48 protein-coding genes, 2 tRNA genes and 1 pseudogene are annotated in these 52,458 nt (G+C 71.2%); 35 read left to right on the top strand and 16 right to left on the bottom strand.

Going from position 1 to position 52,458, the window contains the following annotated elements; genetic code table 11:
- On the bottom strand, positions 1-1,957 hold a 1,957-nt coding region (gene pepN / locus BI06_RS19480; protein ID WP_043470075.1), incomplete at its 3' end, for an aminopeptidase N.
- A 362-nt stretch (positions 1,958-2,319) separates the two neighbouring features.
- Here pepN and BI06_RS19485 point away from each other — a divergent pair.
- Complete coding sequence (locus tag BI06_RS19485; RefSeq protein ID WP_233290242.1) at positions 2,320-2,886, top strand: disulfide bond formation protein DsbA; 567 nt, start codon at positions 2,320-2,322, stop codon at positions 2,884-2,886.
- Positions 2,887-2,968: 82 nt separating this feature from the next.
- On the opposite strand, the gene BI06_RS19490 is transcribed toward BI06_RS19485, so the two are convergent.
- Positions 2,969-4,390, bottom strand: coding sequence for an amino acid permease (locus tag BI06_RS19490; RefSeq protein ID WP_043470078.1), 1,422 nt, complete (start codon positions 4,388-4,390; stop codon positions 2,969-2,971).
- A gap of 334 nt (positions 4,391-4,724) precedes the next feature.
- On the opposite strand from BI06_RS19490, the gene BI06_RS19495 reads away from it, so the two are divergent.
- From BI06_RS19495 to BI06_RS19510, 4 genes are all read left to right on the top strand, one after another.
- Entirely contained in the window at positions 4,725-5,333 is a 609-nt protein-coding gene (locus BI06_RS19495; protein ID WP_030397383.1) for a biotin transporter BioY, read from the top strand.
- A 58-nt stretch (positions 5,334-5,391) separates the two neighbouring features.
- Positions 5,392-5,883, top strand: coding sequence for a ribose-5-phosphate isomerase (locus tag BI06_RS19500; protein ID WP_030397384.1), 492 nt, complete (start codon positions 5,392-5,394; stop codon positions 5,881-5,883).
- 533 nt (positions 5,884-6,416) lie between these two features.
- Positions 6,417-7,559: a PP2C family protein-serine/threonine phosphatase gene (locus tag BI06_RS19505; protein ID WP_030397385.1), complete on the top strand. Its 1,143-nt coding sequence runs from the start codon at positions 6,417-6,419 to the stop codon at positions 7,557-7,559.
- Between the two features lie 506 nt (positions 7,560-8,065).
- The gene (locus BI06_RS19510) at positions 8,066-8,260 is read left to right on the top strand and encodes a hypothetical protein (RefSeq protein ID WP_030397386.1); all 195 of its coding nucleotides are present in this window, start codon (positions 8,066-8,068) and stop codon (positions 8,258-8,260) included.
- A gap of 37 nt (positions 8,261-8,297) precedes the next feature.
- Here the strand turns inward: BI06_RS19510 and BI06_RS19515 are convergent, their stop codons facing one another.
- Positions 8,298-9,092, bottom strand: a complete 795-nt coding sequence (locus BI06_RS19515; RefSeq protein ID WP_030397387.1) for a DUF6348 family protein — start codon at positions 9,090-9,092, stop codon at positions 8,298-8,300.
- A 268-nt stretch (positions 9,093-9,360) separates the two neighbouring features.
- Here BI06_RS19515 and BI06_RS19520 point away from each other — a divergent pair, with 268 nt between their 5' ends.
- Positions 9,361-9,924 (top strand): hypothetical protein, encoded by a 564-nt coding sequence (locus BI06_RS19520; RefSeq protein ID WP_030397388.1) that lies wholly within the window; start codon positions 9,361-9,363, stop codon positions 9,922-9,924.
- Between the two features lie 77 nt (positions 9,925-10,001).
- Here the strand turns inward: BI06_RS19520 and BI06_RS19525 are convergent.
- Positions 10,002-10,075, bottom strand: a tRNA-Gly gene (locus tag BI06_RS19525).
- A gap of 144 nt (positions 10,076-10,219) precedes the next feature.
- On the opposite strand from BI06_RS19525, the gene BI06_RS19530 reads away from it, so the two are divergent.
- The 7 genes from BI06_RS19530 (at position 10,220) to BI06_RS50935 (ending at position 19,059) form a co-directional block, all read left to right on the top strand.
- Positions 10,220-10,293 (top strand) — tRNA-Pro (locus BI06_RS19530).
- 541 nt (positions 10,294-10,834) lie between these two features.
- On the top strand, positions 10,835-12,259 hold the full coding sequence (gene tig, locus BI06_RS19535) for a trigger factor (protein ID WP_043470080.1): 1,425 nt from the start codon (positions 10,835-10,837) through the stop codon (positions 12,257-12,259).
- A 268-nt stretch (positions 12,260-12,527) separates the two neighbouring features.
- Positions 12,528-13,145: an ATP-dependent Clp protease proteolytic subunit gene (locus tag BI06_RS19540; protein ID WP_051741530.1), complete on the top strand. Its 618-nt coding sequence runs from the start codon at positions 12,528-12,530 to the stop codon at positions 13,143-13,145.
- 57 nt (positions 13,146-13,202) lie between these two features.
- The gene (locus tag BI06_RS19545) at positions 13,203-13,865 is read left to right on the top strand and encodes an ATP-dependent Clp protease proteolytic subunit (RefSeq protein WP_030397391.1); all 663 of its coding nucleotides are present in this window, start codon (positions 13,203-13,205) and stop codon (positions 13,863-13,865) included.
- Positions 13,866-14,143: 278 nt separating this feature from the next.
- Complete coding sequence (gene clpX, locus BI06_RS19550; RefSeq protein ID WP_030397392.1) at positions 14,144-15,433, top strand: ATP-dependent Clp protease ATP-binding subunit ClpX; 1,290 nt, start codon at positions 14,144-14,146, stop codon at positions 15,431-15,433.
- Positions 15,434-15,606: 173 nt separating this feature from the next.
- Positions 15,607-18,246: a valine--tRNA ligase gene (locus tag BI06_RS19555; protein WP_030397393.1), complete on the top strand. Its 2,640-nt coding sequence runs from the start codon at positions 15,607-15,609 to the stop codon at positions 18,244-18,246.
- 276 nt (positions 18,247-18,522) lie between these two features.
- A complete protein-coding gene (locus BI06_RS50935) occupies positions 18,523-19,059 on the top strand; it encodes a hypothetical protein (protein WP_030397394.1) in 537 nt (178 codons plus the stop codon).
- Positions 19,060-19,164: 105 nt separating this feature from the next.
- Here BI06_RS50935 and BI06_RS19565 read toward each other — a convergent pair whose 3' ends face one another.
- The 3 genes from BI06_RS19565 to BI06_RS19575 all read right to left on the bottom strand — a co-directional run bounded on the left by BI06_RS19565 (position 19,165) and on the right by BI06_RS19575 (position 23,581).
- A complete protein-coding gene (locus BI06_RS19565) occupies positions 19,165-20,697 on the bottom strand; it encodes a chitinase (RefSeq protein WP_030397395.1) in 1,533 nt (510 codons plus the stop codon).
- Between the two features lie 185 nt (positions 20,698-20,882).
- Entirely contained in the window at positions 20,883-22,049 is a 1,167-nt protein-coding gene (wecB, locus tag BI06_RS19570; RefSeq protein ID WP_051741427.1) for a non-hydrolyzing UDP-N-acetylglucosamine 2-epimerase, read from the bottom strand.
- A gap of 98 nt (positions 22,050-22,147) precedes the next feature.
- On the bottom strand, positions 22,148-23,581 hold the full coding sequence (locus BI06_RS19575) for a glycosyltransferase (RefSeq protein ID WP_233290226.1): 1,434 nt from the start codon (positions 23,579-23,581) through the stop codon (positions 22,148-22,150).
- 173 nt (positions 23,582-23,754) lie between these two features.
- Here BI06_RS19575 and BI06_RS19580 point away from each other — a divergent pair, with 173 nt between their 5' ends.
- From BI06_RS19580 to rodA, 8 genes are all read left to right on the top strand, one after another.
- Positions 23,755-25,146 carry a folylpolyglutamate synthase/dihydrofolate synthase family protein gene (locus BI06_RS19580; protein ID WP_030397398.1) on the top strand — a complete coding sequence of 464 codons (1,392 nt, stop codon included), beginning with the start codon at positions 23,755-23,757 and terminating at the stop codon, positions 25,144-25,146.
- A 2-nt stretch (positions 25,147-25,148) separates the two neighbouring features.
- Entirely contained in the window at positions 25,149-25,487 is a 339-nt protein-coding gene (locus tag BI06_RS19585) for a DUF4233 domain-containing protein (protein WP_030397399.1), read from the top strand.
- A 184-nt stretch (positions 25,488-25,671) separates the two neighbouring features.
- A complete protein-coding gene (gene ndk, locus BI06_RS19590; protein ID WP_030397400.1) occupies positions 25,672-26,085 on the top strand; it encodes a nucleoside-diphosphate kinase in 414 nt (137 codons plus the stop codon).
- 307 nt (positions 26,086-26,392) lie between these two features.
- Positions 26,393-27,418 carry a rod shape-determining protein gene (locus BI06_RS19595; protein WP_030309693.1) on the top strand — a complete coding sequence of 342 codons (1,026 nt, stop codon included), beginning with the start codon at positions 26,393-26,395 and terminating at the stop codon, positions 27,416-27,418.
- Between the two features lie 93 nt (positions 27,419-27,511).
- A complete protein-coding gene (mreC, locus tag BI06_RS19600; RefSeq protein ID WP_043470083.1) occupies positions 27,512-28,429 on the top strand; it encodes a rod shape-determining protein MreC in 918 nt (305 codons plus the stop codon).
- Positions 28,430-28,432: 3 nt separating this feature from the next.
- A complete protein-coding gene (gene mreD / locus BI06_RS19605) occupies positions 28,433-29,071 on the top strand; it encodes a rod shape-determining protein MreD (protein ID WP_037782164.1) in 639 nt (212 codons plus the stop codon).
- Positions 29,072-29,123: 52 nt separating this feature from the next.
- The gene (gene mrdA, locus BI06_RS19610; RefSeq protein WP_233290227.1) at positions 29,124-31,523 is read left to right on the top strand and encodes a penicillin-binding protein 2; all 2,400 of its coding nucleotides are present in this window, start codon (positions 29,124-29,126) and stop codon (positions 31,521-31,523) included.
- A complete protein-coding gene (rodA, locus tag BI06_RS19615) occupies positions 31,520-32,719 on the top strand; it encodes a rod shape-determining protein RodA (protein WP_030397404.1) in 1,200 nt (399 codons plus the stop codon). Before mrdA ends, rodA begins: the two co-directional genes overlap by 4 nt.
- Positions 32,720-32,789: 70 nt before the next feature.
- On the opposite strand, the gene BI06_RS19620 is transcribed toward rodA, so the two are convergent.
- Positions 32,790-34,076, bottom strand: coding sequence for a M14 family zinc carboxypeptidase (locus BI06_RS19620; protein WP_051741430.1), 1,287 nt, complete (start codon positions 34,074-34,076; stop codon positions 32,790-32,792).
- Between the two features lie 402 nt (positions 34,077-34,478).
- On the opposite strand from BI06_RS19620, the gene BI06_RS19625 reads away from it, so the two are divergent.
- Entirely contained in the window at positions 34,479-36,422 is a 1,944-nt protein-coding gene (locus BI06_RS19625; RefSeq protein ID WP_043470086.1) for a TIGR03960 family B12-binding radical SAM protein, read from the top strand.
- Positions 36,423-36,430: 8 nt separating this feature from the next.
- The gene (locus BI06_RS19630) at positions 36,431-36,637 is read left to right on the top strand and encodes a hypothetical protein (protein WP_043470089.1); all 207 of its coding nucleotides are present in this window, start codon (positions 36,431-36,433) and stop codon (positions 36,635-36,637) included.
- A gap of 131 nt (positions 36,638-36,768) precedes the next feature.
- Here BI06_RS19630 and BI06_RS19635 read toward each other — a convergent pair whose 3' ends face one another.
- The 3 genes from BI06_RS19635 to BI06_RS19645 form a co-directional block, all read right to left on the bottom strand.
- Positions 36,769-37,215: a phage tail protein gene (locus BI06_RS19635; RefSeq protein ID WP_043470092.1), complete on the bottom strand. Its 447-nt coding sequence runs from the start codon at positions 37,213-37,215 to the stop codon at positions 36,769-36,771.
- 245 nt (positions 37,216-37,460) lie between these two features.
- On the bottom strand, positions 37,461-38,174 hold the full coding sequence (locus BI06_RS19640; RefSeq protein ID WP_043470095.1) for a creatininase family protein: 714 nt from the start codon (positions 38,172-38,174) through the stop codon (positions 37,461-37,463).
- A 25-nt stretch (positions 38,175-38,199) separates the two neighbouring features.
- Positions 38,200-39,471, bottom strand: coding sequence for a hypothetical protein (locus BI06_RS19645; protein ID WP_158516442.1), 1,272 nt, complete (start codon positions 39,469-39,471; stop codon positions 38,200-38,202).
- A 174-nt stretch (positions 39,472-39,645) separates the two neighbouring features.
- Between BI06_RS19645 and BI06_RS19650 the strand changes: the two genes are divergently transcribed.
- The 4 genes from BI06_RS19650 to BI06_RS19665 all read left to right on the top strand — a co-directional run bounded on the left by BI06_RS19650 (position 39,646) and on the right by BI06_RS19665 (position 41,319).
- Positions 39,646-40,110: an ATP-binding protein gene (locus BI06_RS19650; RefSeq protein ID WP_233290228.1), complete on the top strand. Its 465-nt coding sequence runs from the start codon at positions 39,646-39,648 to the stop codon at positions 40,108-40,110.
- Positions 40,111-40,252: 142 nt separating this feature from the next.
- On the top strand, positions 40,253-40,579 hold the full coding sequence (locus BI06_RS19655; RefSeq protein ID WP_149030415.1) for a hypothetical protein: 327 nt from the start codon (positions 40,253-40,255) through the stop codon (positions 40,577-40,579).
- A 116-nt stretch (positions 40,580-40,695) separates the two neighbouring features.
- Positions 40,696-40,863, top strand: a complete 168-nt coding sequence (locus BI06_RS50940) for a hypothetical protein (RefSeq protein ID WP_158516443.1) — start codon at positions 40,696-40,698, stop codon at positions 40,861-40,863.
- Positions 40,864-41,025: 162 nt separating this feature from the next.
- Positions 41,026-41,319 carry a hypothetical protein gene (locus tag BI06_RS19665; protein ID WP_063795008.1) on the top strand — a complete coding sequence of 98 codons (294 nt, stop codon included), beginning with the start codon at positions 41,026-41,028 and terminating at the stop codon, positions 41,317-41,319.
- Between the two features lie 202 nt (positions 41,320-41,521).
- On the opposite strand, the gene BI06_RS19670 is transcribed toward BI06_RS19665, so the two are convergent.
- From BI06_RS19670 to BI06_RS19680, 4 genes are all read right to left on the bottom strand, one after another.
- The gene (locus tag BI06_RS19670; RefSeq protein ID WP_043470107.1) at positions 41,522-41,878 is read right to left on the bottom strand and encodes a hypothetical protein; all 357 of its coding nucleotides are present in this window, start codon (positions 41,876-41,878) and stop codon (positions 41,522-41,524) included.
- 458 nt (positions 41,879-42,336) lie between these two features.
- On the bottom strand, positions 42,337-43,122 hold the full coding sequence (locus BI06_RS49545) for a hypothetical protein (protein ID WP_149030416.1): 786 nt from the start codon (positions 43,120-43,122) through the stop codon (positions 42,337-42,339).
- 2 nt (positions 43,123-43,124) lie between these two features.
- On the bottom strand, positions 43,125-43,382 hold the full coding sequence (locus BI06_RS49550) for a hypothetical protein (RefSeq protein ID WP_149030417.1): 258 nt from the start codon (positions 43,380-43,382) through the stop codon (positions 43,125-43,127).
- Between the two features lie 384 nt (positions 43,383-43,766).
- Positions 43,767-44,534, bottom strand: a complete 768-nt coding sequence (locus BI06_RS19680) for a GntR family transcriptional regulator (protein WP_043470110.1) — start codon at positions 44,532-44,534, stop codon at positions 43,767-43,769.
- Positions 44,535-44,784: 250 nt separating this feature from the next.
- Here BI06_RS19680 and BI06_RS19685 point away from each other — a divergent pair, with 250 nt between their 5' ends.
- The 6 genes from BI06_RS19685 (at position 44,785) to BI06_RS50945 (ending at position 48,573) form a co-directional block, all read left to right on the top strand.
- The gene (locus BI06_RS19685) at positions 44,785-45,138 is read left to right on the top strand and encodes a hypothetical protein (RefSeq protein WP_030397416.1); all 354 of its coding nucleotides are present in this window, start codon (positions 44,785-44,787) and stop codon (positions 45,136-45,138) included.
- The gene (locus BI06_RS19690; RefSeq protein WP_043470113.1) at positions 45,138-45,344 is read left to right on the top strand and encodes a hypothetical protein; all 207 of its coding nucleotides are present in this window, start codon (positions 45,138-45,140) and stop codon (positions 45,342-45,344) included. The genes BI06_RS19685 and BI06_RS19690 overlap by 1 nt, the downstream gene beginning before the upstream one ends.
- On the top strand, positions 45,341-46,648 hold the full coding sequence (locus tag BI06_RS19695; protein ID WP_043470116.1) for an FtsK/SpoIIIE domain-containing protein: 1,308 nt from the start codon (positions 45,341-45,343) through the stop codon (positions 46,646-46,648). Before BI06_RS19690 ends, BI06_RS19695 begins: the two co-directional genes overlap by 4 nt.
- A complete protein-coding gene (locus tag BI06_RS19700) occupies positions 46,648-46,839 on the top strand; it encodes a hypothetical protein (protein ID WP_043470119.1) in 192 nt (63 codons plus the stop codon). Before BI06_RS19695 ends, BI06_RS19700 begins: the two co-directional genes overlap by 1 nt.
- Positions 46,840-46,996: 157 nt before the next feature.
- Positions 46,997-48,433: an FAM166 family protein gene (locus tag BI06_RS19705; protein ID WP_233290229.1), complete on the top strand. Its 1,437-nt coding sequence runs from the start codon at positions 46,997-46,999 to the stop codon at positions 48,431-48,433.
- Complete coding sequence (locus BI06_RS50945; RefSeq protein WP_158516444.1) at positions 48,427-48,573, top strand: hypothetical protein; 147 nt, start codon at positions 48,427-48,429, stop codon at positions 48,571-48,573. Before BI06_RS19705 ends, BI06_RS50945 begins: the two co-directional genes overlap by 7 nt.
- A 56-nt stretch (positions 48,574-48,629) precedes the next feature.
- On the opposite strand, the gene BI06_RS19710 is transcribed toward BI06_RS50945, so the two are convergent.
- A complete protein-coding gene (locus BI06_RS19710; RefSeq protein ID WP_051741434.1) occupies positions 48,630-50,243 on the bottom strand; it encodes a recombinase family protein in 1,614 nt (537 codons plus the stop codon).
- Positions 50,244-50,584: 341 nt separating this feature from the next.
- On the opposite strand from BI06_RS19710, the gene BI06_RS19715 reads away from it, so the two are divergent.
- The gene (locus tag BI06_RS19715) at positions 50,585-51,385 is read left to right on the top strand and encodes a TIGR03936 family radical SAM-associated protein (RefSeq protein WP_030397422.1); all 801 of its coding nucleotides are present in this window, start codon (positions 50,585-50,587) and stop codon (positions 51,383-51,385) included.
- Between the two features lie 396 nt (positions 51,386-51,781).
- A pseudogene (locus tag BI06_RS50950) lies at positions 51,782-52,458 on the top strand (ribonuclease E/G); the annotation flags it as partial.

A 52,458-nucleotide genomic window follows, 5' to 3' on the forward strand; every position in this document is an offset into this window, starting at 1 on the left:
GCTGGTGGTCGCTGCCGGGTGCGGCGGCGCGCAGTTCGCGCAGCGCGCTGTCGGCGAGCAGCCGGCCGCCCTCGCCGCGCCAGGCGGGGTCGGCGTAGAGGTCGACGGCGGTCCTGGCCTGGGCGTGCAGCGACTGCAGGACGCCGATGTTGCCCTCCTGGCCGCCGAACCGCAGGACCAGCGCGACGTAGTCGCGGGCCGGCATCAGGGCGTCCCGGGTGAGGTTCCAGACGGCGGACCAGGCGAGCGCGCGGGCCAGGTCGTCCTTGATGTCGCCGAGCCCGGCGCGCAGGGTCTCCAGCGACTCCTCGTCGAAGCGGATCTTGCAGTACGTCAGGTCGTCGTCGTTGAGCAGGACGAGCGCGGGCCGGGCGAGGCCGGCGGCGCCGTCAACGACGGTGCGGGCGCCGGTGACGTCCAGCTCGAAGCGCTCGGTGCGCACCAGCGCGCCGTCGGCGTCGCGGTCGTAGAGGCCGACGGCGATCCGGTGCGGGCGCTGGACGTCGCCGTCCTGGAGCACGGCGAGTTCGGTGATCCGGCCCTCGGCGTCGACGGTGAGCTGCGGGGCGAGGGTGTTGACGCCGGCGGTCTGCAGCCAGGCGGCGGCCCAGGACTTGAGGTCGCGGCCGCTGGTCTCCTCCAGGATGTCCAGCAGGTCGGCGAGTTCGGTGTTGCCGAAGGCGTGCCGGTGGAAGTAGCGGCGGGCGCCCTCGAAGAAGGCGTCGGCGCCGGCGTACGCCACGAGCTGCTTGAGCACCGAGGCACCCTTGGCGTAGGTGATGCCGTCGAAGTTGAGCTTGGCGTCCTCGAGGTCCCGGATGTCCGCCGTGATCGGGTGGGTGGTGGGGAACTGGTCCTGCCGGTAGGCCCAGGCCTTGCGCTGGTTGGCGAAGGTGACCCAGGCGGCCCGGTAGCGGGTGCCGGCGCCGACCAGCCCGTAGGAGCCCATGAAGTCGGCGAAGGACTCCTTCAGCCACAGGTCGTCCCACCAGCGCATGGTGACCAGGTCGCCGAACCACATGTGCGCCATCTCGTGCAGGACGACGTTGGCGCGGGCCTCGTAGGCGGCGTCGGTGACCTTCGAGCGGAAGACGAACTCCTCGCGGAAGGTGACGCAGCCGGGGTTCTCCATCGCGCCGATGTTGTACTCGGGGACAAAGGCCTGGTCGTACTTGCCGAAGGGGTACGGGTAGTCGAACTTCTCGTGGAAGAAGTCGAGTCCGAGCTTGGTGACGCCGAGGATCTCGTCGGCGTCGAAGTACGGGGCGAGCGAGCGGCGGCAGAGCGCGGCGAGCGGGATGTCGAGCACGGTGCCGTCGGCGAGGGTGCGGCTGTAGTGGTCGCGCACGACGTGGTACGGGCCGGCGACGACGGCGGTGAGGTAGGTGGAGATCGGCTTCGTCGGCGCGAACTCCCAGGTGCGGGCGGAGCCGTCCTCGGTGACGCTCTCGTGCGCGGCGTTGGAGCGGACGTCCCAGGCGGCCGGCGCGGTGACGGTGAAGGTGAACGGCGCCTTCAGGTCGGGCTGTTCGAAGGTGGCGAAGACCCGGCGGGCGTCGGCCGGCTCGTAGTGGGTGTAGAGGTAGGTCTCGCCGTCGACCGGGTCGGTGAAGCGGTGCAGGCCCTCGCCGGTGCGGCTGTAGGCGCAGTCGGCCTCGACGGTGAGCACGTTCTCGCCGGCCAGGCCGTCGACGTGCACCCGGGCGCCGTCGTAGGCGGTGGCCGGGTCGAGGGCGCGGCCGTTGAGGGTGACGGCGCGGACCGCGGGGGCGAGCAGGTCGACGAAGGTCGAGGCGCCCGGTTCGGCGCAGCGGAAGGCGACGGTGGTGGTGGACCGGAAGGTCGCGGCCGCCGGATCGGGGGCCGAGGTCAGGTCAAGCCGGACCCGGTAGCTGTCCACGGTGAGGATGCTGGCCCGCTGCTGGGCTTCGTCGCGGCTCAGGTTCTTGCCCGGCACGGCGGTACTCCTTTGTCCGGCTCGCACGGTGGTGCGGTCTTCGCTGGTGCACTGGTGCGGCGCTCTGTGACGCTGCGGGGGCATCCTTTCACGCCCCCCGCGCCGGTACCATTGCACAACTCGTCGGGGCGGGCCGGAATCAGCGGCCGGGTCCGGGTGTTGGGGGGTGACGGGGCGGTCGCGCGGGTCCGCGCGGCCCCTGCCCCCCGACCGCTTTCCTGCCGCGTCTCCCCGGACGACGCCCGGACGACCCTCGAAGGACGACAGCCGTGACGACTGCCGCTGATTCCGCCGCCGCTTCCACCGCCACCGAGCGCAGGACCGCCGACTTCTGGTTCGACCCGGCCTGTCCGTGGGCGTGGATGAGCTCCCGCTGGCTGATCGAGGTCCAGCAGCTCCGTCCGGTGGACGTGAAGTGGCACGTCATGAGCCTGTCGGTGCTGAACGAGCACCGCGACCTGCCGGCGAACTACCGCGAGCTGCTGGACAACGCCTGGGGCGCGGTGCGGGTGTGCATCGCCGCGGCGGAGAAGCACGGCGAGGAGGTGCTGGGCCGGCTGTACACCGAGCTGGGCACCCGCTTCCACAACCAGGGCCTGCCGCAGAACCGGGAGACGATCGAGGCGGCGCTGGCCGCGGCCGGTCTGCCGGTGGAGCTGGCGGACGCGGCCGGTACCGATGCCTTCGACGAGGCCCTGCGGTTCTCGCACAAGGAGGGCATCACCCTGGTCGGCGAGGACGTCGGCACCCCGGTGATCGCGGTCGAGGGCGCGGACGGCGGCCGGGTCGCGTTCTTCGGCCCGGTGGTGACCCCGACCCCGCGCGGCGAGGACGCGGCCCGGCTGTGGGACGGCACGCTGCTGGTGGCCTCCACTCCGGGCTTCTACGAGCTCAAGCGGACCCGCACGGCGAGCCCGTCCTTCGAGTAGCCGCCCGCCGCGGGCAGCGGCACATGCGGGAGGGTCCGGTACCAGCTGGTACCGGGCCCTCCCGCATGTCGTGTCCGGCCCGTCAGCCGCTGGTGGTCGCGGCGGCGGCGTCGCGGCGCTGCTTCACCAGACCGGCGGTGATCAGCAGTGCGACCAGCACGCCGGCGGCGTACAACTGCTCGCGGTTGCCCTCGGTGGTGGTCATCAGCGCCAGGATGCCGACGACGGCGGCCATCGCGATCCAGGTCAGGTACGGGTAGCCCCACATCCGGACGGTCAGCAGCTCGGGCGTCTCGCGCTCCAGCCGGCGGCGCATCCTCAGCTGGACGACGCAGATGAACAGCCAGACCACCAGGATGGCGACGCCGGTGGTGTTCATCAGCCAGGTGAAGACGGTGTCGGGCCAGAACTTGGCGGCCAGGACGGCGCCGAAGCCGAACAGGCAGGAGGCCAGCACGGCCCGCCGGGGGACCCCGCCGCTCACCTTGGCGAGCGCGCGCGGGCCCTGGCCGCGGCCGACCAGCGAGTACGCCATCCGGGAGGCGCCGTAGATGTTGGCGTTCATCGCGGACAGCAGCGCGATCAGCACCACCACCTGCATGATCGTCCCGGAGCCGGGCACCCCGAGGTGGCTCAGCACGGTGACGTAGGGGCCGTCGGAGACGACCGCCGGGTCCTTCCAGGAGACCAGGGTGACGACCAGGGCCATCGAGCCGATGTAGAAGATCGCGATCCGCCAGACCGCGGTGCGCACGGCGTTGGCGACGTTGCGCTTGGGGTCGTCGGACTCGGCGGCGGCGATGGTCACGGTCTCCAGGCCGCCGTAGGCGAACACGGAGGCGAGCAGGCCGACGATCAGTCCGCTGGTGCCGTTGGGCAGGAAGCCGCCCTGGCCGGTGAGGTTGGTCGTGCCGGGGGCGCCGGGGCCGATCACCCCGGCCAGGCCGAGCCCGCCGAGCACCAGGAAGGCGACGATCGCGGCGACCTTGACGGTGGCGAACCAGAACTCGAACTCGCCGAAGTTCTTCACCGCGGTGAGGTTGCTGGCGCAGAAGAACACCATGAACAGGGCGACCCAGACCCAGGCGGAGACGCCGGGGACCCAGCCGTTGACGATCTTCCCGGCGGCGGTGGCCTCGGCGGCGACGCCGCAGCAGAGCATCACCCAGTACATCCAGCCGGCGGTGATCCCGGCCCACGGGCCGATCTCCTTCTCCGCGTGCACGGAGAAGGAGCCGGAGGCGGGGCGGGCCGCCGACATCTCGCCGAGCATCCGCATGATCAGCATGACCAGCAGGCCGGAGAGCACGAAGGCCAGGATGATGGCGGGCCCGGCCGCCGCGATGCCCGCGCCGGAGCCGACGAAGAGGCCGGCGCCGATGACGCCGCCGAGCGCGATCATCGAGAGGTGGCGCTGCTTGAGCCCGTGGGAGAGCTGTTGGCCGCCGCCCGGGGGAGCGGGCGTGGTGGTCCCGGGCGCCGTGGGCGCGGAGGTGGGGGCCATGGGGGTGGGATCCAGACTGTTCGACATGCGGTGCGAGTTGCCCAATATCCGGGGACGAGGCCTTCGGTGCCAAGAATGTCCGGTTCGGGCCCAGAATGCGGACCCTGCAATGACTCTACTCGCCTGCCCGGTTGCACTCGGTAGCGAGAAGTGGGCAGGGGTGGGTCCGGGGCGGTCGGCGGGCGGGGGTGGGACCCGACAAGGACGGGGCCCGGGGGTTTGTCCGGATCCATGGCGGTCGCCCGGGTGATCGACGCGTAGGTTCGGAGTGATCACTCACTCCGTCCGTCGGCCCCCGGCCGTCCGGATCCGCACCGTGCCGAGGAGAAGCCCGATGGCCACCGCCAGCACCCCAGTCCCCAGCCGCGCCGTCCTGGCCGACCTGCTGCCCGCCGTCGGCACCCGCCTCGGCACCCAGGCCCGGGACCTCGCCCTGGTCGCCGGGGGCGCCGCCCTCACCGGCCTGGCCGCCCAGCTGTCGGTGAACGTCCCCGGCTCCCCGGTGCCGGTCACCGGCCAGACCTTCGCCGCCCTGCTGGTCGGTACCGCGCTCGGCGCCCGCCGCGGCGTCGCCTCGCTCGCCCTCTACCTGCTGGCCGGCGCGGCCGGCCTGCCGTGGTTCGCCGAGGCCACCTCGGGCTGGGCGACGGCCTCGTTCGGCTACGTGATCGGCTTCGTGCTGGCGGCCGGCCTGGTCGGCGCCCTGGCCCGGCGCGGCGCCGACCGCTCGCCGGTGCGCACCGCCGCCGCGATGGTGCTCGGCAGCCTCGCCATCTACGCCGTCGGGGTGCCCTACCTGGCGTTCGCGCTCGACGTGCCGATGGCCCGCGCCGCCGAGCTCGGCCTCTACCCGTACCTGGTCGGCGACGCCCTGAAGGCCGCCCTCGCGGCCGGCGCCCTCCCGCTCGCCTGGAAGCTGCTCGGCCGCCGCCGGGACTCGTGACCGGGGCTCACCGGCCCCCTGCGGAGCCCGGGTACGGGCGCATGCCACACTCATGGGCATGCGCGTGTACCTGGGCTCCGACCATGCCGGATACGAACTGAAGAACCACCTCGTGGAGTGGCTGAAGGAGGCCGGCCACGAGCCGGTCGACTGCGGGCCGCACATCTACGACGCCCTCGACGACTATCCGCCGTTCTGCCTGCGGGCCGCCGAGCGCACCGCCTCGGACCCGCAGTCGCTGGGCATCGTGATCGGCGGCTCGGGCAACGGCGAGGCGATCGCCGCCAACAAGGTCAGGGGCGTCCGCGCCGCGCTGGCCTGGAGCGAGCAGACCGCCGCGCTCGGCCGCGAGCACAACAACGCCAACGTGATCTCCATCGGCGGCCGGATGCACACCGAGGAGGAGGCGACCAAGTTCGTCGAGATCTTCCTCAACACCCCGTACAGCGGCGACGAGCGGCACACCCGCCGGATCGACATGCTGAGCGTGTACGAGACCACCGGCGAGCTCCCGCCGGTCCCGGCCCACCACCCGCAGCAGGAGGGCTGACCCTCCCGCCCGCGGCGGCCCCCCACGATCGGCCTCCCACGACCGGCTTCCCACGACCGGCTTCCCACGACCGGCCGCGCCCCGACGGCGCGGCCGGTCGTCGCGTTCCCGGCCCCGTCCCGGCGGGCCCGGCGGGGCCCGCGGAGCGGCCGGAACCGGCCGTACGGCAGCTGAACGGCAGCTGGACGGCAGCTGTGTGATCGTCGTGCGACCGCTGTGTGATCGGCCACAGCGCGCACCCCGGCGCGCGCCCCGACCGACCGCCCGCGCGCGGGCCGCGTGCGCCGCCCGGGCGGTTCGTACGCCCCGTGCCCGTACGCCTGCTGACGCTCCGGACGGCGCCCGTCGCAATCGGCCGAAACCCGCTGACACGCCCGCGCCGACGGGACACCGCCACCGCCCCGGCCGTCGACGCCGACGGGGAGCGCTGGATATGGTCGGTCCCCATGGCTGGCAGACCGCCGGGCACACCGCCCCAGACGACTGCGACGAGGCCCGGCGCCGCTCCGGCGTCCGACCCCGTGACGGCCCGGTTGCGCAAGAGGCTCCGCCGGGTCCGCCGAAGGCTGCGCACTGCCGCCGTCGACTGGTTCCGCGGCGGCGCCGCCGACTGGCCGGTGCTCTGCGCCCTGGCCCTGCTGGTGCCGCTGCTGATCGTGCTCAACGTCCGCTGGCCCGCCTGGGCCCCGCCCACCGCGCTGGTCCTGCCGATCCTGGCGGCCGCCCTGCTGCTGCGCCCCGGCTCGCTGGTGGTGCTGTACGCGCTGGCCGCGCTCGGGCTGTCCGCCGAGTCGGTCATCCACACCGGCCAGCGCGTCGCCAGCGACCATCCCGAGGCCTACACCTACGGGGTCACCCCCGGCGCCGCCCTGGTGGTCGGCGCGGCCGGGGTCGGCGGCCTGCTGCTGGCCCAGTTCCGCAGCCGGGTCGGCGTGCCCTGGTGGGGCGGCTCGACGATGCTCTTCGACCTGCGCGAGCGGCTGCGGGTGCAGAGCCGGGTGCCCCGGCTGCCGGAGGGCTGGCACGCCGACATGGCGCTGCGCCCGGCCGGCGGGCAGTCCTTCTCCGGCGACTTCGTGGTCGCCGACCGCACCGGCCCGGGCCGGCGGGTGCTGGAGGTGGTCCTCGCGGACGTCTCCGGCAAGGGCATGGACGCGGGCTCGCGGGCGCTGCTGCTCTCCGGCGCGTTCGGCGGACTGCTCGGCTCGCTGCCCGCCCACGACTTCCTCCCGGCCGCCAACGGCTATCTGCTGCGGCAGTCCTGGGAGGAGGGCTTCGCGACGGCCGTGCACCTGGTGCTCGACCTGGACACCGGCGAGTACGAGCTGCTCTCGGCCGGCCACCTGCCGGGGATGCAGCGGCTGGCGGGCGCCGGCCGCTGGGAGACCAAGGAGGCCCTGGAGGGCCCGGCGCTGGGCATCTACGACGGCGCCAAGTTCGAGGGCGTGCGGGGTCGGCTGAACCGCGGCGACGTCCTGATGCTGTGCACCGACGGCATGGTCGAGGCGCCCGGCCGGGACCTCTCCGAGGGCATGGACCGGCTGATGGGCGAGGCGGACCGGCTGGTGCCGGGCGGCGGCCCGGGCGCCGGCGGCGGCTCGGCGTCCCGGCTGATCGAGACGGTCGCCCGGGACATCAACGACGACCGCGCGGTGCTGCTGCTCTGGCGCGACTGAGCGCCCGGCCGGCCCCGGCCGGGGCCGGTGGACGGTGGCATGTGCCAAGGGCAGCTGCTGTCAACCCCCGGAGCTGATCTTCGGCCAATTCCGGTGCTCCGGAGGCGGAGCGGACCTGCCGGTTCCGGTCCGGCCCGCCGAACGTTTCCCGGCCGCTCAGCGGCACCCCGCCGACGAATCGTCAGGATGTCTCGACTATCGTCCCGGTCGGCGGAAACTCGTCTCGCATCGCAGGATGTCGGCGTTCGACAGACAGTCAGACCTTTACGCAATCGGCATGGTCGACCACACTGAGTCCGGGCGGGACTGTTCAGGATTCGGGGGATGGGGGGCGTCACATGCGGCACGAAGGACACCGTGCGGCCGTGCCGGGCGGCCCTCCCTCCGGCCTCGACGTGCCGGACGAACTGCTGTTCCGCCTCGGGACCGTCGGACAGGCCGGGGTCCGGCTTCACAGGGGTCGTCAGCCGGTGGCGCCCCGCTATGAAACGAGGAAGTGAGTCCGGGTGGCACTCTCCGTCTCCGCGCTGGTCCTGTTCGGCATCGTCTGCTTCATCTTCATCCGCCAGAAGCAGCTCAAGACCGGGCACTTCATCCTGGCCGCCCTGTTCGGCTTCATGCTCAACCAGAGCACGGCCGCCAAGCCGATCCAGGACTTCCTGAGCCAGGTGGCCAAGTCCATCTCCGGCATCGCCAGCTGACCTGCGGCCCGCCGGCCCTCCGCGGCCGGCGAACCGTTCACCGGTCCGCGCGTCTCGCCTGCCGCCACCGTGCGAACAGGCCCTGCGGGCGTGCCGCCGCCACGGCCGCCGGCCGGGCCGGACCGGCCCCGTCGGCGCCCGTCGCCGGTGCCGCAGGCTCCCCGTGGGCCGTCAGCAGGACGAACAGCCGCGCCCAGCACAGCCTTTCGCCGCGCGGCCAGTCCAGCGCGCGCAGCGCCGCCGAGGCTGCCTCGCTGACCTCGCCGTCGACCCGGACCTCGGCCACGTCGTCCCCCGCGCGGCCGCCGAGGAACAGCTTCACCCCGTGCGGCCGCCGCCCGCCCGGCCCGGCCAGCTCCGCCAGCAGCGCGGGCGCCAGCGCCGGCACCACCCGGTTCCCGGCCAGCCAGGCGGCCAGCCGCTCGTTGCCGAACCCGAACACCGCCGCCGGCCCCTGGACGGCGTGCCAGCCCGGCAGTTCGGGGTGGTCCGCGTGGTCGCCGTGCGCTCCGCGCCCCTCCGCCAGCTCTACCAGCGCGCTCGCCGTGGTGGTCGCCCACATCCGCACCGCGTTGTCGAGCTTCTCCTCCTCGGTCTTGCCGAGGCCCGCCGTGCAGTCCCACACCACCGGCGCGTCCGCCCGGCCCAGCTCCAGCACCCAGCCGAGGTCGACGTGACCGGGGCCCTCGCCGTCCTGGTGCTCGCGCACGGCCACCGCCGTGGTGCCGGGACCGCGCACCACCTCGCCGTCGGCGGTGAACACCTGCCCGAGCCGTGCCATCTCCCGGACCACGCAGCGCTGTATGACGGCCAGTCGGTCCTGCGGGCGCACGGGGACTCCTAGGCTCGGGGCTTCGAATCGTCTCGAACTGTCGTCTGCCCGTCGAACTGCTCTCGAACGCCGCCGAGGCTATCGGCCCGGAGGCCACCCGGGAAACCGCAGGGGAAACCGCACGGGAAGCGGCCCGGGCACGGCGGCGCCGGGTCCGGACCGGCCCGGGCGCCTACCCGGCCGCGGACCCCGCGCTCCGGTCGCGGGAATGTCACTGATGCCCCACTTTGGGTAGCGGACACCACTGGCACCGCCTGGAGAACGCCGCATGCCCCGCACCGCCCCGAAACCCCCGCCGGTACCGCTGCTCACCCCGGACGCCTCCGGCCTGGTCGCCGAGATCGAGGCGTACCTGGCCTCGCTGCCCGCCCCGGCGCGCACCCCGGCGCCCTACCTCCCGCCGCACGGCGGGCCGTACGTCTGCCCGTTCGGCTCGGTGCTCCGGCCCTGGTACGCCGACCACGCCCCGCCCCGCGCCACCCTGCTCGACCGCGCGCTGCGCCGCCCGCCCCGGCCGGTCCCGGTGACCGCCGCCGAGCACCTCGGCCTCGCCTCCCGCTACATCACGGCGCACGGATGGCTGCAGGGCGCGATGTGGGACGGCGCCGGCCGGGTCTGCCTGCTCGGCGCCCAGGCCGCGGTGCTCGCCCACGGCTACGGCACCCCGGCCACCGTCCGCACCGCCCGGGGCCAGCTGATGGAGGTGCTGCACACCACCGGCCGCCGGGTCCACTCGCCGGACGAGTTCAACGACCGGCCCTCCACCCGCCAGTCCGACGTGCACCGGCTGCTGGAGCGGGCCGCCGCCCGCGCCGCCCGGCTCGGCCTCTGAACCGCCCGCGCCGGCGGCACGGTCCCGGACATGCGAACGGCCCCGACGGATGCTCAGCATCCCTCGGGGCCGTTCTGTGGAGCGGGCGACGAGAATCGAACTCGCGTGACTAGTTTGGAAGACTAGGGCTCTACCATTGAGCTACGCCCGCGCGATCCCCCGGCCGTCACCGGACGGAAGGTCGGGAACAGCGTACCTGGTCCGGTCGGCTGCGCGCACACCCCATTCCCGTGAGGGCCTCGGAATATCTCGCCGATCCGGCAGGGCCCGGCGTGTACGCTTCCTCTCGGCACCACGGGGTGTGGCGCAGTTTGGTAGCGCGTCCGCTTTGGGAGCGGAAGGCCGTCGGTTCGAATCCGGCCACCCCGACAGAGTGCGCAGGGTCTCGCCCACGGCGGGGCCCTGTTGTCGTTGGCGGCGTCCCCGACGCCCGGCCCGACCCCTTTTCGACCTCCCGTTCCTCCCCGCGGCGCGGCGTCCCTCGGCGCTTCCCGGAAAGCTGTCCCGGAGAGCTCGCCGGAGAGTTCGCCGGAGAGTTCGCCGGAGTGCTCGCCGGAAAGAGTGCCGCACACCACACTCCGGGCGCGCGCTCCCGGGCGCGGACGCCTCCCCGATCGCCCGCGAACAGGGCGGAAACACCCCGGAACGGCCCCGAAGGGCCGTCTGCGGCGGCGGCCTGGCGTCCGCCTTTCGTGGTACCGGTAGGATGGGGCGCTGGCGGTAGTCCCTGTGGCGTCAACCCAGGCCGACCGCACGAGGGCGAGGAGTCACGCTCACCGTCCACCCCCCACGGGAGATGCAGCTCCAACCGCCCATCGCCCGTCTCGCCCGACTCGACCGAACCGGCTCCGGCCGGCCGTCCGGGGAGGGTGCAGGCAACCCGACCGCAAGCCCCATAGGAGACCCAACCGTGAAGAGCGCCGTCGAGACTCTGAACCCGACCCGGGTTCGACTCACCGTCGAGGTGCCCTTCGAGGAGCTCAAGCCCAGCCTCGACGCGGCGTACAAGAAGATCAACCAGCAGGTCTCGGTCCCGGGCTTCCGCAAGGGCAAGATCCCGAACCGGGTCATCGACCAGCGCTTCGGCCGTGGCGCTGTGCTGGAGGAGGCCGTCAACGACGCCCTCCCGCGCTTCTACACGCAGGCCGTCGACGAGGGCAAGATCGAGGTTCTCGGACAGCCCGACATCACCAACATCGAGGGTGTCGAGAAGATCGCCGATGGCGGCGACCTGAAGTTCACCGCCGAGGTGGACATCCGTCCGGAGATCACTCTCCCGGACTTCTCGGCCATCGAGGTCACCGTCGACCCGATCGTGGTCTCGGACGAGGACATCGACAAGTCCCTGGAGCAGCTGCGCGAGCGCTTCTCCTCGGTCAAGGACGTCGAGCGCGCCGCGGCCGCCGGTGACACCGTGGTCCTCGACCTCGAGGCCAAGGTCGACGGCGAGGTGCCGGAGGACGGCACCGCGTCCGGCGTCAGCTACGAGATCGGCTCGGGCCGTCTGATCGACGGCATCGACGAGGCCGTCGTCGGCCTGGAGGCCGGTGGCACCGCGACCTTCACCACCGAGCTCAAGGGCGGCACCCAGGCCGGCCAGACCTCCGAGGTCACCGTCACGGTCACCGCGGTCCAGGAGAAGGAGCTGCCGGAGCTGGACGACGAGTTCGCCCAGCTGGCGAGCGAGTTCGACACCCTGGAGGACCTGAAGGCCGACTCCCGCAAGCGCCTCGAGCGCATGAAGGAGTACGACCAGGCCACCCAGGCCCAGGAGAAGGTGCTGGACGCGCTGCTCGGCCTGGTCGAGATCGAGTTCCCGGAGAAGCTCCTCAAGGACGAGATCGAGACCCGCAAGCACAACCTGGAGCACCACCAGCTGGAGCCGATGGGCCTCACGCTGGCGGCTTACCTGGAGACCCAGGGCAAGTCGGAGGAGGAGTTCCTGGCGGAGACCGAGGAGCAGGCGAAGAAGGGCATCAAGACCCAGTTCGTCCTGGACCAGATCGTCGCCGACGAGGAGCTCAACGTCTCCCAGGAGGAGCTGACCGAGCACCTCATCCGTCGCGCCGCCGGCTCGGGCCTCACCCCGGACCAGTTCGCCCAGCAGGTCGTCCAGGGCGGCCAGGTTCCGCTCCTGGTCGGCGAGGTCGCCCGCGGCAAGGCGCTGGCCACCGTGGTCGAGGCCGCCAAGGTCGTCGACACCGAGGGCAACGAGGTCAACTTCGACGACGACGAGGCCGACGAGTCGGCCGAGACCGTCGAGGCCCCGGCCGCCGAGGCCGAGGCCCCGGCCGCCGAGGCCGAGGCCGAGGCCGAGGAGAAGACCGAGGCCTGATCGCCCCGGTAGCCTCGCTCGACCCGAGGTCCCTCAGCGGGCCCGGACGCCTTACGGTGTCCGGGCCCGCTGCCGTTGCCGCCGCGAACCCTGCGCTCACAGCGAACAGTTCTGCGTGAGGGATTCTGCGGCCCGGCCTGCGCGTTAGGGTCCATGGACAGCAACAATCACGACGTGATACCCGGAAGCTGTGCGACACCGTGACGGCCGTGGAGCGACCGTCCAAATCGACTGAGCAGGTGGCTAAGTGACGTACCCGCAGATGCAGATGCCCGGCCCGATGGCGCCGCACGCCGCCGCTGGTGACGTGCTCGGCGGCCTCGGCGACCAGGTCTACAACCGGCTGCTCAACGAGCGGATCATCTTCCTCGGTCAGCAGGTCGACGACGACATCGCCAACAAGATCACCGCTCAGCTGCTGCTGCTGGCCGCGGACCCGGACAAGGACATCTTCCTCTACATCAACTCCCCGGGCGGCTCGATCTCGGCCGGCATGGCGATCTACGACACCATGCAGTACATCAAGAACGACGTCGTGACGATCGCGATGGGCATGGCGGCCTCGATGGGTCAGTTCCTGCTGACCGCGGGCGCCAAGGGCAAGCGCTTCTCGCTGCCGAACGCCAACATCCTGATGCACCAGCCGTCCGCCGGTCTCGGCGGTTCGGCCACCGACATCCGGATCCAGGCCGAGCAGCTGCTGCGCACCAAGAAGCGGATGTCGGAGCTGATCGCCTTCCACAGCGGCCAGTCCTTCGAGCAGATCACCCGGGACTCCGACCGTGACCGCTGGTTCACCCCGGAGGAGGCCCTGGACTACGGCCTGATCGACGCGATCATGCACAGTGCCGCGGACGTCCCCGGCGGCGGCGGCACCGGCGCCTGAGCCCCGCCCCGGGCCCACGAGACCACAGCCACAACGCTCCGGAGGACCAGAACACCCATGAACATCCCCAGCCTGTCGGCCGCCAAGGCCCGCGTCGAGGACATGCGAGCGGAGGGCCGCTACATCGTCCCGCGCTTCGTCGAGCGCACCTCCCAGGGCATCCGCGAGTACGACCCGTACGCCAAGCTGTTCGAGGAGCGCATCATCTTCCTCGGCTCCCAGGTGGACGACGTCTCGGCCAACGACATCATGGCGCAGCTGCTGTGCCTGGAGTCGATGGACCCGGACCGCGAGATCCAGATGTACATCAACTCGCCCGGCGGCTCGTTCACGGCCCTGACGGCCATCTACGACACCATGCAGTACGTCAAGCCCGACATCACCACCGTCTGCATGGGCCAGGCGGCCTCGGCGGCGGCCGTGCTGCTGGCGGCGGGCACCCCCGGCAAGCGGATGGCGCTGCCGAACGCCCGCATCCTGATCCACCAGCCGTACACCGAGACCGGCCGCGGCCAGGTCTCCGACCTGGAGATCCAGGCCCGGGAGATCTTCCGGATGCGCGAGCAGCTCGAGGAGATGCTGTCGAAGCACTCCAACAAGTCGGTCGAGGAGGTCCGCGAGGACATCGAGCGCGACAAGATCCTCACCGCCGAGGAGGCCGTCGAGTACGGTCTGGTGGACCTGGTCATCTCGACCCGCAAGGCCTCGCTGACCTCCTGAGGCCAGCACCCCCCGCGGCGCCCTCCTCGGGACGCGGGGGCCGGGGCGGGGCGCGCGATCGGTTCGCGCGCCCCGCCTCCGGCACACCAGCGGCTCCTCCGACGGCATCTGTTCGGTATCAATTCGCCCAGGGCGTAGGGCAGACCCGGCGAAGAGGGCGGAATCGACGGCTCGGCAGAGTACCGTCGGACAGCGAGACCGATCGCCGTCGGCGTCTTCGGTCCACAGCACCAGGCCCCGGATCCCCCGCGGGGCCCCTGGCGAAGGGGAAGCACCTCGTGGCACGCATCGGAGACGGTGGCGACCTGCTCAAGTGCTCGTTCTGCGGCAAGTCGCAGAAGCAGGTGAAGAAGCTGATCGCCGGCCCAGGCGTGTACATCTGCGACGAGTGCATCGACCTGTGCAACGAGATCATCGAGGAGGAGCTCGCCGAGACCTCCGAGGTGCGCTTCGAGGAGCTGCCGAAGCCCCGCGAGATCTACGAGTTCCTCGACCAGTACGTGGTCGGCCAGGACCTCGCCAAGAAGGCGCTGTCGGTCGCGGTCTACAACCACTACAAGCGGGTGCAGGCCGGTGAGGCCGGGCGCAGCGGCGGGAACGGCCGCGAGGACGCCATCGAGCTGGCGAAGTCCAACATCCTGCTGCTCGGTCCGACCGGCTCCGGCAAGACGCTGCTGGCGCAGACCCTGGCCCGGATGCTGAACGTGCCGTTCGCGATCGCGGACGCCACGGCGCTGACCGAGGCCGGCTACGTCGGCGAGGACGTCGAGAACATCCTGCTGAAGCTGATCCAGGCGGCGGACTACGACGTCAAGAAGGCCGAGACCGGGATCATCTACATCGACGAGATCGACAAGGTCGCCCGTAAGAGCGAGAACCCGTCGATCACCCGGGACGTCTCCGGCGAGGGTGTGCAGCAGGCGCTGCTGAAGATCCTGGAGGGCACCACCGCCTCGGTGCCGCCGCAGGGCGGGCGCAAGCACCCGCACCAGGAGTTCATCCAGATCGACACCACCAATGTGCTGTTCATCGTGGGCGGCGCGTTCGCGGGCCTGGAGCGGATCATCGAGGGCCGGGCGGGTGCCAAGGGCATCGGCTTCGGGGCGAACATCCGCTCGAAGCGGGAGCAGGACGCCAGCGACCACTTCCGTCAGGTGATGCCGGAGGACCTGGTCAAGTTCGGCATGATCCCCGAGTTCATCGGCCGTCTCCCGGTGATCACCAGCGTGCACAACCTCGACCGCGAGGCGCTGCTGCAGATCCTCACCGAGCCGAAGAACGCGCTGGTCAAGCAGTACCGCAAGCTCTTCGAACTCGACGGCGTGGAGCTGGAGTTCTCCCGGGACGCGCTGGAGGCCATCGCGGACCAGGCGATCCTGCGGGGCACCGGCGCGCGCGGTCTGCGGGCCATCATGGAGGAGGTGCTGATGTCCGTGATGTACGAGGTCCCCTCGCGTCAGGACGTCGCCCGGGTGGTGGTGACCGGGGACGTCGTCTCCAAGCACGCCATCCCGACCCTGGTGCCGCGCGACATGATCAAGCGGGAGCGGCGCGACAAGAGCGCCTGAGACCCCTCCGGCCCGCCGGTCCGTCCGTCGGACCCGGGCCGGGACGAGGGCCCCGGTACCGCCTCCGCGGCGGCGCCGGGGCCCTCGCGCGTGCGCCCGTCCGGGCCGGTCCGGGAGTCCGGGGGGTGAAAGGCGTTCGTAACCGGGTTCCCGGGTTACGTAAACTGTGCGTCGTGACCGACACCACGAACCAGCGCCCCGCCAGTACGCCCGCAGGGGACGACGCAGCCACCCTCCCGACGACCTACGCTCCGGCGGACGTAGAGGGCGAGCTGTACGAGCGCTGGGTAGAGCGCGGTTACTTCACCGCCGACGCCACGAGCGACAAGCCCCCGTTCACCATCGTCATCCCGCCGCCGAACGTCACCGGCTCGCTGCACCTGGGCCACGCCTTCGAGCACACGCTGATCGACGCCCTGGTCCGCCGCAAGCGGATGCAGGGGTTCGAGGCGCTGTGGCAGCCCGGTATGGACCACGCCGGCATCGCCACCCAGAACGTGGTCGAGCGCGAGCTGGCCAAGGAGGGCAAGTCCCGCCACGACCTGGGCCGCGAGGAGTTCGTCGAGCGGGTCTGGAAGTGGAAGGCGGAGTCCGGCGGCCAGATCTCCGGCCAGATGCGCCGGCTCGGCGACGGCGTCGACTGGTCGCGCGAGCGATTCACCATGGACGAGGGCCTGTCGCAGGCCGTCCAGACCATCTTCAAGAAGCTCTTCGACGACGAGCTGATCTACCGGGCCGAGCGCATCATCAACTGGTGTCCGCGCTGCCTGACCGCCATCTCGGACATCGAGGTGGAGTACCAGGACGACGACGGCGAGCTGGTCTCGATCCGCTACGGCGAGGGCGAGGACTCCATCGTCGTCGCCACCACCCGGGCCGAGACGATGCTCGGTGACACCGCGGTCGCCGTCCACCCGGACGACGAGCGCTACCGGCACCTGGTCGGCACCGAGATCGAGCTGCCGCTTACCGGCCGCCGGATCCCGATCGTCGCCGACGAGCACGTCGACCCGGAGTTCGGCACCGGCGCCGTCAAGGTGACCCCGGCCCACGACCCGAACGACTTCGAGATCGGCCAGCGCCACGGCCTGCCGAACATCGCGGTGATGGACGAGCACGCGGTGATCACCGTGCACGGCCCGTTCCTGGGCCTGGACCGGCTGGAGGCCCGCTCGGCGATCGTCGCCGCGCTGCGCGCCGAGGGCCGGATCGTCGCCGAGAAGCGCCCGTACGTCCACTCGGTGGGCCACTGCTCGCGCTGCAAGACCACCATCGAGCCGCGGCTGTCGATGCAGTGGTGGGTCAAGGTCGGCCCGCTGGCCCAGGCGGCCGGCGACGCCGTCCGGGACGGCCGGGTCAAGATCCACCCGCAGGAGATGGAGAAGCGCTACTTCGACTGGGTGGACAACCTGCACGACTGGTGCATCTCGCGCCAGCTGTGGTGGGGCCACCGGATCCCGGTCTGGTACGGCCCGAACGGCGAGATCGTCTGCGTCGGCCCGGACGAGCAGCCGCCGGCCGGCGAGGGCTGGCACCAGGACACCGACGTCCTGGACACCTGGTTCTCCTCGGGCCTGTGGCCGTTCTCCACGCTCGGCTGGCCGGAGCAGACCGAGAGCCTGGCGAAGTTCTACCCGAACTCCGTCCTGGTCACCGGCTACGACATCCTGTTCTTCTGGGTCGCCCGGATGATGATGTTCGGGCTCTACGCGATGGACGGCACCCCGCCGTTCCACACCATCGCGCTGCACGGCATGGTCCGTGACCAGAACGGCAAGAAGATGTCGAAGTCCTTCGGCAACGTGGTCAACCCGCTGGACTGGATGGACAAGTACGGCTCGGACGCGCTGCGGTTCACGCTGGCCCGCGGCGCCAACCCGGGTGTCGACGTCCCGATCGGCGAGGACTGGGTCCAGGCGGCCCGCAACTTCGCCAACAAGATCTGGAACGCGACCCGCTTCGCGCTGATGAACGGCGCCACCGTCGAGGGCCCGCTGCCCGCGCCGGAGGAGCTGACGGCCGCGGACCGCTGGATCCTGTCGCGGCTGAACAGCACGGTCGCCGAGGTGGACGCGCTGTACGACGACTACCAGTTCTCGAAGCTCTCCGAGGCGCTGTACCACTTCGCCTGGGACGAGGTCTTCGACTGGTACGTGGAGCTCTCCAAGACCACCCTGGCCAAGGGCGGCCCGCAGGCCGACGCCGCGCGCCGGGTCCTCGGCGAGGTCCTCGACATCACGCTGCGGCTGCTCCACCCGATCGTGCCCTTCGTCACCGAGACGCTGTGGACCACGCTCACCGGGGCCGAGTCGCTCGTCATCGCCGACTGGCCGCAGGACAGCGGGTTCCGCGACGCCGGCGCCGAGGCGGAGATCGCCACCCTGCAGCGGGTGGTCACCGAGGTGCGCCGGTTCCGCACCGACCAGGGCCTGAAGCCGGGCCAGCGGGTCCCGGCCCGGCTGGACCTGGACGGCACCGTGCTGGCCGTCCACGAGGACGCGATCCGCTCGCTGCTGCGTCTGACCGTGCCGGAGGAGGGCTTCGCGGCCACCGCCTCGCTGCCGGTCGCCGGTGCCACCGTGGCGCTGGACCTGTCCGGCACGATCGATGTCGCGGCGGAGCGCAAGCGCCTCGCCAAGGACCTCGCGGCGGCCGAGAAGGAGAAGGCCCAGACCGCCGGCAAGCTCGGCAACGAGGCGTTCCTCGCCAAGGCGCCGGACGACGTGGTCGCCAAGATCCGGACCCGCCAGGAGGCCGCCGAGGCCGACATCGCCCGGATCACCGCCCAGCTCGCGGCGCTGCCGCAGGGCTGACGCGCCGACGGCTCTCCGGAGCCGTCGCCCGGTCCACCAGGAGCCGCACCCCGCCGACGCGGGGTGCGGCTCCTCCGCTTTTCCGGATGTCGGCTGATCGGGAGTCCCAATAGCCCAATTCGTTGCTCCCTTCCGGCGAATATTCATCCTGGATCGGGTGAGGTCCTATTCCTTCCGAATTGATCCCGGTCTTGCCCGCGCGGTTTCGCGGAATTTCGCAGGTCGGATGTGTACGGTGTGCTTCGAGTTCCGGACAGTGAGGGACGACGGGAGGGCATGGGCGTGGTGGTGGTGACCGAGGTGTTGGCCGACGAGCTGCCTGCCGAGGCGGTCGAGGAGGCCAAGGCGCGCGCGGCGACCCTGCTGCTCGCCTTCCGGCACGGCAACCAGCTCGCGTTCGACCACGCGCTGGACCGGCTGCTGGACGAGCACGTCGAGCGCGAGGTGACCACGCTGCTCACCTGGATCGCCGCCGAGGCGGTCCGCAAGGCCTACGCGCCCGAGGTGGGCGACCGGGTGCTGCGCTCGATGGCCCGGCGGGCCCCGCGCGACACCGGCGCGGTGCACGTCGAGGAGGACGGTGTCGACGCGGCCCGGCTGATCGAGGCGGTCGCGGCCGGCGAGGTGACGGAGGTCAGGGACCTGGTCGCCGCCACCCCCGACACCACCTTCCTGCTCGGCGGGCTGCTCCAGGGCGTGGCGATGATGCTGCCGCTGCTGCCGGAGGGGGAGCTGGCCGAGATCACCGCCGAGCTGCGCCGCCGGCACGGAGGGGTGCCCGCAGGCGTGCCGGAGGCCCGGGCCGGCGTTTAGGGCTTGTCTCTCGGATCCTTGCCGGGGGCCGACAAAATCCAAGAGACAAGCCCTGACCGGCTCCGGGCCTCCGGCCCCACCTCGTCGGCGGGGTCCGCGTGCCGGTTACGGCATCGCGTGCAGGTGCGAGCCGACGGTGGAGGCGATGCCGCCGCCGGCCTTGGCGTCCCAGTTGGTCGACCAGGTCATGGCCCCGCCGATCCCGGGCCACTTGGTGTCGGGCTTGAAGCTGCCGCAGTTGGTGCCGGCGGCCAGGCAGTCCAGCGCGTTGTTGACCACGCTCGGGCTGACGTAGCCGCCGCCGGCCGCGCTGGTGGAGGCCGGCACGCCGAGGCCGACCTGGTCGGGCCGCAGCCCGCCCTTGAGCTGGATGCAGGCCAGGCCGGTCAGGAAGTTGACGGTGCCCTGGGAGTACACCTGCCCGTCGCAGCCCAGCATCGCGCCGGAGTTGTAGTACTGCATATTGACGATGGTGAGGATGTCCTTCACGTTCAGCGCCAGCTTGAAGTACTCCGCGCCGGTCGACTGCATGTCGATGGTCTGCGGCGCCATGGTGAGCGTGAAGCCGGAGCCGGCCTTCGCCGCCAGGGTGTGCAGCGCCTGGCCCATCCAGGTGGAGCTGACGCCGTTCTCCAGGTCGATGTCGACGCCGTCGAAGCCGTAGGTCTGCATCAGCGACCAGGCGCTGTTGGCGAAGTTGGTGGCGGAGGCGGAGCTGTTGACGGACACCGTGCCCTTCTCGCCGCCGACCGAGAGGATCACCTTCTTGCCGGCCGCCTTCTTGGCCGCGATGTCGGCCTTGAACTGCGCCTCGGTGTAGCCGCCGAGCCGGGAGGAGAGCGTCGGGTCCAAGGCGAAGCCCAGGCCGCCGGGCGTGCCGGTGGCCTCGGCGAAGGAGACCGCGATGATGTCGTACGCGGCCGGGACGTCGCTGATCCGCTGCACGGTGGCGCCGTTGTCGAAGTTCTGCCAGTAGCCGGTGAGCAGGTGCCTGGCCGGCGGCCGGGGCGTGGTGGCGGTGGGGGAGGGCGTGGTGGTGTCCGTGGGCGACGGGCCGACGGTGCCGGTCGGGGTGGGGCTGGTCGCGGTGGGGGAGGGCTTGGGGTCGCCCGGGCCGAGCAGGGAGACATCGTCGGCCAGGAAGGCCGGCTGCCCGTACCAGCCGTGCAGGTAGACGGTGACGCTGGTGGTGGCGGCCCCGGTGGTGAAGGTGGTGCTGAGCTTGGACCAGCCGGTGCCGCCGGGGGTCCAGGTGCTCGGATCGGTGCCGCCGGTGCCGCGGGCGCCGAGGTAGACGTACGAGCCCTGGACCCAGCTGCTCAGCGTGTACGTCGAGGAGGGCTTGACCGTGACGGTCTGGGTGCACTCGCCGGTGGCGCTGCCGCTCGGGGTGGAGCGCAGCGCGCCGGTGCCGGCGTGGACGGTGGCGGTCTCCGGCGCGCCGGCCGCGCAGGTCCAGCCGTTGAGGCGGTTGGCGTCCTCGAAGCCGCCGTTGGTGACGAGTTCGACGTCGCTGGGGGCGGCCTGGGCGCCGGCGCCGCCGGCGAGGACCAGGCCGCCGAGGCCGAGGGCGACGGCGGTGGCGCCGGCGAGCAGTGAGTGGACGGCGCGCGGGCGCCGGTGGGTGGCAGGTGGCATGGCTCCATCTCCGGTGGGGGAGGCCGGCGGTCCTCGTGGGGGAGGGCCGTCCGGGTGTCGACGGATCTGTGTGCGGGAGCTACCGACAACACAAGTCCCTGTCGGGGGAGGAGACTTGCCTTCACAAGGTGGAGTAGACCAATTCCGCTGTCAAGAGGGCCCCCGGCCGGGCGGCCCCCGGCGGGTCAGGCGGCCTGCGGTACCGCGGAGGGCCCGTGGGCGAGCCGGGCGGTCAGGTCGGCGATCCGGGCGGAGGCCAGGCCGTCCCCGTACGGGCTGGGGGTGCCGGCGAGCCGGGCGAGCCGCTCCGGGGTGTCGGCGAGCCAGGCGCGGGCGAGCACGCCGAGTTCGGCACCGGGCGCCACCAGGGCGGCGAAGCCGGTCTCGACCGCCTCGGGCCGTTCGGTGGAGCGGCGCACGACCAGCAGCGGGCGGCCGAGCACGGTGCACTCCTCCTGCACCCCGCCGGAGTCGGAGACCAGCAGCGCGGCGTGCCGGGCGAGGCCCAGGAAGTCGGCGTAGCCGACCGGTCCGGTCACCGTGAGCCGGGCCAGCAGGCCGTCCAGGGCGAAGCGCTCGACGGCGGCCCGGGTGCGCGGGTGCATCGGGAACAGCACCGGTGTGCCGGCCCGGGCGATCCGGTCGAGTTCGGCGAGGACGGCGCCGAGCGCCTCGGCGGTGTCGGTGTTCTCCGGCCGGTGCACGGTGGCGAGGACGTAGCCGTCCGCGGCGAGGCCGTGCCCGGCGAGCAGGGCGGCCCGTTCCCCGGTGCCGGGCAGCGAGCGGCGGACCACCTCGACGACGGTGTTGCCGGTGAGCGCGATCCGCTCCTCGTCCAGGGACTCGGCGCGCAGGTTGGCGGCGTTGTCGGGGGTGGCGGCGCACAGCAGGTCGGAGACGTGGTCCACCATCACCCGGTTGTGCTCCTCGGGCATCGCCCGGTCGAAGCTGCGCAGTCCGGCCTCGACGTGGACCAGCGGGATCTCCCGGGCGTTGGCGGCGAGCGCGCCGGCCAGGGTGGCGTTGGTGTCGCCCTGGACGACGACGGCGGCCGGGCGGTCCTCGGCGAACGCGGCGTCGAGCTGGCCGAGCGACTGGGCGATCTGGCCGGCCCGGGGGCGGCCGCCGACGCCGGTGAGCAGCTCGGGGCGGGGCAGGCCGAGGTCGCGCAGGAAGCGGCCGGACATCGCCTCGTCCCAGTGCTGGCCGGTGTGGACCAGCCGGGTGGCGGGGCCGAGTTCGTGGATCAGCGGGGCGAGCTTGACCAGCTCCGGGCGGGTGCCGAGGACGACGGCGACGCTGCCGGGGGCGAGCGGGCGGGCGGCGGACCGGGGGGCGGGGCACAGGCTCATGGCGGGACGGCTCCGGGGTCTGGGGGCGGGGCGGCGGGCTGCCGGACGGCGGGGCGGCGGCGGACGAGGGGGGAGGGAGGGCGGCGGCGCGGCCGGGGTCAGGACTCCAGGGCGGTCGGGGCGCCGACGGCGACCTTCTCGGCGTTGCGCCGGGTCTTGGCCCAGCCGTTGCGGCCGAGCAGGATCCGGACGGCGGCCCGGGTGGCGACCACGAACAGGTGGTAGGCGTAGAGCCAGACCAGGACGCCCCAGAACAGGCCGGTGAGCCTGCTCCGGTCGGGGCGGACGAGCCGGCGGTAGGTGGGGCCCCAGAAGACCATCGGCAGGGTGGCGAGCACGAAGGCGGCCACCATCCAGGGGCCGTAGGTCAGCTGGAAGTCGGCGGTCTCCTCGGGGAAGAGCACCAGTCCGGCGCCGGTGATGGCGAGCGACAGCGGGGTGAGGACGACCAGCAGGACGCAGACCACCGGCTGGAGGAAGGTGTACAGCACCTCGGCCTTGCCGGCGGGCCGGTAGTGCGGCGAGCGCAGCACCCGGCCGGTGTAGCGCAGGCACTGCATGTTGCCCTGGGCCCAGCGGGTGCGCTGGGTGAGGAAGCGGCGCCAGGAGACCAGGGCCTCCTGGGAGACGTTGGTCTCGGTGACGTGGGTGAGCCGCCAGCCGGCCAGCCGCAGGTCGAGGCCGGACTCGTAGTCCTCCAGCAGGGCGCGCTCGGGCCAGGGGCGGCCGTCGCGGCCCTCCTCGGCGGTGAGCGAGTCGAGGGCGGTGAGCCGGACGAACTGGCCGTTGCCGCCGAGGCCGACGCTGCCGGTGCGGCGGCGCAGCAGCTGCATGCCGGCGTTGTTGGCCTGGAACTCGACGTCCTGCATCCGGACCAGGGCCCGGGCGAGGGCGTTGGCGAGCCGGCCGCGGCCGGCCAGCGGGCGCGGGTCCTCGGCGTTGCGCATCCGCACGCCGATCTGCACGGCGCCGGTGTCGGGGCGGCCCATCGCGTGCTCGTTGCCGACCTGTTCGAGGGTGCCGGGGTCGAGCTGCCCGTCGGCGTCGACGACGCCGAGCACGACCCGGGAGCGGTCGGTGCCGGGCGGCAGCGAGGCGGAGATCTCCCGGTAGGCGGCGTTGAGGGCGGCGCCCTTGCCGATCCGGGCTTGCGGGCGGCGGCGCTGGACGAGGTGGACCAGGGCGTCGTGCCCGGCGGCGGCCAGCACCAGGTCGCGGGTGGCGTCCTCGCTGTCGTCGTCGATCACCCAGAGGTGGGCGGCGGGGGCGACGGCGCGCAGTCCGGCCAGGGTCTGGGCGATCACCGCCTCCTCGTCCCGGCAGGGGATCATCAGGTGCCACTGGAAGGCGGCGGGGTCGCCGGGGCGGGCCGGGCGGTTGCGCCGGAAGGCGTTCCGGGAGCCGGCCCAGTAGACCAGGAAGCGGCCGAAGACCAGGGCCATGTAGAGCACGAGGGCCAGCGAGATCAGCCCGGCGAGCTGGACGAAGCCGTCCCGGCGCATCTCGAAGAACTGGCGCAGGGCGTCGGGCATGGCGCGGTGCTCCTCATGATCAAAGGCGATCTGTCTCCCTGGGGTGCGAATCAATGCTTCATTGCGGTCTGATATCGCCAAAACGATAGTAAACGCGAAAAACGGCCAAGTCGGGCAAAGTGGTGGTTCTCACCCCGTCGGGAGCGGCGCCCCGCGCTCCGTAGACTGTGGACGTGAGCGACAAGGCCGACCCGAACCCGTACACCCTCCGCCCCGCCGACGGCAGCCCCGCCGACGCCCTGCGCGACGTCGAGGTGGAACTCTCCGAGCGCTGGCCGGAGAACAAGCTGGAGCCCTCGCTCGACCGGATCGAGGCGCTGATGGACATCCTGGGCCAGCCCCAGCGGTCCTTCCCCTCCATCCACATCACCGGCACCAACGGCAAGACCTCCACCGCCCGGATGATCGAGCAGCTGTTCAGCGCCTTCGAGCTGCGCACCGGCCGCTACACCAGCCCGCACGTGGAGAGCGTCACCGAGCGGATCAGCCTGGACGGCGCCCCGATCACCCCCGAGCGGTTCGTCGAGGTCTACCGCGACATCGAGCCCTACGTGCGGATGGTCGACGAGCGCCAGCCGGTCGCGATGTCCTTCTTCGAGGTGCTCACCGGCATGGCCTACGCGGCCTTCGCCGACGCGCCGGTGGACGTCGCCGTGGTCGAGGTCGGCATGGGCGGCTCCTGGGACGCCACCAACGTCATCGACGCCGGGGTCGCCGTGATCACCCCGATCGGGCTGGACCACACCGACAAGCTCGGGGAGACCACCGGCGAGATCGCCGTCGAGAAGTCCGGGATCATCAAGTCCGACGCGATCGCGGTCGTCGCCCAGCAGCAGCTCGACGCCGCCCAGGTCATCCTGCGGCGCGCGGTCGAGGTGGACGCCACGGTCGCCCGCGAGGGCATGGAGTTCGGCGTCGTCCGCCGCGAACTCGCGATCGGCGGCCAGCTGGTGACGCTGCGCGGGATCGGCGGCGAGGAGTACGAGGACGTCTTCCTGCCGCTGCACGGCGAGCACCAGGCGCAGAACGCGGCCCTCGCGCTGGCCGCCGTCGAGGCGTTCTTCGGCGTCGGCGGCGCCCGCGGCGGACAGCTCGACGCCGACAAGGTCCGCCAGGGCTTCTCCGGCGTCAGCTCCCCGGGCCGGCTGGAGGTCGTCCGGCGCAGCCCCACCATCCTGCTGGACGCCGCCCACAACCCGCACGGTGCCCGCGCGGCCGTCGCCGCCATCGGCGAGTCCTTCGGCTTCACCCGGCTGGTCGGCGTGATCGGCACCAGCGGCGACAAGGACGTGGCCGGCCTGCTGGAGGCCTTCGAGCCGCTCCTCGCCGAGGTCGTGATCACCCAGAACTCCACCCACCGCGCGATGGACGTGGACGCCCTGGCCGCGCTCGCGGTCGAGGTCTTCGGCGAGGACCGGGTCCAGGTCGAGCCCCGGCTCGACGACGCCATCGCCGCCGCCGTCACCCTGGCCGAGGAGGAGGGCGACCTCGGCGGCGCCGGGGTGCTGGTCACCGGATCGGTCATCACGGTGGGCGAGGCCCGCCTGCTGCTCGGGAGGAAGTGACGATGAGGACGCTCTGCTCCTCGACGCTGATCGGCGAGGCCCTCGTGGTGCTCTTCGCGGCCCTGGTCGCGATGCAGCTCACGGACGTCTCGCACGGCGCCCTGTGGACGGTCAGCGGCATCGCCATGGTGCTGTGCGTGCTGCTCTGCGGCATGATCACCCGCCCCGGCGCGGTGGCCGTCGGCTGGGCGCTGCAGCTCGGGCTGATCGCCAGCGGCTTCGTGGTGCCGACCATGTTCGTGCTCGGCGTGATCTTCGCCGGCCTCTGGTGGTGCTCGGTGCACTACGGCCGCAGGATCGACGAGATCAAGGCCGCCCGGACCGCCGCCGCGGCCGCCTGAGGCGCCTCCGGGCCGGCTCCGGGACGCCTCGGGGCCGGGCCAGGACCGGGTCCGGGGCGTTCGCTCACGCAAGGTAACCTCTGCGGTAGTCGCACGGCGCACGCGGAATCGCGCGTGCGTGCCGATCCGTGTGCGCGCCGATTCCCGCGTGCGCGCCGAACCCGATTTCCCCAGGAGACGCCCCGTGTCCCAGCGCACTCTCGTCCTGCTCAAGCCCGACGCCGTCAAGCGCGGCCTGGCCGGCGAGATCATCAGCCGGATCGAGCGCAAGGCCGGCTGGCGGCTCGCCGCCGCCGAGCTGCGCACCTTCGAGCGGGCGACGCTGGAGCAGCACTACGCGGAGCACGTCGGCCGCCCGTTCTACGAGCCGCTGCTGGAGTTCATGACCTCCGGCCCGTCGATCGCCCTGATCGTCGAGGGCGAGGAGGTCGTCGCCGGCATCCGCATGCTGGCCGGCGCCACCAACCCGCTGGAGGCCGGGGCCGGCACCATCCGCGGCGACTACGCGACCATCACCCGCGAGAACCTGATCCACGCCTCCGACTCGGTGGAGTCCGCCGAGCGCGAGATCAAGATCTTCTTCCCCGCCCACGCCTGACCGCGCGCGCACCGGGACCTTCGGGACGCCCCGGTCGGGACCATTGGCCCGGCCGGGGCATTCTTATCGGGAAATAGGGAACCAGGCCCTCCGACACGGCGTCCCAATGCCCTGAGAAGCGATCACGCCCCGGACAATGGACGGCGTGCCCCGGGTCGACGTCCGTGCCGAACGGCGTGACTACGATGGACGCGACTCAAGGGCCCGGTTAGGCAGCTCAGCTGGTCGCCGCCCCTCTGCGGGCGCACACCGTCCACCCCACATGACTCCGAGCCCGGGAAGGCACCCACACCCCATGGCGAGCAACCTGTCGTTCATCGGCCGCGACCTGGCGATCGACCTCGGAACTGCCAACACGCTGGTGTACGTCAGGGGCAAGGGGATCGTTCTCAACGAGCCGTCCGTCGTCGCGGTCAACACCAACACCGGCGGCATCCTCGCGGTCGGCTCCGAGGCCAAGAAGATGATCGGGCGCACCCCCGGCAACATCGTGGCCATCCGCCCCCTCAAGGACGGCGTCATCGCCGACTTCGAGATCACCGAGCGGATGCTGCGCTACTTCATCCTCAAGGTGCACCGCCGCCGCTTCCTCGCCCGCCCCCGGGTCGTCGTCTGCGTCCCCTCCGGCATCACCGGCGTCGAGCGCCGCGCGGTCATCGAGGCCTCCCTCCAGGCCGGCTGCCGCCAGGTGCACATCATCGAGGAGCCGATGGCCGCCGCGATCGGCGCCGGACTCCCGGTCCACGAGCCCACCGGCAACATGGTCGTCGACATCGGCGGCGGCACCACCGAGGTCGCCGTCATCTCGCTCGGCGGCATCGTCACCGCGCAGTCCATCCGGGTCGCCGGCGACGAACTCGACAACGCGATCGTCCAGCACATCAAGAAGGAGTACTCGCTGCTCCTCGGCGAGCGCAGCGCCGAACAGATCAAGATGAGCATCGGCTCCGCCTTCGGCCTGGAGGGCGAGAAGGACGAGCACGCCGAGATCCGCGGCCGCGACCTCGTCAGCGGCCTGCCCAAGACCGTCGTCATCTCCGCCGCCGAGGTCCGCGAGGCCATCGACGAGCCGGTCAACTCGATCATCGACGCGGTCAAGACCACCCTCGACCAGTGCCCGCCCGAGCTGGCCGGCGACGTCATGGACCGGGGCATCGTGCTCACCGGCGGCGGCGCCCTGCTCCGCGGCCTGGACGAGCGGCTGCGCCGGGAGACCGGCATGCCGATCCACATCGCCGAGAACCCGCTCGACTCCGTCGCACTCGGCTCCGGCAAGTGCGTCGAGGAGTTCGAGGCGCTCCAGCAGGTACTCGACGCCGCGCCGCGCCGTTAGCAGAACCGACACACCAGCCGAACCGACGGGTCCCCGCCCGGGTCCACAGCCCGGGCCGGCGGACCAGGGGCACGAAGGGGCAGTACCAGCACCGTGAGGGACACACGAGAGAGCCGGCTGCTGCTCATCCTGCTGGTGGCCGTCGCGTTCGCACTGATCACCGTCGACATCAAGGGCGGCGAGAGCTCCCCGCTCGGCGGCGCCCGGCGCGCCGCCGCCACCGTCCTCGGCCCGGTCGAACGCGGTGCCGCCAGCGCGGTCGACCCGGTCGCCGACACCGTCCGCGCCTTCCGCGACGCCGCCTCCAACAGCGGCCGCACCGACCAGCTCGCCCGCGAGAACACCGAACTGCGGCAGAAGCTGGCCTCCTCCGACATGGCCGGCGGGCGCACCAAGCAGCTCGACGACCTGCTGCGCACCGCCGGCGCCGGCGGCTACACCGTCAAGGCCGCCCAGACCATCGCGATCGGCCCGGCCCAGGGCTTCTCCTGGACCATCACCATCGACGCCGGCAGCGACGACGGCCTCACCCGCGACATGACCGTCGTCAACGGCCAGGGCCTGGTCGGCCGGATCACCACCGTCGCCCCCACCACCTCCACCGTGCTGCTCGCCTCCGACCCCGGCTTCACCGCCGGCACCCGGCTGGAGGGCACCGGGGAGATCGGCTTCGCCGCCGGCGGCGGCACCAGCGCCATGAAGGTCTCCCTGCTCAACGGCAAGGCCCAGGTCAAGGAGGGCGACCGACTGGTCACCTTCGGCTCGCAGAGCGGCCGCCCGTTCGTCCCCGGCGTCCCGGTCGGCCGGGTCGTCCAGGTCGAGGCCACCCCCGGACAGCTCACCAAGACCGTCCTGGTCGAGCCCTTCGTCCAGTTCACCCGGCTGGACCTGGTCGGCGTCGTCGTCGTCCCGCCCCGCACCGACCCGCGCGACGCCGTGCTGCCGCCCGCCCCCGCACCGGCCGCCCAGGGCCAGGCCGCCCCGCCCGCCAAGCCCACTGGGGGGAACTGAGCCATGCGCCTCGCCCGCATCCCCGTCTCCGCGATCCTGATCCTGCTCGGGCTGCTGCTCCAGGTCAGCGTCTTCGGCCGACTGCAACTGCCCGGCGCGACCCCGGACATACTGCTGCTCGTGGTCGTCGGCCTCGCCCTCGTCTACGGACCCACCGGCGGCTGCCTGGTCGGCTTCGCGGCCGGCCTGCTCGCCGACCTCGCCCCGCCCTCGGACCACGCCATCGGCCGCTACGCGCTGGTGCTCTGCCTGATGGGCTACGCCGCCGGGCTGCTGCGCCCCGAGCACGGCCGCCAGCGCTCGGTCTCCAGCGCGCTGCTCGTGGTCGCCGGCGCCGCGGTCGCCTCCACCCTGCTGTACGCCATGGTCGGCGCCCTCGTCGGCGACACCGCCGCCCGCCACGTCGGACTCGGCCAGCTCGTCGTCACCGCCCTGCTCTACGACCTGCTGCTCGCACCCTTCGTGGTGCCCGCCGTGATGCTGGTCGCCCGCCGCTTCGGCAAGGACCCGCTGTCGGTCGCCGAGGACGACGAGGGCGGCCCCGGCCTCGGCAGCCTGACCCGCTACCGCACCACCCGCGAGGCCACGGCCGGACCGGGGTACCGCAAGAAGCGCCTGCTCGGCGCGGGAAAGCGCCCGTAACCCGGCCCCGACCAAGCCTGCCCGCCCTGTTCAGTTTTGGAGCGCACGAGACGTGAGCAACATCCCCGAGACCGGCCGAACCCGGCGGGTGACGATCCGTCTGGTGGTGCTGCAGATCCTGGTGGTCTCGCTGCTCGCCACCCTCGGCGGACGGCTCTGGTACCTGCAGATCCGCAACGCCAGCGTCTACACCGCCAAGGCGACCGGCAACCACATCCGCGAGGTCGTCGAACCGGCCGTCCGCGGCGAGATCCTTGACGCCTCCGGCCGCATCCTCGCCGGGAACGAGACCAAGCTGGTGGTCTCGGTCAGCCGCACCTCGCTGCTCCAGCAGAAGGACGCCGGCAAGGCGGTGCTGACCCGGCTCGCCGACGTGCTCGGGATGCCCGCCAAGGACGTCCAGGAGAAGGTCCGGCTCTGCGACGCCAAGACGCAGCAGCCCTGCTGGAACGGTTCTCCGTACCAGCCGATCCCGGTCACCAAGGAGGCGACCACCCAGCAGGCGATGCAGATAATGGAACGCCGCGAGGACTTCCCCGGGGTCACCGCCCAGCCGACCGCCGTGCGCCACTACACCGGCGCCGAGGGGGCCAACCTCGCCCAGGTGCTCGGCTACCTCTCCCCGGTCACCGACGACGAGGTCTCCAAGACCGCCGACAAGGCCGGGCTCGACCGCTACCTGCCGGCCGACCAGATCGGCCGGGCCGGACTGGAGTCCGTCTACGACCGCGACCTGCGCGGCACCGCCGGCATCACCAAGCTGGAGGTCGACAACCTCGGCCGGGTCATCGGCACCGCCGACCAGGCCGCCCCGCAGACCGGCAACAACCTGGTGACCAGCATCGACGCCAAGGTGCAGAAGGTCGTCGAGGACAACCTGGCGCAGGCCATGAGCGACGCCCGCAAGACCTTCGACAAGGTCACCAACCGCAACTACGAGGCCGACTCCGGCGCCGCCGTCGTGATGGACGTGCACACCGGGCGGATCGTCGCGATGGCCAGCGCCCCCACCTACGACCCCAACCTGTGGCAGGGCGGCATCAGCGGCAAGGACTACCAGGCGCTGACCAGCAAGGAGTCCAACTTCCCGCTGCTCAACCGGGCCATACAGGGTCAGTCCGCCCCCGGCTCGACCTTCAAGGTCATCTCCACCACCGCCGCCGTCCAGGCCGGCTACTCGCTCGACGGCCGCTACGACTGCCCGAAGGCCATGACCATCGGCGGCCGCGAGTTCAAGAACTTCGAGAGCGAGAGCTTCGGGGCGATCTCCCTGGAGCGCGCCCTGGAGGTCTCCTGCGACACCGTCTTCTACGGCCTGGCGTACGACCAGTGGATGAAGGACGGCGGCATCAAGCCGAAGAAGGACCCGGGCGACTGGTTCTTCAAGACCGCCCACCAGTTCGGCCTCGGCGCCAAGACCGGCATCGACCTGCCCAGCGAGGTCCCCGGCCGGGTCCCCGACCGGCAGTGGAAGCAGTCCTTCTACGACAACAACAAGGACGCCTGGTGCAAGCAGGCGGAGAAGGGCGGCAACTCCTTCTCCGACCAGATCGCCCGGGAGAACTGCGTCGACGGCTACCAGATGCGCGCCGGTGACGCCGTCAACTTCGCGATCGGCCAGGGTGACACCCTCGTCACCCCGGTCCAGATGGCCCGGATCTACTCGGCGCTCGCCAACGGCGGCACCTTCTACCGGCCCACCGTCGCCAAGGCCGTGATAAGCCCGGGCGGGGATCTCGTCCGCGAGATCGCCCCGCACGAGGACGGCCGGCTGCCCGGCGACCAGAAGCTGCTCGGCTACATCGACCAGGCCACCGCGGGCGTCATCACCAGCGGTACCGCCGCCTGGAAGTTCACCGGCGCGGGCTGGCCGCAGGGCAAGATCGAGCTGCACGCCAAGACCGGCACCGCCGAGGTCGAGGGCAAGCAGACCACCTCGTGGCTGACCACCTACAGCCGCGACTACGCGGTCGTGATGACGATAAGCCAGGGCGGCACCGGCTCCGGCGGCTCCGGCGACGCGATCCGGCGGATCTACCAGTCCCTGTACGGCGTGGACGACAAGGGCAACATCGACCAGGGCAAGGCGCTGCTGCCGAAGCCGCAGGCCGAGCTGCCGAAGTTCAACCCGGACGGCACCGCGATCATCAAGCCGGTGTCCTTCGACGCCTCGGCGGGCCCGTCCGGCCCGTCCGGCCCGTCCGGCCCGTCCGGCCCGTCCGGCCCGGTCGGCCCGGTCGTCCCGGTGGGCTCGGCGGACTCGGTCGGCTCGGTGGGCCCGGTCGCTGCGGCCTCCTCGGTCGTCCCGGTCGGCGACCCCGGGGTGGCCGGCGGCTCGCCGCGGGTCTTCCTGGACCCGGACCGGCCCGGCGGCGGCACCCCCGTGCCGGGCGTCTCCGCCGCCGTCGCCGTCGAACCCACCCGCTCCACCACCGGAAGGGGCCGGGCATGACCTCCTACGGTTCGTACCGCCAGCTCCGACTCGCCCCGCAGCGCGGCGGGGTGCCCAAGGCGCTGGCCAAGGACTCCCCGCTGTGGCGGATCGACTGGATACTGCTGCTGGCCGCGGCCGTCCTGTCGCTGGGCAGCTCGCTGCTGGTCTGGTCGGCCACCCGGGGGCGCGACTCCCTCACCCACGGCGACCCGCAGTACTTCCTGTTCCGGCACCTGACCAACGTCATGGTCGGAGCGGTGCTGTGCGCAGTGGTGATAGCGATAGGGAGCCGGCGGTTCCGCACCGTGGTGCCCTTCCTGTACGCCGGCGTGATCCTGCTGCTGATGGCCACCCTGAGCCCGCTCGGCTCGACCATCAACGGCCAGCACTCCTGGATCCAGCTGGGCGGCGGCTTCTCCGTGCAGCCCGCCGAGTTCGCCAAGCTGGCGATCGTGCTGTCCATGGCGCTGGTGATGTCCGACCAGGTGGACGCCGGGGAGCGGGAGTTCCCGGCGAACAAGGCGGTGTTCCGGGCGCTGGTCTGGGCGACCCTGCCGATGGCGATCGTGATGCTGATGCCCGACGCCGGCTCGGTGATGGTGATGGCCGTCATCGTGCTGGGCATCCTGCTCGCCTCCGGCGCGGCCAACCGCTGGGTGTTCGGGCTGATCCTGGCGGGCGTCGGCGGCTGCGTCGCGATCTGGAAGCTCGGCGTGCTGAGCAAGTACCAGATCGACCGGTTCGCGGCCTTCGCCAACCCGGCGCTCGACCCCTCCGGCGTCGGCTACAACACCGCGCAGGCCCGGATCGCGATCGGCTCCGGCGGACTGACCGGCAAGGGGCTGTTCCACGGCACCCAGACCACCGGGCAGTTCGTGCCGGAGCAGCAGACCGACTTCGTCTTCACGGTCGCCGGCGAGGAACTGGGCTTCCTCGGGGCGATGGCGATCATCGTGCTGCTGGGCGTGGTGCTCTGGCGGGGCTGCCGGATCGCCCGCCAGGCCACCGACCTGTACGGCACGATCGTGGCGGCCGGGGTGGTCGCCTGGTTCGCCTTCCAGGGCTTCGAGAACATAGGGATGTGCCTGGGCATCATGCCGGTGGCCGGCATCCCGCTGCCGTTCGTCTCCTACGGAGGATCGTCGATGTTCTCCACCTGGGTGGCGATCGGGCTGCTCCAGGCGGTGCAGAGCCAACGGCCGATAGCGGCCTGAGCGGGCCGAGGGTGTACGGCGAGGGCCGGACCGGGAATCCCCGGTCCGGCCCTCGCCGTGTGTGCGCCCCTCAGGGCAGCAGCAGGTCGGCGGCGGCGAGCACCGCCCGGGTCTGGTGGGCGACCTGGGTCTCGACCGGGACCCAGCGGGCGCCGAGGCGCTGCAGGCCCTCCAGGCTCGCCGCCGCCACCCCCCGGGCCCGCACCCGGGCCGCGTCCGCCGCCGGGCCGCCGCTGTCCGCGAGCAGCCGCAGCAGCATCGCGGCGATCCGCAGCGGCAGCCGCTCGGCGACGATCCGGGCCGTGGTCACCCGGGACACCGACAGCGCCGCCGCCGACCAGTTCGCCAGCCAGTCGTCCACCACCGGCGGGCAGACCGCCAGATTGAACTCCACCGAGCGCAGCAGCGGCCCGTACGCCACCCCCGCGTGCGTCGGCACCTGCGGCAGCAGGGCGGTCAGCTCCGCCACCCGGGACCGCAGCCGGTCCGCGCAGGCCGCCATGGCGGCGGCCACGTCCGGGGCCGGGCGGTGGTCGCCGACCGCGTCCACCGCCCACATCGGGACCTCCAGCACGGCCGTCGTCCCGCCGTGCCGGCCCGCGTACGCCCAGGTGGACAGCTCGGGGCGGTCCGGCAGCGGCTGCCGGCTCCGGCCCGGCGGCGGCATCAGATAGGTGCCGGGGGCCGGGCTGGCCCAGCCGAGCGCGTCGTAGGAGTCGACGTCCAGCGGGATGCCGCCGCGGGCCGCCGAACGGGCGAAGCGCCCGGCCAGGGCCGGCAGCGGCCGGGTGAGCTGCACGAAGGCGCCGCCGAAGTCCACGCCGTGCAGCGAGCACTGGAGCACCGGGCGCAGCTCGTCGATCAGCCCGGTCAGCACCCGGCTCTCCGGCATCGGGGCGAGCGGCCCGTCCGGGTGCGGCAGCAGTTCGGGCTGCTCGTGGAAGGCGGGCCGGAAGAAGTGCTCGTAGTGCCGGGCCGCGGTGAGCGGCCCGTTCAGCCAGCCCTCGTTCAGCGCGGCGCCGTCCGGGTCCAGGCAGAGCAGGACGTGCCAGCCGACCCCGGGGCGGGGCGGCTGCGCCAGTGCCTGCTCGGCCAGCCGGACGGCGGCGGCCAGGCCGACCGGCTCGTTCGGGTGCGGGCCGCCGACCACGAGGACGGTGTGCTCGCCGTCGTCCACCGAGAGCAGCACCAGCGGGCGTCCGGCACGGGAACGGCCCACCTCGCGCACCCGGCAGCGGCCGGGGTGGCGGCGGGCCAGCCCGCGGGCCGCGGCGATCGCCCGGGCCACGGTCGGGTAGCTCTCGGTGTCGTTGCACGGGCTGTCGATCCGGCGCGTCCGCCGGCCCGTGTCGGTCATGGCTCTCCTGTCCTCGGGGGCGGGCGGTCGGCGCGGTCGGGGGCCTGGGCCGGGAGTCCGGCGCGGGGTCGCGCCGGGCCGCCCGGCACGGCCGGTGCGCGCGCGGCCAACTCCCTTGTCCCGGGGGCGCACAGGACCTTCCGGTGGAGCCTTGCCAGTACCGCACGCGGCCTCGGAGCGTGTCAACAGTCGCCGGGGTCCCGCGGTGGGGCCGCGTTCACGTGCCGGGACCTGTCCGTACACCCCTCGGCACGGGCCGTCGCGAGGCCCGCGGCCGGTCCCGGGGCGAGGGCGGCCGGGCCGGGGAACACGGCGGTTCGGCTACCCTTGAGGGTCACCCCTCCCAGCCGTCGCCATGCCGAGCGAGCGGCGGTCCGAACGTCGTAAGGGTTCCTGGTACTCATGACTGTCGAATCGGTCTTCCCACGCCTGGAGGCTCTCCTCCCGCACGTCCAGAAGCCGATCCAGTACGTCGGCGGCGAGCTCAACTCGACCGTCAAGGACTGGGACGCCTGCGACGTCCGCTGGGCGCTCATGTACCCCGACGCCTACGAGGTGGGTCTGCCCAACCAGGGCGTCATGATCCTCTACGAGGTGCTCAACGAGCAGGAGGGCGTCCTCGCCGAGCGCACCTACAGCGTCTGGCCGGACCTCGAGGCGCTGATGCGCGAGCACGGTGTGCCCCAGTTCACCGTGGACGCCCACCGGCCGGTGAAGGCGTTCGACGTGTTCGGGCTCTCCTTCTCCACCGAGCTCGGCTACACCAACATGCTGACCGCGCTCGAACTGGCCGGCATCCCGCTGGAGGCCCGCGACCGCACCGAGGACCACCCGGTCGTGCTGGCCGGCGGCCACGCCGCGTTCAACCCCGAGCCGATCGCGGACTTCATCGACTGCGCGGTCATCGGTGACGGCGAGCAGGCCGTGCTCGACATCACCAGGATCGTCCGGGAGTGGAAGGCCGAGGGCCGCCCGGGCGGCCGCGACGAGCTGCTGCTGCGGCTGGCCCGCACCGGCGGCGTGTACGTGCCGAGGTTCTACGACGTCGAGTACCTGCCGGACGGCCGGATCGCCCGGGTCGTGCCGAACGCCCCGGGCGTGCCGTGGCGGGTCTCCAAGCACACCGTGATGGACCTCGACGAGTGGCCCTACCCCAAGCAGCCGCTCGTCCCGCTCGCGGAGACCGTGCACGAGCGGATGTCCGTGGAGATCTTCCGCGGCTGCACCCGCGGCTGCCGCTTCTGCCAGGCCGGCATGATCACGCGCCCCGTGCGGGAGCGAAGCATCACCGGCATCGGCGAGATGGTCGACCGCGGACTCAAGGCCACCGGCTTCGAGGAGGTCGGCCTGCTGTCGCTGTCCTCCGCCGACCACACCGAGATCGGTGAGATCGCCAAGGGCCTGGCCGACCGCTACACGGACGACAAGATCGGCCTCTCCCTGCCGTCCACCCGCGTCGACGCCTTCAACATCGACCTCGCCAACGAGCTCAGCCGCAACGGCCGCCGCTCCGGCCTCACCTTCGCCCCCGAGGGCGGCAGCGAGCGCATGCGCAAGGTGATCAACAAGATGGTGTCGGAGGAGGACCTCATCCGCACCGTCGCCACCGCGTACGGCAACGGCTGGCGCCAGGTGAAGCTGTACTTCATGTGCGGCCTGCCCACCGAGACCGACGAGGACGTGCTCCAGATCGGCGAGATGGCGAAGAACGTCATCCAGAAGGGCCGCGAGGTCACCGGCCAGAACGACATCCGCTGCACCGTCTCCATCGGCGGGTTCGTGCCCAAGCCGCACACCCCGTTCCAGTGGGCCCCGCAGCTGTCCGCCGAGGCCACCGACGCCCGCCTGGCCAAGCTGCGCGACTCCATCCGCGGCGACCGCAAGTACGGCAAGAACATCGGCTACCGCTACCACGACGGCAAGCCCGGCATCGTCGAGGGCCTGCTCTCCCGCGGCGACCGCCGGGTCGGCGCGATCATCCGCGCGGTCTACGAGGACGGCGGCCGCTTCGACGGCTGGCGCGAGCACTTCTCCTACGACCGCTGGATGGCCGCCGCCGAGAAGGGCCTGGCCGGCACCGGCGTCGACGTCGACTGGTACACCACCCGCGAGCGCGGCTACGAGGAGGTCCTGCCCTGGGACCACCTGGACAGCGGCCTCGACAAGGACTGGCTGTGGGAGGACTGGCAGGACGCCCTGGAGGAGGTCGAGGTCGACGACTGCCGCTGGACGCCGTGCTTCGACTGCGGCGTGTGCCCCCAGATGGACACGGCCATACAAATCGGCCCCACGGGCAAGAAGATGCTCCCGCTGACGGTCGTCGGCGGCCCTGGCCAGCAGAAGTAGGCATCGGCGTGAGTGACACGGTGGACGAGCTGTGTGACTTACTTCACAGCCTTCCGGAGGGTGAGCGGGAGCTCGTCCTGGGCGCGCTCGGCCTGACGCGCGCCCCGGACGGGCCCACCCCGACCCCCGGGAAGGCCCGGCAAGGCGGCCGGAGGACCCCTCTGCCCGCCGCCCGGAGTGCCCCGGGCATCGAGACCTCGATCGAGTGGATCTGAGGCCTTGGAGCGACGCACAGAGCCCTCCCCGAATCTCTCGGGGAGGGCTCTCGCGTTTGCTGGGCGGCTCGGTAGGCCCCCACGGCACACCGGGCTAGTCCTTGGCGCGGCCGACTGGCGTGGCGCAGCGGTCACGCAGCGTCCAGCTCGAAGCTCTCCACCACTAGGACCAACTCCTCGACGGCGACCTCGGTGGCAGTGCCGCTGAGCGACGGGGCCGAGTACTGCTTGGGCCAGGCGTTGGCGAACTTCCACCGCAGCGCCGGCTTGCCAGCCTCGTCGTTGAGCGTGATGTGGCCGCTGCGGCGAACCACGGTGCCCTCCAGTACCGCTCGCCGCCAGTTCCACAGCTCGCGATTGGTGGTGAAGCCGCGCTTGAGTGTGATGTCACCGAACTTTTTCAACCCCGGGAGCTTGATGACTGAGAAGTCCATGTTGCCCTCGCGGTACTCGATCACGTCCTGCTCGGTGTTGGCCCCGCTGCATTCGGAGAAGCCGTGCGAGCCTGCCAACCCATCGATGTCCAGCGTGAAGTTGAACGCGGCGAATGGATCAACCCGCTGTCCGGTTTGTGTCATGACCGTTCCTCCTCAGTACCGAGCCGGCGGTAGCCGGCGACCGAGCCAGTGCCTACCCGAAACGGCAGATATAGCAACTCGAACAGGCATACAGCACTATTCGGGCCAGGCGGGCGAACCGCCCGTGACCGACGCGCTGCGGTCACGTGGGGCCGTCGTTCCGTTCACGGCTTCGGTCGGTCTGCGGAACTCAGGCCGAATCGCGGGCCCGCATATCCACCATTTGGGTGGTGAGGGGATACCTGTCAGCTACCCCCTATGAGTGACAGGTGGGCGGTGGCCGACTCGGACAGGCTGTCCAGGAGGGCTTTGCCCTTCTCGGCCGTGCCGAGCGACGGGCGGCCGATGATGCCGTTCCGGGTGTACCCCGCCATGCCCAGGGTGAGGAGGTGGGGGCGTTCCGGGGCGTCGTGGTCGTCGCCCGCGACGCCGTCCCGGACGAGTTCGGGAGCACCGTGGAGCAGCAGGGACACCTCCAGCTCGCCGCCGTGCATGTCCTCGGCGCTGCTGCTCTCCAGGCCGGCGGCTTCGCGGGCCCGGTGCCAGTCCTCGCGGACCGGGAACAGGGCGACGCGCGGGCCCTCGGTGTTGGCCTCCTGGACCACGTTGGAGAGGACATAGTTCCCGCCGTGCCCGTTCACGATCAGCAGGCCGGGGACGCCGGAGGCCCGGAGGGACTTCCAGATGTCGTTGATCACTGCGTAGAGCGTGGCGGCGCTGATGCTGACGGTGCCGGGCATGTGCGCGTGCTCGTGGGAGCAGGACAGCGTGATCGGCGGCAGGAGGAACAGGTCGTGGTCGGTGGCGATCCGCTGGGCGATCAGGCTGGCGACGACGGTGTCCGTGGTCAGGGGCAGGTGGTCGCCGTGCTGCTCGAAGCTGCCGACCGGCAGTACGGCGATCCTGGCGCCGCGTCGGCGTTCGTCTGCGGAGGTGGCGGCCGTGATCAGTGCGTCCATGGGCCCAGCCTCTCCCATCGGGCCATCAGCGGTCGAGAGGGCTCCCGCCGCTCATCAGGGTCAAGCGGCTGGTGAACGTGGCGACTTCGGGTACGGCGCTCCACCGCTCAAGGGCCCTGCGTGCGGCGGACAGTTCGGACATCGCGCGCGCCGACTCGGTGTCGACGGCGATCGACAGTGCGCGGTCGGCTGCGGCGGCCGCCTGCTCGGGTTCGCCGGACACCGCGTAGGCGCGTGCCAGCCGGGAGAGGTAGACGCCCTGGTCGTTGCGGTAGATCGGCGGGAGGATTCGGAGCTCCGCCTCGAACATGCCCACGGCCGTGTGCGGGTCGCCGAGTTCGATCATGCAGTTCGCCCGCTGCATCTCGATGTAGGTCGGTGTGCAGTAGGCGAGATCAAGAGCGTCGTCGGCATGTGAGTCGTCCGGTGAGGCGGCGACCTCGTGGGCCTCGTCGAACTTCTCCTGGGCGAAGCGCGGATTGCCCATGAGCGCGTGGCCTTGGGCCTCCTGCTGCGCCGCCAGGGCCCGGATCCGGTGCGTGGCCCCGACCGAGCGTTGGGCGGCGCGGGCAAGGCTGACGGCCTTCTGACCGTTGCGCTGGGCGGTGGCCTGGTTGCTTTTCCGGAAGAGCACGTAGGCGGCCATCACGTCGTCGTCGGCCTCCTGCGCCCACTCCATGGCGCGGTCCGACCAGTACAGGGCCCGGTCGAAGTGCCCGAGGTCCTGGTTCAGCCAGCCCAGGAACTCAGCGGTGCGGGCGCCGATGGTGAGAAGTTCGTCCCGGGCGCGGCCCTCGGCGTCCTGCTGGAGACGGTCAAGCAGTTGGACGTGCCGCGTGACTGCGTCGAGCGCGTGGCGGGAGCCGAGCAGGTTCGCGGACTTGTAGTGACCGGGCATCGCGCAACGCAGATGGCTGACGAAGAGTTCGGGATCGATCGGGGCGTTGAGGCCCCGTGTGCCGGCGGACGACTCCGGCGGGCGCCGCCGGGGCTGCGGGACAAGTCCCGCCTGTTCCCAAGGCCGGTCTGACAGGCCGAGCATGCGCCCCGGGATGTGGAGTCCGTCGGCGATCCGCTCGATGAGATCGATCTTCTCGATCTTGCGTTTCCCGGAAATGACTTCACCGACCCGGCTCGGTGTCATGTCGCAGGCGCGAGCGATGAGTGACGGGTAGATCCCCGCCAGCTTGAGCAGCCGGAAGACGGAGGCGAAGTCGCGTCTTCGACAGGCGGTGATCATCTCGGGGTGGGAGAGCAGACCTGCGGGCAGTCGGTCCGGTACGCGAGCCTCGGTCACCACTGCCCCCGCTGTCGATCATCAGCCACTGCAAGCAAGTTGATTGCCTGTGAGTTTACCCACATTGGGTAATCAGCTTGGGTACGAAGTCTGCACTCCCGATCGGCAACCTGGGGTCAAGGGCCGGAACGTCCAGGTTCGGGCCGTCCGCTGGGACATCGGGAGGCGGTGTACGTGATCAGCTCGGGAAACCCCCAAGACGGCCCCGAACCCTACAGGCCGGCCGTCGGCATACCCCCGTTCGAGACGACGCTCACGCGGCACAGGCGATCCGCGCAGGTCGCCAGGAGCCACCTGCGTGAGTTCCTGCAGAGCGTTCCGGGCGGCAGGGCCCTCGCGGTGGACGGTCAGCTGGTGCTCGGCGAGCTGGTGGCGAACGCGGTGGTGCACGCGCGGGTGTCGCCCGGACGTGAGATCGCCGTTCGGTTCGAGGTGGTGTGCGACCACCTCCGGATCGAGGTCCACGACGCGAGCAGCGAGAAGCCCGCGATCCGGCGCACCGCCGACCCGGAGGACATGTCGGGGCGCGGGCTGTACCTGGTCGAGGCCCTGTCCCTCGAATGGGGTTACGGGCCCCGGCCCGAAGGCATCGGAAAGATCGTCTGGGCTCTGGTGAGCCCGAAGGGCGGTGCGGAGTGAGCAGGCTTTCCGGGGTTTCGTCGCGGTGCTTCTACTGCGGCGCGGGGCTGGGGAAGGCGTTGATCCGAAGCATCGTGGTGAACGGCCGGACGGTCAGTGTCCACCGGTGGCACCCGCGTCGTGCGGGGGAGGTGGTGGGGAGATGACCGCGCCTGAAGAGCACGGTGGATCGGGACTGGAAGCGGGCTGTCTGTACCCGTTCCCGGTGATCGTAGAAGTCCGGGGCATCACCGCACCTGCGTGTTTCAGCAAGTTGACGGACGCGATGGCCGCGCTGCTGCGGACGCTCGCCGTGCTTCCACTGAGCCCGGACCAGCACGGCTACTTCGCGGAGCTGTTCGGACCGTCGGAGGCGCAGACGGTTGGGCAGCGGCTCGCGACGCAGGGAGAGGTGCGGGCCCTGGCCTTCCTCGACCTGACCCCGACCCTGGTCCGCCTGTACCCCGCTGGTCCTGGAGCGGCTCGGTGATCCGGAGTTTGCGGGCCTGGCGGTACCGGGCGGCGACCTGGTGGCTGCTGGACGGCCAGTTCTCCTGGCCCGTTCGGGCAATCTCGCGCAGGCGCCGAGTTGCACACCGTGACGTCATGGCGTGGTGCGACGAGCCCGGCTTCACCGATGGCCAGCGGGCGCAGTTGATGCGGCGTATCCGGCGGGAGGAGACGGGCCGCGACGATCCGCTGATGGGCTTGACCGAGGCGGAACTGTTCCGGCGGATCTTCTCCTGCGACGAGCCGGGACGGGACCGCACATGACCTGATCAAGAACAACCGAACACGTGCCGGACCACCCCGGAACCTTGGCGGGAGAGGGGTGGTCCGGTGGGTCGGAACCCGATGCCGATGGTATCGGGCTCCTCGGCATGTCAGTGCACGGATGGCCCGGTTCGGTTCTTGACCAGGGGAGTTGAAGAACAGTTGGACGGGGACGACGACTTCGGTGCGGAGTTGGCGGCGAGCCTCGACCCTGACTCGTGGGCGTGGCTGCCGGGCGTGGACTACGCGGCCGGCTGGCGGGTCGCGAGGCAGACTGCGGACGAGCTGAACTCGCTCTTGGTTGCCTGCGGTGTGGACCGTGGGCAACTGCGAGCTATCGCCGACACTGACGCCCAGGGCGGTGCGCTGGTCCGGATCGAGGGGATCGCCGAGGGGTGGCTGAGCCTTGAAGAACTGTTGTGCCTGGCTGCTGCAATCCGTAGAGAGTCGCATTGAGTGGGTCTGGTGACCGCGAAAGCGTCCACCAGACCCGAGCGATCGGGAATTTTGACCTGAAGCAACTTGAGCAGCTATTCGATCTCGACGTACAGCGACTGCTGACCGGTCAGAACGTTCGTTGCCTAGGCATCCGCTGAATTTCTCCCCAGATATGGAACAGGGGTTAGTTGCTCAGCTCCAGGGTTTCTACGTAGCCCAGCTACTTCAGCGTCGGCCCACCCAGAAAGAGTTCCTGAAGCCCAGGATAGCTGTTCTCCAGTCCGCCCAGTGGCGAGGCTCCTAGCTGGGAAAAATTAGCGACGATCGCCGCGATGCTCACGGCCTGCCCAAGGGGACTGTCCTTGGCGATGACGTACACCCAGTCGGTCTCAGAAGTTGGCAGTGTCCGCGGGACTGTCACTAGACCATGCCCATAGAGTGCATCGCTGATCTTCTCGCAGAGCTCAGAACTGAGTCGGATTCTCTCGGGGGCCGCATACTTCTTGATGAACCTCATCGATACGCGTTTGACACCCGCATCGACCTCTACCGCGTTGGCGATCACAGTGAAATCCATACCTCGGCACTTTACTCCGTTGGCTACGGAGCTGTGTCTCGCCTTCGGAAATGATCGATGGTGAGCTTTTGGGTTGCTGTGCTTCCGGATGTGATCGGCGATCGCGCGGTTGGTGCGCGGGATGTTCGGCCGACCGACTCCGTCTTCGCTACCGTGTCGACATCCGCTTTGTGGACCTTGGTGCAGAGCGCCTGCTCTGATCCGCGACTCACCCGACTTCCCAGTTTTCCCTCTTCTGCGTCGCCGGTGCTCCCCAACCAATCGCTAAAGTCCGATCTGGTGCGCCTAAAGAACACTGATCCTGGCCTCGGTGCCTCAAACGGCAGAAGATCTACGCAGGTCTAGAACTGGACGATTCCCTGTTGCAGTATTCCGGCTGGTGTGTTCTTGATTCGAATCTCCGGAAGTATCAAATCGAGCTTCGCAAAGACGGCTCATTCATGCCGGAGTTCGTGATCTCATCCCTGAATCTCGCCCTTTCCTCGAGTCTCATCGATCCGCCGCCCCCACTCTTCGATGATGGTCTGGCCGTCAATCACCTTCTGCAGGGCAGACTGCAGGTCATTCATCAGCGGGCGCAGCTCCTTGCTCATTTGAGCTGCACCTTTGGCACCGTCGCGGAATACCTCAACCCCGCCCATGGCCTCCGCAGTGGCCTCGCACAGCCCCTTGATCGAGTCGAAGAAGTCACTGGCGGAATTTGAGGTCTCCTCGTCGAGGCCACCGTCGGCCACCGTTCGAATGAGTTGAATGATGGCCGGATCAATTTCAACCAATTCGGCGGCGTATCGGGAGCCAATCGCCGAGATATTCTCGACTGGCTTCTCAAGTCGCTCTCGCAGCTTCCTGTAAACTGCCAAACGTCCAGAAAAAGCCTTGCCGGCTGCATCGGATCGTTGGATCTCTTCGGCCGCCCAGGACATGTGAGATCCGAATTCCAATGTGGCCACGTTAAGGCTTGCGGCCGTACTGGCCCACCTAGGCATAGCCTCTTCGGCTGCTGCCATTATCTCAATGAAGCCAGGCTCGTCGTTCTCGTCTGCAATTCCTGTGAGCACTGGCCTGTCGACTGCAAGGGCGCGATCGACGATGTCGCTCAGCCGGACTGCGAGCTCGTTGATGGCTCGCCTATAGGCTGGTGAATCCTCGGATTCGAGTCGAAGTGCACGCCAGTCAACCCATTGTCGCTGCGTCAGGAGTGCCATAACCTCATCGCTCGAAGGGTCATCGATGAGCTTTGGCACATTCACGTAGTAAATTGGCAGAATCGAGGCGTCATCACGGGAATCAGGAAAGTGATTCCGAAAATTGCAGTATCAATTCGAAGCTTCCACTCGTCCCCCCATGAGATCGATTTACTGTCAACGAAGACCTTTAGCTCATTGCCAGTGATGATCTCGAACTCATTCCGAATGGCTTCCGCAAGGCGGAGGATGCGCCCGCCATCAAGATCGTTATCACGATGGGTGTAGGACCAGAAGCCTGACGGCTCATTGTCTGCCATGAGCAGAGGATAGAGGGGAGGCTGGACCGCGAGAAGCCGTTTACCCAAAGAGGGCGGTGGAGCGGTTTTGGTCGGTGTCCTGTCAGGTTTGGGGTCGGGCATGATCGGGGGGCCGTAAGCTGCTGCGGCTCGGTCAGGGCTTTTGGGCCTGACCGCAGTTTGGCCGAGTGGCCCCCCGGTCTTGCTCGATGCGGGCCCCGGGCCTGAGAGGTGGGTAAAACCGCGGAGCCGCCCGGCATCAGCCGTCGCGCGGCAGCCGGCGGGGAGGGGGCGCTTCTCTGTGGGCGGGCCAGGCGCCCGGCCCGGAACGGCCGCAAGGCCGCATGCCCGGCCGGGGCGGCTGGGGCCGCCCCCTTGAGTAAGTAGAGAAGGTTTGCGACAGGGTCAGCGGGCGGCTTCGGCGGGGCGGGCCTCGATGGCGTAGGTGAGGGCGGCGGTTTCGGCGCCGAGGCGGGTCTCTTCGAGGATGAGGGGAAGACCGGTGGCCCGGTCGTAGGTGGTGCGGTGGGTGACCAGGAGGACGGCGGCCTCGGAGAGCTTCAGGGCCTCGCGCTCGTCGGGCTGGGGGATGCGGGCGGTGACCCGTTCGCGCCAGGCGATGTCGTGGCCGGCGGCGGCGAGTGTCGCGTACGCCTCGGCCGGGGTGGCGGCGGGCTGCTGGGCGAGGGGGGTGGCCTCGACGCGTTCCATGGGGAGCAGCAGGCGGTGAAGGGCGCGGCCGCCGCCGGTGGGGTCGGTCAGCAGGCGGTCGCAGCCGAGCATGAGTTCGTCCTGGTCCATCTCCAGCAGTGGCGCGGTGATCGCGTCGGTGCGGGTCCGGTAGACGGTGGGCTCCTCGGCGTGGCCGAACCAGGAGTCGGTGGGCGTCGAGTAGGTCTTGCCTTGGGTGGTGACGGTCCGGCCCAGGGTGCCGGTCGGGCCGTGGACGGTGGGGCGGACGAAGGTGCCGCGGCCCTGCTTCACGTCCAACTGGCCCTCGTTGCGGAGCGCGGCGACGGCGAGCCTGACGGTCGGTCGGGAGACTCCGTACTTCTCGGCGAGGTCGGTCTCCGTGGGCAGCTGCGTGCCGGGTGGCCACTCCCCGGCGGCGATGGACTGTCGCATCGCCGCCGCTACCTGCTTGTGCAGTGCCTCGTTGCGGATGATCGCCATGGTGTTGACCCCTTGTGCGGGCGCCGGGGGTAGGGGGCCCGCTTCGTGTCGCGTCGTCTTCGAGAGTTCGGCTGTGGTCGTTTGCCCAGCTCGGGCCGCATGTCTAGGTCTGTCGTCAGTCGGTAGCCGTTAAACGTAAGCATGAATCGCTTGCGTCGAGGCGTCAAGGAAGGGCATCATCTCGACATCAAAGGTAAGTACGTTTGACGACTTACGTCATGCGGCCTTGGTGTCGGAGGAGTGTGCGCTCATGCAGTCCATTCCCGTTGATGGAACCCGGCTCGGCACGATGACCTGCATCGTTGCCCCCGAGGCGCGGATCGCGAACCGCGAGACCGGGGAGGTGCGCAAGGACCGGGAGGGGCAGACCGTCTACACGGTCGGGGTCGCGGTCCGGCAGGACGGCCGGCGGGCCTCGATCGTCGAGATCAGCGTGTCCGGTGAACCCGTCGGTGTGACCGAAGGCGTGCGGGTGCAGGTCACCGGGCTGACCGCCTTCTCGTGGGCGATGGGGGACCGGCACGGCCTGTCCTTCCGCGCCGACGCGATCACCCCCGTCCCCGCGTCGGCCCCGGCGGCCTCCCGGAAGGGCGGAGACGCCTGATGAGCGGCGCGACGCGGGTGAAGCTGCGCGGCCTGCTGCGCGAACTCGGGGACCTGGCCGAAGAGGTCGACCCGTTCGGCAGGGACGACGACGGTGCCCTGCTCTTCGACCACATCGCTGTCCTCGCCACCAAGGCCGTCGGCCAGGCGCGCGACCTGGAGACCGAGACCCACAACACGGCCTCGGAGAACGGGGGACGGCGATGATCGTGCTCCAGCTCCTCTGGGTGACGCTGCTGGCGGTGGTGCTGATCCTGCTCAGCGCGGCTCCGGGCCTGCGGCGCCACCACCCCTACGTGTGGTGGTGCCTGCTCGGCTATCCAGCCGCGGTCGTGCGGATCCGGGTGACCTGGCGTCGCCTGACCACGAACCTCGGCCTCGCGGTGGCCAAGCGCGCGGGGCGGGCGCTGATCGGGGACATGGTCGTTCGCGGCGACCCGCTGAGGCCGGACCCGCCCCGCCTGGGCATCCCGAAGTTGAAGCGGGGCGGCCTCGATGTCGCGGTGCGGCTGCACCCGGGACAGGTGCCGGAGCACTTCGTCTCCGCCGTGGAAGCCCTAACGCACACCTGGCGGGTCCATGCGGTCCGGGTCGTGTCGGACGAGCGCGGGTTCGTGACCCTGTCCGTGCTCGCCTGGGACCCGCTCCGCGCCCCCGTCGTGCCGTACCAGCTGAAGCAGCGTGTGCTGCGGGCGGTGGTCGGCCTGTTGGAGGACGGCCGGGCCTGGGTGGTCGACTTCCGGCGGGCGCCGCACTGGCTGATCGTCGGCGCGACCCGTTCCGGCAAGTCCACCCTGATCGCCTCGCTGGTGAAGGAACTCGCCCCGCAGCGCGTCGCCCTCTTCGGCATCGACCTCAAGGGCGGCATGGAACTGTCGCTCTTCGAGGACCGGCTGTCGGCGCTGGCGTCCACCCGGGCTGAGGCTTCGCGGCTCCTGGCCGAGCTGGTGGCCGAGACCGAGGCCCGGATGCGGTTGTGCCGGTCGGTCGGGGCGCGCTCGGTCTGGGACCTGCCGGCCAAGCTCCGCAAGATGCCCGTCGTCCTGATCGTGGACGAGGTCGCGGAGCTGTACCTGGTCGCGACCAGGGACGACAAGGCGGAGGTCGGGGAGATCTCCACCAACCTGCTCCGGCTCGCCCAACTCGGCGCGGCCCTCGGGGTCCATCTGGTCGTCGCCGGACAGCGGGTCGGTTCGGACCTCGGCCCCGGCGTCACCGCCCTGCGTGCCCAGCTGGCCGGACGCGTCTGCCACCGGGTGAGCGATCCGGGGACAGCGGAGATGGCGCTCGGCGACCTCAACAAGGACGCCCTCGAAGCCGCGCAGCGGATCACCCTCGCCGAACAGGGCGTCGCCATCACCGCCGACACCGACGGCCGATGGACCAGAGCCCGCTCCATCCACGTCACTCCCGACCAGGCCCGTCGGGCGGCCAGGAAGTACGCCCGGCTCGCGCCGATCTGGCCGGGCCTCCAGCAGGCGGACGAGCAGAGCGAAGGGGTCCACGCCTGATGGACATGGCCGCCGTCCTGATCGCCTTCCTGATCGTCGTCACCTACCTCCTGGTCCGCTCCGGCGAGCTGCGCCTCTGGCACGTCCTGCTCGTCGGCGTCCTCGGCATCCACCTCGACCGCGTGGGCTGGGCCGACCCCGTCGCCCGCGCCGTCACCTGGATCGTCCAGGGCATCACCCACACCGCCTGAAAGGCGTGATCACCGTGCCGGCCCACCCAACCTTCACCGGCGGCCCTGCCCTCGACCGCCGGACCGGCTCCATCCACCACCACGCCACCCCCGGCCGGACCGTCGCAGCACTGGCCCGGCCGGGGCCCGGCGAACCCTGGCCCTGGAGACACCCGCCATGACCCGCGCCAACCCGTACGACGACCCCACCGCACGCCGCGCCTTCCTCGACCAGGAGGCGCGGCTGCGCCAACTGTCCGACGTCGAAAGGGACTTCGTCCGGCTCGGCGAGCTGCCCGATCTGAACCGCTGGCTGGACCAGGTCCGCGCCACCGGCGGCTGCGCGGAACCTGTCCACCTCAGGGGGCACAGCACAACCCTCGACGCCGGGACCGGGGAGGTGCTGCGCCACTACTCGACCGAGGCCGAACCCGGTGGCCGGCTCTCGGTCCGCTGTCGCAACCGTCGGGCCTCCCGATGCGCCACCTGCTCGCGCGAGCACAGCGGCGACACCTTCCACCTGGTTCGCTCCGGCCTCACCGGGGGCAAGGGCGTCCCCGACACGGTTCGGACGCACCCGCGGCTGTTCGTCACCCTGACCGCCCCCTCGTTCGGTGCGGTCCACCGCGCGGGGGAGTGCCACAGGGCCCGTCGCCGGTGCTGCGAACACGGCGGTCGGCACGGCTGCGGCCGGCTCCACCCGGGCACGGACCCGCTCGTCGGACAGCCGCTCTGCGCCGATTGCTACGACTACCCCGGGCATGTCCTGTGGAACGCCATGGCCCCTGCGCTCTGGAAGGCGTTCCGCGACAACCTCTACCACCACCTCGCCACCCGGGCCGGCGTCGGCCGGTCGGAGGTACGCGCCTTGGTGCGCGTCTCCGCCGCCAAGGTCGCCGAGTACCAGAAGCGCGGTTCCGTCCACTTCCATGCGGTCGTCCGACTCGACGGCCCGGACGGTCCCGCTGCTCCGCCTCCTTCCTGGGCGACGGGGCCTCTCCTCCTGGAGACCGTCCGCTCGGCCGCCGCGGCCGTCGCGCTCCCGCCTCCCGACACGGCGGCGCACAGTGGGGGACGGCTGCGCTTCGGTACCCAGCTCGACGCCCACCCCCTGATGAAAGGGGACGGCGGGCGCTTTACGGACGACGCCGTGGCCGCCTATGTCGCCAAGTACACGAGCAAGAGCGTGGAAGCCGCGGGAGCGGTCGACCGCCGGATGGAGTCCCTGGCGGAGATCCGTGCCCTGCCCGTCAGCCTGCACGCCCGGGCACTCATCGCCACCGCCTGGCGCCTCGGTGGCCTTCCCGAACTGCAACACCTCCGCCTCCGGGCCTGGGCCCACATGCTCGGCTACCGGGGCCACTGCCTCACCAAGACGAGGGCCTTCTCCACTACATACGGGCAGCTCCGGGCCGCACGCGCCGAGCACGCCAGCGGCCTGTACGCCGACCGGGACAGCGAGACCGTGGTCGAGAGCGCATGGCGGTTCGCGGGAACCGGGCACACCCCGGCCGAAGCGCTCATCGCCGCCGGCATCGCCGAAGACCTCGCCACAACCCGGGAAGTCGCGCGCGAAGACGCGGAAGGTTCAGGCCGGTCCGGTGGGGCATGGTGACCGGCCCGGCACCTGTACCCCAAGGCTCCGTCGAGCGGGCCGGGATTCCGGGGCAGACGAAGGTGCCGGTCATCAGGAGCGAGATCGTCATCGTCGACGACGACGGCAACGAGGAGCCCTACGACCCCGCCAAGCACTGACAACGCCAGCCCCCGGCCTCGAGGACCGGTGGCTGCCGCACGACCGGCCGCTCGTGTCAGAGCTTGCTCGCGAAGTGGTCCTCCTTGACGATCAGCCGGTCCCGGTAGTCCTTGGGGATCATGAGGCGAAGCTTGATGGCGGGAGCCCGCTGACCCTTGACCTTGATTCGGGTGACCTCACACCGGACGCCCACCCTCAGGAGGTCTGCGGCCATGGCTTCGGTTCCGCCTTCCTCCCACTGCTGCCGGAACGTCTTCCCGTTGGCCACGTTCACCCACCGGTCCTCGGTGCTCTCGGGGTCGATCTCTCCGAGTTCGGTGATCAGCCTGTCCAGCGTCTCCTCCGCCTGCTCGCGCGTGAACCGGGTCTTGGAGTACCGGCCGCCGGGCTCCAGCTCCTTCATGTAGTAGGCGATGGACTCCTGGAGCTGCGCCACCTGCGCGCGTGCCTCCGCACCCCGCGCGTACTCGCGCACCTGCACGGGCTCGTCCCCGAGGACCGACAGCACGTCGACGACGAGCTTGGCGTTGATCGCGTCGGGGTTGGTGGCGCCCAAGCCCCCACCCTTGCAGCCCTGGCACCGCAGGTACTCGTACATCCGGTCCTTGACGCGGTTCCGCTGTTCTAGCATGTTCGTCTTGCAGTCGACGCAGACGAAGACCCCGAGGAACTTCGTGGCGCCACCGGGCCGACGCTGGGGCTGGCTCTTGCTGCGCTTGTCGAGATCCGCCTGGAGCTCGTTGAACTCCTCCTCGACGAAGACGGCCTCCGCGACCCGGATCGGCTTCCCGGCCTTGTCCAGGAGGAGCTTGGACCGGCGGGCACCGCCCTTCTTCTCCTCCTCCACCCGGTAGCCCATCAGGGCAGGGTTGCGGAGTTGGCGCAGGAGGGTCGTGGCCGTGAGGCCGTCGCTGACGAGGCCCGCGCGCTTCAGCAGCTTGACCATGCGGGTGGCGGAGATGCCTCGACGGGCCATGCGTCGGCACCAGTGCAGGGCCTTCCGCGCGTCCGGGTCGACAACGAGGACCACACTGCCGTTTTCGTCCTCGGCCGTGGTGTACCCGAAGGCAGGCTTGCCGACCAGCCAGGAGGACTGGGTCTTGGCGTAGTCCCAGAGGCTCGCGACCCGGGTACTCGTGTTGGTGGCCTCGATCTCCGCGATCCCGCCGATGAGCGTGACCAGGATCTTGCCGACGACGGTGGTCAGGTCGATCGAGTCGTTCTTGGAGATCAGGTTCTTCCCGTACTTCAGCGCCCAGTCGATCATGGTGTTCAGGTCGGACAGCCGGCGGATGAACCGGTCGAGCTTCCAGAACAGGAGCACGTCGAACTCCGGAGCCCGGTTGTTCAGCCAGTCGCCCAGTTGCTTGCGCTTCCACGGCGGCACCTTCGTGGCGGACACGTTGAGGTCGCTGGCGACGCCGACCACGCGGCAGCCCCGGTTCAGGGCCTCGCGGCGGAGGTCGAGCTCCTGGCGGACGGGAGAGGTGGTGTCTTCCGTCAGGACGGACAGCCGGACCGAGATCAGGGCCCGGGGCGCGTCGGTCGGTAGGGCGGCCTCGGCTCTCTTCAGCTCCCCGAGCAGGAGCAGATCCGCGGTGGTCCACTCGGCCTCGACCGTGTACGCCCTCTGCTGCGCCGCACGTGCCGTACGGGTGCGCTTCGCCATGTCGGTGACCCCTTCGACGGTTTTGGAACCGCCTCCATTTAGCCCCAGATGGACACGAGCATCCAGATCGGTCCGACCGGGAAGACGATGCTCCCGCTCACCGTGGTGAACAAGTAGCCGCAGAGGCACCGGAGCGCCCCCGTCGGATCCTTCCGGCGGGGGCGTTCGCGGGTCGGGGCGGGCGGGGGCGGAGCGAGGGGTGGGCGGGGGCGCGTACCCTTTGAGGTGTAAGAGTCCGGACAGTGGCGGGAAATCGCCGCCGCCGCGGACGGGGACCACTGACGAAGGACTGAGCGACCCTGGCACGCCGTACGCCCGACGGTCCGCCGCCCGCGCCGACGGTGCAGCGGATTCGTCTCCGCTACACCAAGCGCGGCCGGCTCCGCTTCACCAGCCACCGCGACTTCCAGCGCGCCTTCGAGCGCGCCCTGCGCCGCTCGGTGGTGCCGATGGCCTACTCGGCCGGCTTCACCCCGCACCCCAAGGTGTCCTACGCCAATGCCGCGCCGACCGGTGTGGCCAGTGAGGCGGAGTACCTGGAGATCGGCCTCGCGGCCCACCGGGACCCGGAGGAGCTGCGCGTCCAACTGGACGAGTCGCTGCCCGCGGGCCTGGACGTGATCGACGCGGTCGAGGTGCGGACGCCCAACTTCGTGGAGCGCCTGGAGGCCTCCGAGTGGCAGGTGCGGCTCGACGGTGTCGACCCGCAGGAGGCGGCCCGCGCGGTCGCCCTGTTCCTCGCCGCCGAGCGGGTCGAGGTCGAACGCCTCACCAAGAACGGTCTGCGGGTCTTCGACGCGCGCGGGGCGGTGGCGGCTCTTGAGCTCCTCCCGCCGCAGGTCGACGGCGGTGCGGACACGGAGGGCGAAGAGACCCGCGATGTTCGGACCGGGCGTCCCTGTGCGATACTGCGCCTGGTAGTACGACACGCCACACCCGCCGTACGACCCGACGACGTGTTGTCCGGTCTCCGTGCGACGGCCGACCTGGCGCCGCCGGTCCCCGCAGAGGTGACCAGGCTGGCGCAGGGGCCGCTCGACGAGGGGACCGGCACGGTGACCGACCCGTTGGCGCTCGACCGCGCCGCGGCCCAGGCCGGCCCTCTGGCGGCCGGCGAGCCGCGCGCAACCGCGTCCGCCTAGCGGGCGGAGGCCGGGTCCAGTTCCCCACTGGGCCCGCTGGTCCTCCAGGCCCCCGCTGCTCCCCAGGGGAGCGAGCGTCGTCGAAGCACAGGCCGGCCTCTTGCGGCCCGCCGACCCCGATGGTCGGTGGGCCCGAGGACCCCGTCCGGGAGCCACCCGGGGTTGGGGGACGGCGCAGCTTGGGAAAACCTCAGAAGACTGGTCAGACCAGAAGACTTTCGACACCCCGCCGAGGGCGGGGCGCCGAGCGAGACTACGAGCCCCTGTGCGGCCTCGCGTCCGCGCGGCGGCACCGTGAGAGGGTCCGGCCCGAGCATCGTCGTGATGCCGGCCGGCCACCGGTGTCGTGCCGTGCCCGGATGCGGAGCCCGGGGGCCTGACGGGAGATCCACCCGCATGCTCGATAACACCGATCCGCAGCAGCCTGCGACGGAACCGAACGACACCGCCGCGACCGGCGGCGACAGCGCGTCCGCCGCGCCGCCGCGCCGGCGCCGCCGCGCCGTGTCCCGCCCCGCGGGAGCGCCGCAGGGCGCCGCCACCGAGGCCGCCGAGACGGTCGTCCCGGCCGAGGCCGAGGCCACCCGTACGGTCGAGGCGCCGGTCGCCGAGACCGCCGCCGCCGAGCCGGCGGCGGAGAAGCCGGTCCGGGCCCGCCGCACCCGCAAGCGGGCCGAGGCGCCCGCCGGAGCGCCCGAGGCCTCCGCGATCGTGGTCACCGCGCCGGAGGCCGAGCAGGCCCCGGTCGCCGCCGCGAAGGCGAAGGCCCCCAAGGCGGAGAAGGCCGAGAAGGCCGCCGACAAGGCGGAGAGGGCCGAGAAGACGGAGACGGAGCCGGCGGAGAAGCCCGTGCGGGCCCGTCGGACCCGCAAGAAGGCCGAGCCCGAGGCCGCCCCCGTGGTCGAGGCGCCCGCCGCCGCTGAGCCGGAGGCCGTCGAGGCCCCCGCCGCCGCGGAGGAGCCCGCCGCCCCGGCGCGCCGTCCCCGCCGCCGCCGGGTGGTCGAGGCCGCCCCCGTGGTGGTCGAGGAGCCGGTGGCCGAGGAGGCCGAGCCCGAGGTCGAGGAGCCGGTGGC

Origin of the sequence: Kitasatospora sp. MBT66, from assembly GCF_000710405.2 — a bacterium.
Lineage (GTDB): Bacteria > Actinomycetota > Actinomycetes > Streptomycetales > Streptomycetaceae > Kitasatospora > Kitasatospora purpeofusca.

What these genes read in the sequence shown, in the direction of transcription:
- BI06_RS19485 (WP_233290242.1), top strand. Translation starts at nt 2,320, where the DNA reads ATGAGCTCCCGCTGGCTGATCGAGGTCCAGCAGCTCCGTCCGGTGGAC.
- BI06_RS19585 (WP_030397399.1), top strand. Translation starts at nt 25,149, where the DNA reads ATGAGGACGCTCTGCTCCTCGACGCTGATCGGCGAGGCCCTCGTGGTG.
- BI06_RS19575 (WP_233290226.1), bottom strand. Translation starts at nt 23,581, where the DNA reads ATGCCCGACGCCCTGCGCCAGTTCTTCGAGATGCGCCGGGACGGCTTC.
- BI06_RS19680 (WP_043470110.1), bottom strand. Translation starts at nt 44,534, where the DNA reads ATGGCGATCATCCGCAACGAGGCACTGCACAAGCAGGTAGCGGCGGCG.
- BI06_RS19545 (WP_030397391.1), top strand. Translation starts at nt 13,203, where the DNA reads ATGAACATCCCCAGCCTGTCGGCCGCCAAGGCCCGCGTCGAGGACATG.
- BI06_RS19710 (WP_051741434.1), bottom strand. Translation starts at nt 50,243, where the DNA reads ATGGCGAAGCGCACCCGTACGGCACGTGCGGCGCAGCAGAGGGCGTAC.
- BI06_RS19620 (WP_051741430.1), bottom strand. Translation starts at nt 34,076, where the DNA reads ATGACCGACACGGGCCGGCGGACGCGCCGGATCGACAGCCCGTGCAAC.
- BI06_RS19655 (WP_149030415.1), top strand. Translation starts at nt 40,253, where the DNA reads ATGACCGCGCCTGAAGAGCACGGTGGATCGGGACTGGAAGCGGGCTGT.
- BI06_RS19700 (WP_043470119.1), top strand. Translation starts at nt 46,648, where the DNA reads ATGGACATGGCCGCCGTCCTGATCGCCTTCCTGATCGTCGTCACCTAC.
- BI06_RS19685 (WP_030397416.1), top strand. Translation starts at nt 44,785, where the DNA reads ATGCAGTCCATTCCCGTTGATGGAACCCGGCTCGGCACGATGACCTGC.
- BI06_RS49550 (WP_149030417.1), bottom strand. Translation starts at nt 43,382, where the DNA reads ATGGCAGACAATGAGCCGTCAGGCTTCTGGTCCTACACCCATCGTGAT.
- BI06_RS19635 (WP_043470092.1), bottom strand. Translation starts at nt 37,215, where the DNA reads ATGACACAAACCGGACAGCGGGTTGATCCATTCGCCGCGTTCAACTTC.
- BI06_RS19705 (WP_233290229.1), top strand. Translation starts at nt 46,997, where the DNA reads ATGACCCGCGCCAACCCGTACGACGACCCCACCGCACGCCGCGCCTTC.
- BI06_RS19495 (WP_030397383.1), top strand. Translation starts at nt 4,725, where the DNA reads ATGGCCACCGCCAGCACCCCAGTCCCCAGCCGCGCCGTCCTGGCCGAC.
- BI06_RS19500 (WP_030397384.1), top strand. Translation starts at nt 5,392, where the DNA reads ATGCGCGTGTACCTGGGCTCCGACCATGCCGGATACGAACTGAAGAAC.
- BI06_RS19670 (WP_043470107.1), bottom strand. Translation starts at nt 41,878, where the DNA reads ATGGATTTCACTGTGATCGCCAACGCGGTAGAGGTCGATGCGGGTGTC.
- wecB (WP_051741427.1), bottom strand. Translation starts at nt 22,049, where the DNA reads ATGAGCCTGTGCCCCGCCCCCCGGTCCGCCGCCCGCCCGCTCGCCCCC.
- BI06_RS19520 (WP_030397388.1), top strand. Translation starts at nt 9,361, where the DNA reads ATGCCCCGCACCGCCCCGAAACCCCCGCCGGTACCGCTGCTCACCCCG.
- mreD (WP_037782164.1), top strand. Translation starts at nt 28,433, where the DNA reads ATGCGCCTCGCCCGCATCCCCGTCTCCGCGATCCTGATCCTGCTCGGG.
- BI06_RS19490 (WP_043470078.1), bottom strand. Translation starts at nt 4,390, where the DNA reads ATGGCCCCCACCTCCGCGCCCACGGCGCCCGGGACCACCACGCCCGCT.
- BI06_RS19625 (WP_043470086.1), top strand. Translation starts at nt 34,479, where the DNA reads ATGACTGTCGAATCGGTCTTCCCACGCCTGGAGGCTCTCCTCCCGCAC.
- BI06_RS50940 (WP_158516443.1), top strand. Translation starts at nt 40,696, where the DNA reads ATGGCGTGGTGCGACGAGCCCGGCTTCACCGATGGCCAGCGGGCGCAG.
- BI06_RS19695 (WP_043470116.1), top strand. Translation starts at nt 45,341, where the DNA reads ATGATCGTGCTCCAGCTCCTCTGGGTGACGCTGCTGGCGGTGGTGCTG.
- BI06_RS19540 (WP_051741530.1), top strand. Translation starts at nt 12,528, where the DNA reads ATGCCCGGCCCGATGGCGCCGCACGCCGCCGCTGGTGACGTGCTCGGC.
- BI06_RS50945 (WP_158516444.1), top strand. Translation starts at nt 48,427, where the DNA reads ATGGTGACCGGCCCGGCACCTGTACCCCAAGGCTCCGTCGAGCGGGCC.
- BI06_RS19690 (WP_043470113.1), top strand. Translation starts at nt 45,138, where the DNA reads ATGAGCGGCGCGACGCGGGTGAAGCTGCGCGGCCTGCTGCGCGAACTC.
- BI06_RS19565 (WP_030397395.1), bottom strand. Translation starts at nt 20,697, where the DNA reads ATGCCACCTGCCACCCACCGGCGCCCGCGCGCCGTCCACTCACTGCTC.
- BI06_RS50935 (WP_030397394.1), top strand. Translation starts at nt 18,523, where the DNA reads ATGGGCGTGGTGGTGGTGACCGAGGTGTTGGCCGACGAGCTGCCTGCC.
- rodA (WP_030397404.1), top strand. Translation starts at nt 31,520, where the DNA reads ATGACCTCCTACGGTTCGTACCGCCAGCTCCGACTCGCCCCGCAGCGC.
- BI06_RS19640 (WP_043470095.1), bottom strand. Translation starts at nt 38,174, where the DNA reads ATGGACGCACTGATCACGGCCGCCACCTCCGCAGACGAACGCCGACGC.